General features: G+C 67.3%; 42 protein-coding genes and 1 pseudogene (1 of these 43 running past the window's edge). 20 read left to right on the plus strand and 23 right to left on the minus strand.

The features are described from left to right. A partial coding sequence (locus tag TSH64_RS34045) for an NAD(P)/FAD-dependent oxidoreductase (RefSeq protein ID WP_146208153.1) occupies positions 1-981 on the minus strand: 981 nt, incomplete at its 3' end. Positions 982-1,134: 153 nt separating this feature from the next. Here TSH64_RS34045 and TSH64_RS34050 point away from each other — a divergent pair. The 5 genes from TSH64_RS34050 (at position 1,135) to TSH64_RS34070 (ending at position 7,958) form a co-directional block, all read left to right on the plus strand. Beyond that, positions 1,135-2,031, plus strand: coding sequence for a uracil-DNA glycosylase (locus tag TSH64_RS34050; protein WP_109451863.1), 897 nt, complete (start codon positions 1,135-1,137; stop codon positions 2,029-2,031). 426 nt (positions 2,032-2,457) lie between these two features. Next, positions 2,458-4,542 (plus strand): lytic transglycosylase domain-containing protein, encoded by a 2,085-nt coding sequence (locus TSH64_RS34055; protein ID WP_247873324.1) that lies wholly within the window; start codon positions 2,458-2,460, stop codon positions 4,540-4,542. 52 nt (positions 4,543-4,594) lie between these two features. Continuing rightward, a complete protein-coding gene (moaB, locus tag TSH64_RS34060) occupies positions 4,595-5,131 on the plus strand; it encodes a molybdenum cofactor biosynthesis protein B (RefSeq protein WP_109451865.1) in 537 nt (178 codons plus the stop codon). Beyond that, complete coding sequence (locus TSH64_RS34065; RefSeq protein ID WP_247873325.1) at positions 5,128-6,144, plus strand: aminoglycoside phosphotransferase family protein; 1,017 nt, start codon at positions 5,128-5,130, stop codon at positions 6,142-6,144. Before moaB ends, TSH64_RS34065 begins: the two co-directional genes overlap by 4 nt. A gap of 92 nt (positions 6,145-6,236) precedes the next feature. Continuing rightward, positions 6,237-7,958, plus strand: a complete 1,722-nt coding sequence (locus tag TSH64_RS34070) for a tetratricopeptide repeat protein (protein ID WP_109451868.1) — start codon at positions 6,237-6,239, stop codon at positions 7,956-7,958. A 42-nt stretch (positions 7,959-8,000) separates the two neighbouring features. Here TSH64_RS34070 and TSH64_RS34075 read toward each other — a convergent pair whose 3' ends face one another. After that, complete coding sequence (locus TSH64_RS34075) at positions 8,001-8,405, minus strand: bacteriohemerythrin (protein ID WP_109451870.1); 405 nt, start codon at positions 8,403-8,405, stop codon at positions 8,001-8,003. A gap of 204 nt (positions 8,406-8,609) precedes the next feature. On the opposite strand from TSH64_RS34075, the gene TSH64_RS34080 reads away from it, so the two are divergent. Further along, complete coding sequence (locus TSH64_RS34080; RefSeq protein ID WP_109451872.1) at positions 8,610-9,362, plus strand: Fic family protein; 753 nt, start codon at positions 8,610-8,612, stop codon at positions 9,360-9,362. Here TSH64_RS34080 and TSH64_RS34085 read toward each other — a convergent pair. From TSH64_RS34085 to TSH64_RS34130, 10 genes are all read right to left on the minus strand, one after another. Then, positions 9,359-11,014 carry a CocE/NonD family hydrolase gene (locus TSH64_RS34085; RefSeq protein ID WP_109451874.1) on the minus strand — a complete coding sequence of 552 codons (1,656 nt, stop codon included), beginning with the start codon at positions 11,012-11,014 and terminating at the stop codon, positions 9,359-9,361. The genes TSH64_RS34080 and TSH64_RS34085 overlap by 4 nt on opposite strands. A gap of 324 nt (positions 11,015-11,338) precedes the next feature. Next, positions 11,339-13,048, minus strand: coding sequence for an adenine deaminase (gene ade, locus TSH64_RS34090; protein ID WP_109451876.1), 1,710 nt, complete (start codon positions 13,046-13,048; stop codon positions 11,339-11,341). 66 nt (positions 13,049-13,114) lie between these two features. Then, positions 13,115-14,311, minus strand: coding sequence for a GNAT family N-acetyltransferase (locus tag TSH64_RS34095; RefSeq protein WP_109451878.1), 1,197 nt, complete (start codon positions 14,309-14,311; stop codon positions 13,115-13,117). 28 nt (positions 14,312-14,339) lie between these two features. Then, entirely contained in the window at positions 14,340-15,677 is a 1,338-nt protein-coding gene (locus TSH64_RS34100) for a PAS domain-containing sensor histidine kinase (protein ID WP_109451880.1), read from the minus strand. Then, entirely contained in the window at positions 15,674-16,810 is a 1,137-nt protein-coding gene (locus TSH64_RS34105; protein WP_109451882.1) for a DUF2336 domain-containing protein, read from the minus strand. Before TSH64_RS34105 ends, TSH64_RS34100 begins: the two co-directional genes overlap by 4 nt. A 162-nt stretch (positions 16,811-16,972) precedes the next feature. After that, on the minus strand, positions 16,973-17,737 hold the full coding sequence (locus TSH64_RS34110; RefSeq protein WP_109451885.1) for a hypothetical protein: 765 nt from the start codon (positions 17,735-17,737) through the stop codon (positions 16,973-16,975). Positions 17,738-17,851: 114 nt separating this feature from the next. Then, entirely contained in the window at positions 17,852-18,508 is a 657-nt protein-coding gene (locus TSH64_RS34115) for an ABC-type transport auxiliary lipoprotein family protein (RefSeq protein WP_109451887.1), read from the minus strand. Further along, positions 18,505-19,464: an MlaD family protein gene (locus TSH64_RS34120; protein ID WP_109451889.1), complete on the minus strand. Its 960-nt coding sequence runs from the start codon at positions 19,462-19,464 to the stop codon at positions 18,505-18,507. The genes TSH64_RS34115 and TSH64_RS34120 overlap by 4 nt, the downstream gene beginning before the upstream one ends. 9 nt (positions 19,465-19,473) lie before the next feature. Beyond that, on the minus strand, positions 19,474-20,295 hold the full coding sequence (locus TSH64_RS34125; RefSeq protein WP_109451891.1) for an ABC transporter ATP-binding protein: 822 nt from the start codon (positions 20,293-20,295) through the stop codon (positions 19,474-19,476). Further along, a complete protein-coding gene (locus tag TSH64_RS34130; RefSeq protein ID WP_247873326.1) occupies positions 20,295-21,401 on the minus strand; it encodes an MlaE family lipid ABC transporter permease subunit in 1,107 nt (368 codons plus the stop codon). Before TSH64_RS34130 ends, TSH64_RS34125 begins: the two co-directional genes overlap by 1 nt. A gap of 323 nt (positions 21,402-21,724) precedes the next feature. Between TSH64_RS34130 and TSH64_RS34135 the strand changes: the two genes are divergently transcribed. Continuing rightward, complete coding sequence (locus TSH64_RS34135; protein ID WP_109453326.1) at positions 21,725-22,240, plus strand: adenine phosphoribosyltransferase; 516 nt, start codon at positions 21,725-21,727, stop codon at positions 22,238-22,240. 2 nt (positions 22,241-22,242) lie between these two features. Here the strand turns inward: TSH64_RS34135 and TSH64_RS34140 are convergent, their stop codons facing one another. From TSH64_RS34140 to TSH64_RS34150, 3 genes are all read right to left on the minus strand, one after another. Further along, positions 22,243-22,692 (minus strand): DoxX family protein, encoded by a 450-nt coding sequence (locus TSH64_RS34140; protein WP_109451895.1) that lies wholly within the window; start codon positions 22,690-22,692, stop codon positions 22,243-22,245. Between the two features lie 69 nt (positions 22,693-22,761). Continuing rightward, positions 22,762-23,718 (minus strand): DMT family transporter, encoded by a 957-nt coding sequence (locus TSH64_RS34145; protein WP_247873327.1) that lies wholly within the window; start codon positions 23,716-23,718, stop codon positions 22,762-22,764. A 110-nt stretch (positions 23,719-23,828) separates the two neighbouring features. Next, positions 23,829-24,668 (minus strand): 2-keto-4-pentenoate hydratase, encoded by an 840-nt coding sequence (locus TSH64_RS34150; protein ID WP_109451897.1) that lies wholly within the window; start codon positions 24,666-24,668, stop codon positions 23,829-23,831. 171 nt (positions 24,669-24,839) lie between these two features. Here TSH64_RS34150 and TSH64_RS34155 point away from each other — a divergent pair, with 171 nt between their 5' ends. Continuing rightward, on the plus strand, positions 24,840-26,171 hold the full coding sequence (locus TSH64_RS34155; protein ID WP_109451899.1) for an acetylornithine deacetylase/succinyl-diaminopimelate desuccinylase family protein: 1,332 nt from the start codon (positions 24,840-24,842) through the stop codon (positions 26,169-26,171). Positions 26,172-26,238: 67 nt separating this feature from the next. Here the strand turns inward: TSH64_RS34155 and TSH64_RS34160 are convergent, their stop codons facing one another. Continuing rightward, complete coding sequence (locus TSH64_RS34160) at positions 26,239-26,961, minus strand: hypothetical protein (RefSeq protein ID WP_109451901.1); 723 nt, start codon at positions 26,959-26,961, stop codon at positions 26,239-26,241. 280 nt (positions 26,962-27,241) lie between these two features. Here TSH64_RS34160 and TSH64_RS35475 point away from each other — a divergent pair, with 280 nt between their 5' ends. From TSH64_RS35475 to TSH64_RS35485, 3 genes are read left to right on the plus strand one after another with little or no spacing between them, the layout of a single operon-like run. Then, on the plus strand, positions 27,242-28,117 hold the full coding sequence (locus TSH64_RS35475; protein ID WP_146208101.1) for a hypothetical protein: 876 nt from the start codon (positions 27,242-27,244) through the stop codon (positions 28,115-28,117). Positions 28,118-28,129: 12 nt separating this feature from the next. Then, positions 28,130-30,028 carry a hypothetical protein gene (locus tag TSH64_RS35480; RefSeq protein ID WP_146208102.1) on the plus strand — a complete coding sequence of 633 codons (1,899 nt, stop codon included), beginning with the start codon at positions 28,130-28,132 and terminating at the stop codon, positions 30,026-30,028. Further along, a complete protein-coding gene (locus TSH64_RS35485; protein ID WP_146208103.1) occupies positions 30,015-30,941 on the plus strand; it encodes a hypothetical protein in 927 nt (308 codons plus the stop codon). The genes TSH64_RS35480 and TSH64_RS35485 overlap by 14 nt, the downstream gene beginning before the upstream one ends. Before the next feature lie 59 nt (positions 30,942-31,000). On the opposite strand, the gene TSH64_RS34165 is transcribed toward TSH64_RS35485, so the two are convergent. Further along, a complete protein-coding gene (locus TSH64_RS34165; RefSeq protein WP_109451904.1) occupies positions 31,001-34,192 on the minus strand; it encodes a response regulator in 3,192 nt (1,063 codons plus the stop codon). A gap of 258 nt (positions 34,193-34,450) precedes the next feature. Here TSH64_RS34165 and TSH64_RS34170 point away from each other — a divergent pair, with 258 nt between their 5' ends. Both TSH64_RS34170 and TSH64_RS34175 read left to right on the plus strand, forming a co-directional pair. Then, complete coding sequence (locus TSH64_RS34170) at positions 34,451-36,487, plus strand: hybrid sensor histidine kinase/response regulator (RefSeq protein WP_109453330.1); 2,037 nt, start codon at positions 34,451-34,453, stop codon at positions 36,485-36,487. Between the two features lie 142 nt (positions 36,488-36,629). Beyond that, the gene (locus tag TSH64_RS34175) at positions 36,630-37,217 is read left to right on the plus strand and encodes a hypothetical protein (RefSeq protein WP_109451906.1); all 588 of its coding nucleotides are present in this window, start codon (positions 36,630-36,632) and stop codon (positions 37,215-37,217) included. Positions 37,218-37,309: 92 nt separating this feature from the next. On the opposite strand, the gene TSH64_RS34180 is transcribed toward TSH64_RS34175, so the two are convergent. From TSH64_RS34180 to TSH64_RS34195, 4 genes are all read right to left on the minus strand, one after another. Further along, complete coding sequence (locus TSH64_RS34180; RefSeq protein WP_247873328.1) at positions 37,310-38,833, minus strand: ABC transporter substrate-binding protein; 1,524 nt, start codon at positions 38,831-38,833, stop codon at positions 37,310-37,312. Between the two features lie 280 nt (positions 38,834-39,113). After that, positions 39,114-39,968, minus strand: coding sequence for a ParB/RepB/Spo0J family partition protein (locus TSH64_RS34185; RefSeq protein WP_109451910.1), 855 nt, complete (start codon positions 39,966-39,968; stop codon positions 39,114-39,116). Continuing rightward, positions 39,958-40,980, minus strand: a complete 1,023-nt coding sequence (locus TSH64_RS34190; RefSeq protein WP_109451912.1) for an AAA family ATPase — start codon at positions 40,978-40,980, stop codon at positions 39,958-39,960. Before TSH64_RS34190 ends, TSH64_RS34185 begins: the two co-directional genes overlap by 11 nt. 120 nt (positions 40,981-41,100) lie before the next feature. Continuing rightward, complete coding sequence (locus TSH64_RS34195; RefSeq protein ID WP_109451914.1) at positions 41,101-42,045, minus strand: replication initiator protein A; 945 nt, start codon at positions 42,043-42,045, stop codon at positions 41,101-41,103. Positions 42,046-43,192: 1,147 nt separating this feature from the next. On the opposite strand from TSH64_RS34195, the gene TSH64_RS34200 reads away from it, so the two are divergent. From TSH64_RS34200 to TSH64_RS34220, 5 genes are all read left to right on the plus strand, one after another. Beyond that, positions 43,193-44,026: a MarR family transcriptional regulator gene (locus TSH64_RS34200; protein ID WP_109451917.1), complete on the plus strand. Its 834-nt coding sequence runs from the start codon at positions 43,193-43,195 to the stop codon at positions 44,024-44,026. Positions 44,027-44,595: 569 nt separating this feature from the next. After that, on the plus strand, positions 44,596-47,259 hold the full coding sequence (locus tag TSH64_RS34205; protein ID WP_282188145.1) for a tetratricopeptide repeat protein: 2,664 nt from the start codon (positions 44,596-44,598) through the stop codon (positions 47,257-47,259). Further along, positions 47,259-48,398 carry a glycosyltransferase family 9 protein gene (locus TSH64_RS34210; protein ID WP_109451921.1) on the plus strand — a complete coding sequence of 380 codons (1,140 nt, stop codon included), beginning with the start codon at positions 47,259-47,261 and terminating at the stop codon, positions 48,396-48,398. Before TSH64_RS34205 ends, TSH64_RS34210 begins: the two co-directional genes overlap by 1 nt. A gap of 136 nt (positions 48,399-48,534) precedes the next feature. Continuing rightward, the gene (locus TSH64_RS34215; RefSeq protein ID WP_146208104.1) at positions 48,535-49,026 is read left to right on the plus strand and encodes a hypothetical protein; all 492 of its coding nucleotides are present in this window, start codon (positions 48,535-48,537) and stop codon (positions 49,024-49,026) included. Between the two features lie 426 nt (positions 49,027-49,452). Continuing rightward, entirely contained in the window at positions 49,453-49,929 is a 477-nt protein-coding gene (locus tag TSH64_RS34220) for a VOC family protein (RefSeq protein ID WP_109451923.1), read from the plus strand. Between the two features lie 244 nt (positions 49,930-50,173). On the opposite strand, the gene TSH64_RS34225 is transcribed toward TSH64_RS34220, so the two are convergent. Together TSH64_RS34225 and TSH64_RS34230 are read right to left on the minus strand one after the other, a co-directional pair. After that, positions 50,174-55,012 (minus strand): NAD-glutamate dehydrogenase, encoded by a 4,839-nt coding sequence (locus TSH64_RS34225; protein WP_109451925.1) that lies wholly within the window; start codon positions 55,010-55,012, stop codon positions 50,174-50,176. A gap of 415 nt (positions 55,013-55,427) precedes the next feature. Continuing rightward, complete coding sequence (locus TSH64_RS34230; protein WP_109451927.1) at positions 55,428-56,327, minus strand: LysR family transcriptional regulator; 900 nt, start codon at positions 56,325-56,327, stop codon at positions 55,428-55,430. A 482-nt stretch (positions 56,328-56,809) separates the two neighbouring features. On the opposite strand from TSH64_RS34230, the pseudogene cas5 reads away from it, so the two are divergent. Both cas5 and TSH64_RS34240 read left to right on the plus strand, forming a co-directional pair. After that, a pseudogene (cas5, locus tag TSH64_RS34235) lies at positions 56,810-57,381 on the plus strand (CRISPR-associated protein Cas5). Then, a protein-coding gene (locus tag TSH64_RS34240) for a type I-C CRISPR-associated protein Cas8c/Csd1 (protein WP_109453332.1) crosses the window boundary here: on the plus strand, positions 57,378-57,671 show its 5' portion. Its footprint extends 132 nt past the window's final position; 294 of the gene's 426 nt are visible here — the first part of the coding sequence; the start codon lies at positions 57,378-57,380; the stop codon falls past the right edge of the window. The pseudogene cas5 and the gene TSH64_RS34240 overlap by 4 nt, the downstream one beginning before the upstream one ends.

Raw genomic sequence — 57,671 nt, forward strand, 5'->3', positions numbered from 1 at the left:
ACCGTCGCCGATGAGGAGGCCGCCGGGGAAGGTCAGCTTCGGGATCGACTGGAAACCGCCTTCCGACAGCGCGCGTGCGCCATAGGACAGACGCCGGCCGCCTTCAAAGGTCGGGCGGATCGCCGGGTGGGTCTTGTAGCGCTGGAACTCCTCGAACGGGCTCATGTGGGGGTTCCAGTAGTCGAGGCCGACGACGAAGCCGACCGACACCAGATTCCCTTCCATGTGATACAGCCACGACCCGCCATAGGTCTTGGGGTCCATCGGCCAGCCGATGGTGTGGACGATCAGGCCCGGCTTGGACTGGGACGGATCGACCTCCCACAGCTCCTTGATGCCGATGCCGTAGGTCTGCGGCTGGCAGTCGCGACGCAGGTCGAACCGCTCGAACAGGGTCTTGGTCAGCGACCCGCGGCAACCCTCGGCGAAAATGGTCTGCTTGGCATGCAGTTCCATGCCGGGCGTGTAGTTGCCGGTCTTCTCGCCGTCCTTGCCAATGCCCATGTCGCCGGTGGCGACACCCTTCACCGCGCCCTTGTCGTCATACAGCACTTCCGCCGCGGCGAAGCCGGGGTAGATTTCTACGCCCAGCTCTTCGGCCTGGGTCGCCATCCAGCGGGCCAGATTGCCCAGGCTGATGATGTAGTTGCCGTGGTTGTTCATCTGCGGCGGGGCGAAGGGCGACTTGTAGGCCTTCGTTTCCGTCAGGAACAGGAAATGGTCTTCGCGCGCCTTGGTGGTGAGGGGGGCGCCCTTTTCCTTCCAGTCCGGGATCAGCTCGTCCAGCGCATGCGGTTCGAAGACGGCGCCGGACAGCAGGTGGGCCCCCACCTCCGACCCCTTCTCGATCACGCAGACGCTGAGTTCCTGCCCGGTCTCGGCCGCGCGCTGCCGCAGACGGATCGCGGCGCTCAGGCCCGACGGGCCGGCGCCGACGATCAGAACATCGTATTCCATGACCTCGCGCGGTTCGCGTTCCATCACCACACTCCCCCACCGTCTTGTTTTGGTACTGTTTCCCTCGGGACGCCCTATGGTCTTTTTTGCGGGCGCGTGCTTGTAGCACGATTTGCGCCGCACCCAAATTGGGTATCTGGACATGTAAGACCACACGATCTGTGGTAAGGTCAAACGATGATTGACGTATGCGACATCCTCGACGCGCTGCGCTGGCATGCCGATATCGGCTGCGACGAGGCCATCGGCGACGAGCCGACCGACTGGGCCGCCCTCACCGCACGGCCGGTGGCACGCGCACCGTCCGCCGGCGCGGGCGCGGCCGGCGGTGCCGCTTCCGGCCCTGCCCCAGGGCCCAACGCCAGTCCCAACGCGGTGCGCGGTGCCGGCCCGACTCGGGCGCCGGCCCCGGCGCGTCCGGCAACCACCCTCTTCGCTTCGCCCGACCAGCCGCTGGGCGCCAGCGAGGCCGGCATCCAGGCCCGCGCCCGGGCCGGAGAGGCGCAGACGCTGGAGTCTCTGGAAGCGGCCCTGCGCAGCTTCGACGGCTGCCCGCTGAAGGCGACGGCGATGAACACCGTCTTCGCCGACGGCAATCCGCAGGCACAGGTGATGCTGATCGGCGAGGCGCCGGGCGAGGACGAGGACCGGCAGGGCAAGCCCTTCGTCGGCGTCAGCGGCAAGCTGCTGGACCGCATGCTGGCCCAGATCGGGCTGGACCGCAGCGCGGTCTACATCTCCAACATCCTGCCCTGGCGCCCGCCCGGCAACCGCAGCCCGACCCAGGCGGAGATCGCCGCCTGCCTGCCCTTCCTGGAGCGGCATGTGGAGCTGGTGCGGCCCAAGCTGTTGGTGGCGCTCGGCGGCGTTTCGGCCAAGACCCTGCTGAACCGGGCGGAGGGAATCACCCGCCTGCGCGGGCAGTGGCGGACCTACGAGGTCGCCGGGACTTCCGTACCGCTGATGCCGATGCTGCATCCGGCGTACCTGCTGCGCAACCCTATCGCTAAACGGGAGGCGTGGCGGGACATGCTTGCATTGCAGCAAAAGATCGCCGAAGAAGGAATCAAGTAATCGAAAGAGAAAATGGGATGTCACAGGGCTGCCGAAATCGTTCGTATAATTGCGATCGCCGCGCAGCACAAATGTGGCCAGCCCATGCCGAAAGGCATTTTCCCAACGGGCTAGAGCCTTTTTCCCATCTCTGTTAAAGCGTTGTAACATCTGGCGAATACCGGAGCCGACACATTCCGAGCGAATCCGTTGCTTGCGGTTCGCGCCAGCGTGATGTATCCCGAAGCCATGCTCCGGATATTTTGCAGTGCAGCATACCGGGTCGCGAGCGCGGCCCCGCTGCGGCGGAACCTTCTGGGGGTGCTGGGTCTCACGGTGGCTTACACCCTGGGACCCGACGGTGCGGTCGGGTTCCGGCCCGCTTGCGCCGCCCTCATCATCCACGCGCCGGACGGTCACGCCGTCGTCCCGCCCGGCGGGGATTCCGTGCCTGACCCCGCCAGCCCCGTTTTCGCCGACACGCCAATCGATCCGGCGCCGGTCGATCCCGCGATGGGGCTCACCGAAACCGCCACCCCCGATTCCTCCGCTGCCGATTCCGCGGCATCCGGCAACCCGGCCGACGGTGCGTCGCCGTCCGCGGTCGTGGACGATACCCCCGCCTCCGCCGGCGCGCCGCTGCTGCTGGCGGTCGACGAGACGGCCCGCGCCGTCCAGCTGGACGAGGAGGATGCTGCCCGCTACCGCCGCATCTTCGCTGCCCAGGAACGGGCGGAGTGGGATGCCGCAGATGCCGAGATGGCGAAGCTGAAGGACCGCCGGCTGATCGGCTATGTCTTGCGCCAGCGCTATCTCCACCCCGACCGCCGCGCCGGCTACGAGGAACTCGCCCGCTGGATGCAGGATTACGGCGACCTCGCCGGGGCGGAGCGCGTCTACACTCTGGCCCAGAAACGCCAGCCCGCCGGCCAGCGGGCGCCGAAGCCGCCGCGCGGCGAAGAACGCGTCCGCCTCGTCGGGTCGCTGGAGCGGCTGGGCGGCCTGCGCACCGTTGCCAGCAACGAGGAGGACGAGGACGACAGCGTCACCGTCGCCCCGCGCAGCCGCACCGTGTCCCGGGCCCGCAGCGACCGTGCGGCGGTGGCGCGGGTGGAAGAGCTGCTGCGCTCCGGCCGCACCAACAGCGCGCTGAGCCTGCTGGGCCAGGACGAGTTCGGCGGCAAGCTCGACACCGTTCAGTATGACGCCGCCCGCGCCCGCATCGCGGCGTCCCTCTATTATGCCGGCGAGACGGCCCAGGCACTGACGCTTGCCTCGGCCAGCGCCGCGCGGTCGGGCGACATGCTGCCGGAGGCGCATTGGATCGCCGGTCTGGCCGCTTGGCGGCTGAAGCAGACCGACCGTGCCGCCCGCCATTTCACCGGCATGGCCGCCGCCGGCCCACGCAATCCCTGGAAGGCCGCCGCGGCCGATTACTGGGCGGCCCGCGCGCTGGCCCGCAAACCCGGCAAGGAAAAAGAGGCGGCGGAGCATCTGACCGCCGCCGCCCGCTACCCCCACACCTTCTATGGCCTGATCGCCCTGCAGACGCTGGGCAGTCTGGGCGACGTGCGCTGGCAGGCACCGGATCTGACCGGGCGGCAGCTGGCGGCGGTGGCGGCCAAGCCGGCGGGATCCCGCGCCATCGCCCTGCTCCAGGCCGGTCAGCGCGAACTGGCGGGGCTGGAGCTGCAACGCATCGACCCGCAGGGCGAGCCGCTGATCGAACAGGCAATGGTCGCGCTGACCGACCGCGCCGGGGTGGCCTCGCTGGCGCTGCGGCTCGGCAATGCGGTGGCCGGTCCGGACGGCGCCCCTTATGCCGCCGCACTCTACCCGCTGCCCCATTGGACGCCGCGCGACGGCTTCGCGGTCGACCGCGCGCTGGTCTTCGCGGTGATGCGGCAGGAATCGCGCTTCGACCCGCGGCTGGTCAGTTCCGCCGGAGCGACGGGGCTGATGCAGATCCTGCCCAGCACCGCCCAGCATGTGCGGGAGCGCAACGCCGACATCGGCAGCGACGACGCCAACCGCGACGCCCTGTTCGACCCGTCCCGCAACATGGAGCTTGGCCAGCGCTACCTTTCGGAACTGCTGGGCATGCCGGAGATCGACGGCAACATGTTCCTGGCGACGGCCGCCTACAATGCCGGGCCGGGCACGCTGGCGCGCTGGCGGCGGGATCTGAGCGACATCACCGATCCGCTGCTGTTCATCGAAAGCCTTTCCTTCGGCGAGACGCGCGACTATGTGGAGAAGGTGATGGCGAACTTCTGGATCTACCAGCTTCGGCTGGGCCAGGAGACCGCCTCGCTCACCGCCGTCGCCGACGGGAAATGGCCGGCCTATGTTCCCATGGACGGTCGTCCACCCCAGGTCGCCTCCCGTCCCGATCCGCAGCCTGCGGCGAAGGCGGCCCCCCCGGCTGCCGGCCTGCCTGTCGCGGCGGCAGCGGACCCGGTGGAAACGGCGCCAGTGACGGTGCCGGTGGAAACGGTTGCTGAGCGGGGAGAGGCCAGCCCGATACCCTGACCGCCGGCGCCCATGTCGGGCTCCGGACCGACATGAGGACACGCCTGCCGCCATGCCGAAGATCGACGAGAGCCGCCACTTCCTTCCCGTGAACATCGCCGTGGTGACGGTGTCCGACACCCGCAGCGCCGCCGACGACCGCTCCGGCGATGCGCTGGCGGAGCGGATCGCCGGGGCCGGCCACCGGGTCGCCGCCCGCACCATCGTCCGGGACGACATCGCCGCGATCCGCGCCCAGGTGCAGTCCTTCATCGCCGATCCGCAGATCGACGTGGTCCTGACCACCGGCGGCACCGGCGTCACCGGCCGCGATGTGACGCCCGAGGCGGTCGAGGCGCTGTACGAGAAGGCGATCCCCGGCTTCGGCGAGCTGTTCCGCTATCTCAGCTATGCCAAGGTCGGCACCTCCACCATCCAGAGCCGGGCGACCGGCGGCGTCGCCAACGGCACCTACATCTTCGCCCTGCCCGGCTCGCCCAGCGCCTGCCGCGACGCCTGGGACGACATCCTGGTCTGGCAGCTCGACAACCGCCATCGCCCCTGCAATCTGGTGGAGCTGATGCCCCGCCTGCGCGAGCACATGGCGTGAGCGAACCCCTGGGCTTTTCGATGGAGGCGCTGCACGCCGCCCTGATCCGGCTGCCGCGCCTTGCCGATCTCTCCCCCGACGCGCTGGAGCCGATGCCGTTGAAGGGCGTCGCCCATGACCATGTCCGCCTGCGCGGCCGGCGTCTGGTCGCCCGCATCCCGCGCTGGAGCCAGCTTGGCCTCGATGCCTGGACGGCGCTGGACCGGCAGGCCGCCGCCTTCCGGCGGGCGGAGATGTCGGGCCACACCCCGCGCTTCGTCGGCCTGCTGCCGCCCGGCGAGGGGCTGCCGCTGGGCGCCCTGGTGGTGGGCGAGGTCGAGGGGCGCACGCCCGTCCTGCCCGGCGACATGCCGGCCATCGCCCGCGCGCTGGCGGCTTTGCACCGCATGGCACCGCCGGACTTCTACGAACCGCTGCCCGCCCCGCCCGATCCGGTCGCCGCTTTGCTGGCCCAGGTCGAACGGCAGGCGGCATGGTTCGACAATGCCCCCCTGTCGACCGAGGCCCGCGTCCTGATCACGGAGGAGCTTGCCGCCGCCCGTGTCGGCGACCTCCTGCCGCCGCCCGAAACGCCGATGCCGCTGACCGCTGTCGGAGTGGACGTGCATCCCGGCAACTTCTTGGTCGACGACCACGGCAAGGCGTGGTTCACCGACCTGGAGAAGCTGCAATACGGCCATCCGGCCAGCGACCTTGCCCATGCCAGCCTCTACACCTCGACCAGATGGGACCCGGCGGTGAATGCGGAACTGGCCGCGGAAGACATCGACACCTTCTTCGCGGCCTGGGCGATGGCGGTGCCGGGCGACCTCGCCGACGAGGTGCTGCCCTGGCTGAAGGCACTGCGCCGGCTGACCTGGCTGCGTACCCTGTCCTGGATGGCACGCTGGTCGGTGGAGGGCGCTAGACTGTCGCCGGGCATGCCGGAAGACTTGCGAGCGCATATGGACGCCCACGCCACCGACATTCTGCGACCGGAACGGATCGAGCAGGTGCGGCGGGACTGGCGTTAGCAGGTGCGAAAAGGGGACGCGTGCGAAAGTCTCTTGCCCGTGCCCTGCCGAAGATGATGGGATACCGACTCGGAAAACGAGGTGACGAGAGCATGACGAGGTTCCGACGCCGGTTGCTGCCGGTTTCCCTGGCCATCCTGATGTCCGGGACCACCCTGACGCCCGCCCTTGCCGCCGGTCCCGGTGCGGGCCAGGGACAAGGTGCGGATGGCGGTGGATCGGCCACCGGCAGCTATCTGGCCGGCCGCTATGCCCAGCACCAGGACGATTGGACCGCGGCGGCACGCTTCACCGCCCAGGCGCTGGCCGCCGACCCGGACGACCCCGCCCTGCTGAGCCGCACCTTCCTGCTGCGGCTGGGCGAGGGGCGGATCGAAGCGGCGATCGACCATGCCAACCGGCTGCTCAGCGACCAGGGCGAGCCGCAGATGGCACTGACCCTGCTGGCCGCCGATGCGCTGGCCAGGGGCAAGCTGGACGAGGCCGACAGCTATGCCGCCCGGCTGCCGTCCGAGGGGCTCGGCCGCTTCCTGACGCCGCTGACCCGTGCGTGGCTGGTGACTGCCCGCGGCAAGACGGACGAGGCGCTGGCGGCCCTGCAGCCGCTGTCCGACGTCAAGGGCTTCGAGGCGCTTTACAACCTGCATGCCGCGCTGATCCTCGATCTTGCCGGCCGCAACGACGAAGCGGCGGCCCGCTATGCCAAGGTGACGGATACCGACGCGCCGCTGCGGGTGGTGCAGATCGTCGGCAACTTCATGACTCGCACCGGCCGCAAGGACGAGGCGCGCAAGCTCTATCAGACCTTCCAGGGCAACAACCCCGACGGGCTGCTGGTGGAGCCGGCGCTGGCCGCCATGGCGAACGCGCCGTCGGAAGCCCGCCCGGTCCCCGATGCCCGGTCCGGTCTGGCGGAAGCGATGTTCGACCTGGGCAGTGCGCTGCACCACGAGAATGCCGACGAGCCGGCCCTGCTGTTCGGCCGCATCGCCCTGCATCTGCGCGATGATCTCGCCCTGGCCCATCTGTTGATCGGCGACATCACCGCCTCGCGCGACCATCACGAGGAGGCGTTGGCCGCCTACAAGCGGCTGGAGACGGATCCGCTGCTGGGCTGGACCGCCCGCATGCGCGAGGCCGACAGCCTCGCCCGCATGGACCGCAACGACGAGGCCATCGCGATCCTCAAGGATCTCTCCGCCGAACGGCCGGAGCGCACCGACGCGATTACCCGGCTCGGCGACATCTACCGCTACTCCAAGCGCTACGCCGAGGCGATCCCCGCCTACACCACGGCGCTGGAGCGGATCGGCACCCCGCAGGAACGGCATTGGCCGCTGCTCTACGCCCGCGCGATGTGCTTCGAGAAGACCAAGCAGTGGCAGCAGGCCGAAGCCGACCTGCAAACCGCGCTGAAGCTGCGACCGGACGAGCCGTCGCTGCTCAACTTCCTCGGCTACAGTTGGATCGACCGCGGCGAGAATTTGCCCAAGGCCAGGGCGATGGTGGAGCGCGCGGTGGAACTGCGCCCGCGCGACGGATACATCGTCGACAGCCTGGGCTGGGCGCTCTACACGCTTGGCGATTACGAAGCGGCGGTCGCCAAGCTGGAACGCGCGGTCGAGCTGAAGCCGGGCGATCCGACCATCAACGACCATCTCGGCGATGCCTATTGGCGGGCCGGCCGCCGGAACGAGGCCCGCTTCCAGTGGATGCGCGCGCTGCGCAGCGCCGACGAGGAAACCGACAAGGGAGCCATCCAGGCCAAGCTCGACAAGGGCATGCCCGACCAGAAAGCCGCCGCGAAGCAGTGAAAAGCCCCCTCTCCCCTTCGGGGGAGAGGGAATTGCCCCGCCTTATGCTAGCCCCCCCAAATAGGGCTTGTACTGGCTGTCGGTCTGCTGGATGTGCTCCACGAACCAGTCCTTGAGCAGCAGGATCAGGTCCACGCGCAGCATGGTGGGGTTGTCGCCCTCAAAGTCGCGGGCCAGCTTCTCCACCTCGTCGGCGAAATAGCGGTGGGCGGCGAGGTGGCCGTCCAGGTCGGGATAGCCGCAGCGCACCATCATCGCCTCCTCCCGTGCGAAATGGACGGCGACGTAGTCGCGGAGGCTGGCGAGCAGGCTGGACAGTTCCTCGCGGTTGGCGGGCGTGATGCCGCTTTCCAGCAGGCCGTTGAACAGGTCGAGGAGCCGCCGATGCTCGTCGTCGAGCACGGGCACGCCGACGCTCATGGATTGGTCCCAGACGACATAGCTCATCGCAGCGATCTCCCCCCTCGCATCCCGCAATTGCAGGTGCATCCCGCGGAATCAAGCGGTTGCGGCCGGCCATGGCAGGGTTGTGGACATCTTGACAGGGATCCTAAAACCGGCAACCGTGCCAGTCCAAGCGGCAAATCCCCGCAGGGGGCGCGGCAAGATGCGCGGTGCGCCCCCCTCCCTGCCAAAGCGACAGAGTGACCGATGGCCCTGCTCGACGAGATCGCGGAGAAGAAACGGGCGCTGGACGCCGCACGCCCCCTGCCGCAGGAGGTCGTCCACGGCATCGCCGACCGGTTCGAACTCGATTTGACCGCCACCGCAGCGGCGCTGGAGGATTATCCGCTCAAGCGCGCCGACGTTAAGGCCATCCTGGAGCGCGGCAGCGTCCTGCGCCACCGCGCGGTGGAGGAACAGCGATTCGTCCTGAACCACCGCGCCGCCCTGGAGTTGATGGCACGGCTGTCCTTCGAGCCGTCGGGGGCGGTCACCGAGCGCACCGTCACCGCCTTTCACAATGTGCTCTATCGCGGGATCGACGACGACGCCGGCAAATACCGCAATGCGGCACCCAAGGACGACCCGGCGGAAACCGCACCGGATCCGGCCAAGCTGCGCGTGTCGATGTCGGCACTGTCGACCTGGATGCGAAAGTCCGATGCCGGCCCAGACACCGCCTTCGAGGCGCATCACCGGCTGAGCGCCATCCGTCCCTTCGATGCCGGCAACCGGGCGACCGCACTGCTCCTGTGCAACCTGATCCTGAACCGTGCCGGCTATCCGCCGGTGGTGATCGGCACCGACGACCGCAGCCTCTATCTGGACCTTGTCGAGCGGGCCTGGTCGGTCGGCGACAAGACACCCTTCCGCGACCTGATGCTGCGTTTCCTGTCGCAGAGCCTCGACTTCTGCCTGGAGGCCGCCGGCCAGGACACAGCCGGGGACGAGATGCCTTAAGCGGACAGCCCGGCAGGCAAGCGCAGGCGCGACGGCCGGTCGGGACCGCTGTGGATCAGCACTGTGATCGGCAACGCATCGACCCGGCGGGTCTCGCCCGGTTCCGCCCCGGTGCCAGGATTGACCGGATAGGCCGGGAAGCAGGATCCGGCAAGGCTGAGGCGCAAGGCCGATCCCGGCGCCAGGGTGGCGCAGGTCGCCCGCATGGCCACGGTCAGCGGCCGGGTCGGGTCGCCCGGTTCCACCCGGGCATGGCCCTGGGTCAGCGGCAGAACCTGACCGTCGGGGCGCACCACCGACAGCACGGCGCTGACGTCGAAGGACGGAGCATCGGCCTCCACCCACACCTCCAGCGCCACCCGCCCGGCCAGTGTCAACGGTTCGTCCAGCGGCAGGCTGGTGTAGGTGGCGACATCCGGGCGGCGGTCCACGGCGGCGCGGTCGGGGCGGCCGCAAGCGTCCGGCACCGCATGGCCGCCCACCGTCGGCACCGGCGTGCGCGGATCGTGGACCACCACGTCGAGTGCCTCCATTTCGGGCATCTCCAACTCCAGCCGACCACCCTGCCGGTTGGCGAGGCCGTCGCTGGACAGATGCAGGACAGCCTCGGCCGCCGGAAGGTCGGACAGGTCGTGCCAGCGTCCCGCTTCCACGTCATGCAGGCGGACCGGACTGCCGCGGTCGGCCGCCTCTCCCTTCAGCACCCGTTCAAACCAGGCAAGCTGCAGCATGTCGAGAGACGGAGCCTGTCCGGGTGCTGCGGCCGGTCCGTCAGCGCCCCAGGGGCCGACCACCAACCGCACCGGCGCCCGCCCGCGTGCCTTGAGACGGTCATGGGCATCCAGCATGCCGGCCAGCCGCGGATCGTACCAGCCGCCGATCTGCAGGACCGCCACATCGGTCGGCATGGCGTCCTGCATGGCCTTGGGCGACAGCGCGGCCCAGGCCGGGCCGGGCACCGGGTTGGTCAGCCAGTCGTCGTAATGGGTGTAGCGGGCATAGTCGCGCAGGGCCTGCGGCCGTGACGGGATCTCATCGTCGATCGGCAGGCTGCGCGCCGCATCCGACAGCACGCGGTGGCCGGTGCCATCCTCGACCCGCTTTGCCGCGTCGGCGGCGGTGCGCAGAGCCCAGCTCATGGCGTCTGCCAGCCGGAAGGCCCCGCCCTCGTAAGCCCAGTCAGAGAACACGTCCCAGCCGGCGAAGGCCGGCGCCACCGCCCGCAGGGCTGCGGGCGCCTCTGCCAGTGCCAGCCACTGCGCCATGCCGGCATAGCCGCAGCCATACATCGCCACTGCCCCTGACGATCCCGGCAGGGACGCTGCCCAGGCAATGGCGTCGGCCCCGTCCTCCCGTTCCGCCTCGAAGGGTCGGAACCGGCCGTCGGACGTGCCGCAGCCGCGCATATCCTGCACCACCACGACATAGCCGCGCGCCGCGTACCAGCGCGGGTGGGCGTAATGGCTGGTCAAGGCAACGCGACGGCCGCAGGGAACCCGCATCAGCAGGACCGGCCAGGTCCCCGCGGCATCGGGCCGGTAAAGGTCGGCGTCCAGCCTGACGCCGTCCCGCGTCCGCATCGACACGGTTTCCGGCGGCCGGACCGGCAGCAGGCCGTGCAACGGGTGGATCATCGGGGCCAGATGGGTCATGGCGGGTCGGGCTCGCTCGATGACTGACAACGAAGTATGTGTTGTCGTGGCAAAGCTCGTGCCAGAGCGCCGGCACCAAATTGTATAAACCTTTCGGCCGTTTCCCGCCGGAATGACGGCCCCTCTCTGCTTGTGCGAGAGGGATTGGAGTGAGGGAGGCGGCAACCGATAGACCGATGGAAACCCTGTATTTGCGCGCCCTCACCCCGCCCCTCTCCCACAAGCGGAGAGGGCGTCCGTCAGATGGGCAGGCTCCCGGCTTCCGTACCGACCATCTCCGCCCAACCTTCAGCCCTTTGCCGATTTCCTGGGCAAACCGCCTGCTCAGGCGGCAATCAGCTCGAACCGGTCGACATCGACCATACCGCGGTCGGTGATCTTCAGGTGCGGAATGACCGGCAGCGGCAGGAAGGCCAGTTGCAGGAAGGGCTCGGCCAGCGGGCAACCCATGGCGCGGACGGCGGCGCGCAGGGATCGCAGCCTCACCTCCACCGTCTCGAACGGCTCCAGGCTCATCAGCCCGGCCAGCGGCAGGGCCAGTTCGCCGACCACCTGTCCGTTGCGCACGGCGACGAAGCCGCCCTGAAGTTCGATCAGCCGGTTGACCGCGACGCGCATGTCGGCATCGCTGGCACCGACCACGCAGATGTTGTGGCTATCATGGCCGACAGACGACGCCAGCGCCCCCTCCGCGATGCCGAAGCCCTGGACGAAACCGCGGCCGATGTTGCGGTTGCTGCCATGGCGGGCGAAAACGCAGATCTTCAGCAAGTCGCGCGACGGATCGGCCAGCATCCGGCCGCCCACCACCGGCACCTCGACCCGGCGGTGTTCGGTCAGGATCCTGCCCGGCTCCAGCCCGATCACCGATTGGACCGACCCGCCGGCCGGCACGACGAAATCCTCGTCCGTCACCGGCTCCAGCTTCACCGAAGCGAGCCCCACCGGCGTCACCGCCGGCCGGCCGTCGAAGCTGTGTGGTCCGACGATCTTGCCGTTGCGGATGACCCGGTTGACGGCGCAGTCCTCCAGATCGTCGAGCAGGACGAGGTCGGCGCGATGGCCCGGCGCCACCAGCCCGCGGTCATAGAGGCGGAAGCCGCGCGCCGCCGACCAGGTGGCGGCGCGATAGACATGGGCGACCGGCGCACCGAGGCGGATGGCGCTGCGGATCAGGTGATCCATGTGCCCCTCTTCCGCGATGTCCAGAGGGTTGCGGTCATCGGTGCAGAAGCCGAGGAAAGGGGAGGTCTCCGGCGTGATCACCTCGGCCAGGGCATGGACGTCCTTCGACACCGACCCGTCGCGGATCAGGACCTGCATGCCCTTGCGCAGCTTCTCCATCGCCTCATCCGCACTGGTCGTCTCGTGGCAGTTGCGGATGCCGCAGGAGAGATAGGCGTTCAGTTCCTTTCCCGACACCAGCGGGGCGTGGCCGTCGATGTGGCGCCCGTCGAAGGCGGCCAGTTTGTCGAGCACCCCGTCCACCTTGTGGAAGACGCCGGGGAAGTTCATGAACTCCGCCAGCCCAAGCACGCGGGGATGGTCCATGTGGCGGATCAGGTCCGGCGCCTCCAGCCGGGCGCCCGACGTTTCCAGCTCCGTCGCCGGCACGCAGGAGGACAGTTGCACGAACAGGTCGAGCGCAGTGCCGCCTGCACTGTCGAGGAAATAGCGCAGCCCCTGCTCACCCAACACATTGCAGATCTCGTGCGGGTCGCAGATGGCGGTGGTGGTGCCGCGCGGCAGGACGCAGCGGTCGAACTCCTGCGGGGTGACGCAGGTGGACTCGCAATGGACATGGGTGTCGATGAAGCCGGGAACCACGGTCAGCCCACGCCCGTCGATCTCCTCCACCCCATCATAGGACTCGTAGGTGCCGACGATGACCTCGCCACAGACGGCGATGTCGCCCTCCGCGATCTCGCCGGTCACGACATTGAGAAAGCGCGTGTTCTTGATGACCAGATCGGCTTTCGCCTCGCCCAGCGCCTGCCCGATGCGCGTCTTAAGATCGTCGCGGCTTACCGTCATGTCCCACCCCGCCAGTCTTCCATTCAAAGAGGCAAGGTGGCCCGCCTCACCATGCCGTGCAAGCGTCTATCGGCCATCCCGCTGCCGGTAAGGGGAGTGGGCCTTCGCCTCCGCGAATTTGGCGAGAGCCTTTGCGTTGTACAGCTCCAGCCCTTCCGCGACCGCGCCGCGCATGTTGGTGTGCAGGAACCAGTGGCAGGCATGAGTCAGAACCGGCAGGAAACCGCGTTCAAGTTTGTGCGGACCGCCGCGCCCGCCATTCACCCGGCTGAGACCATGGGCAATCGCCTGTTCGATGCTGCGGTAATAGCAGGTTTCGAAATGAACGAAGCGCGCTTCCTCTCTCGCCCCCCAGGTCCGGACATAGAGGCAGTCGTCCCCTTCCACCGACATCAAGCCACCGATCGCAACGCCGCCTGATTCGGCAAAGGTCAGCGTCACGGCGTCGCCCAGGGCCGCGCAGAGCCGCAGAAGGAAATCCATGGTCAATGCCTGACGTTTCCCCCGGCGGAGATGAAGGTCGCTCAGCAAGTCCAGAAAAATCGCGACATCGGCCTCTGCGACCCGGCTGCCCGGCACCTCGCGGTACCGCACCCCGCTCGCCACGATTTTGCGGCGCTCCCACATCATCACTCTGCGCCGGCGGCTCGACAGGGCGGCGGTGAAATCGGCGAAGTCACGATATCCCTCGTTCCGCCACTCGTAATCGACGGCATGGCGGGTCAACCATCCCGCCGCCTCGAAACAGGCCCGGTCCTTTTCGTCGGGAAAACCGACATGGATGGACGACAGTCCATGCATGTGGGCCAGCGACCGCAGGGCGTCGATCAGCGCATCAACTGTGCCGGACGGTGCCCCCTTCCGCAGCAGGATGCGCGGCCCAGTCACCGGCGTGTAGGGAATCTCCATGACCAGCTTCGGGAAATAGCGCCCACCCGAAGCCTGATAGCCGTCGACCCAAGCCCGGTCCGGCCAGAATTCGTCCGTGGAACGGTCGCGCAGATAGAGGGGAGCCGCGCAAACCAGCCGGCCAGATGCCTCCCGCACAATCATATGCGCTGGACGCCAGCCAATGTCCGGGCCAGCCAGGCCGCTTTCTTCCAGCACACTCAGATAGGCATGGCTCACGAACGGCCCCTTGCCGGCGGCGCAGGCATCCCACTCCAGCGGATCGACCCCGGAAATTCCGAACACAACCGCGACCGACAACGGAACATCGTTCCGGTCGCCGTCCTGCGCCGCCGGTCCCTGTATCACAGACATGTCATTCCCTGATTGTTCCGGGCTCTGGCTATTCCCCGTCGTACGGCAACGCCATCGGCAGGCGCACACTCACCGTCGTGCCTTCCCCTTCGCGGCTGCGGATGTCCAGCGTGCCGTTCAGCAGATCGACGAAGGATCGCACGAGCGGCAGGCCCAGCCCGGTGCCGCCGGACCGCCGGGACAGCTGGCTGTCGACCTGACCGAAGGGTTGCAGGGCGATGGCGATGCCCTCCGCACTCATGCCGATCCCGCTGTCCGCAACCTCGATCAGGATGCGGTCGCCTTCCGGACGGACCCGCAAGGCGACGCTGCCGCCGGCGTGGGTGAACTTCACCGCATTGCTCAACAGGTTCAGCAGGATCTGCTTCACCCGCACCGGGTCGCCCAGCAGGTGGGGCGTGTCGGAAGCAATGTCCTGGGACAGGGCCAGCCCCCCCTCCTCCGCCCGCTCGGCGATCAGCAGGAGCGAGCTTTCCACCGCGTCGCGGACATCCATCGGCTGGGGATGCATTTCCAGCTTGCCGGCTTCGATCTTGGCGACGTCCAGGATGTCGCTGATGACCGCCAGCAGATGCTGGCTCGACTTGCCGATCACCTTGGCATAGTCGAGATATTTGGGATGGCCGAGCGGCCCGACGATCTCGCTCTCCATCATCGAGGAAAAGCCGATGATGGCGTTCAGCGGCGTGCGCAGCTCATGGCTCATGTTGGCAAGGAACTCGCTTTTGGCACGGTTGGCCAGTTCGGCCTGCTCCTTGGCCTGGATCAGCGCCTGCTCGGCGCGGCGGCGTTCCTGAACCTCTTGCATCAGCGCGCGGGTGCGCTCGGCCACCCGCATCTCCAGCTCGTCACGGGCCTGCCGCAGGGCCAGTTCGGCCCGCTTGCGCCGGGTGATGTCCTGGCCGACACACAGGATGCCGGCGGAAGCGCCATCGCCTTTCGGCAGGCGGTTCAGATTCCACAGCAGCACCCGCTCGCTCATGCAGTCCTGCTCGCGCAGCACCTGCTCGAAGTTGCGGACCTCGGTGCCCATCGCGGCGACGGCAAGCTGGGCGGCGAAGGGGCCGGTCGGCTGCTCCCTCATCGCCTCGGCCCAGAGACGGCCGATGGCGCTGCCGGCTTCCAGCCCGAAGGCGCGCTCGGCGTCGCGGTTGGCCTCCACGATGCGGCCGTCGTCGCCCAGAACCAGGATGATGCTGGCCGCCGTCCGCAACAAGGACCGGAATCGTGCTTCGCCGGCCCGCGCCTCGCTCTGGCGCAGGGCGGCTTCCAGTTCGGCGATGCGGGATTCCAGCCGGCGGACGGTGTCGACCGGACCACCGCCTGCCGGCTGGGCCGGACCGGAGAAAAAGGTCGGGTCGGTCACGCCGCCGCGTTTTCCGGCTGCATCATGTCGCCCAGCTTCGCCAGCAGGAACTCCAGATCCTCCGGCGCCAGATCCTCGTACTGCGTCAGGATGCGCTCGATGACACGGCGGCGGTGGCGCTCGCGGTCGCCCGGCTCGCCGTCATAGGGGGTCTCCTTCAGCACGTCGATGGCGATGCGGCAGGCCGGCAGCAAAGCGGCCGGCAGCTTGGCCTTGTCGTACAGAGACTTCAGCCCCAACCGGCCGGCATCGTGGATCAGCAGCCGGGCATTGGTCATCGGCACATTCGCCATGCGCGACATCGCCGTCTCGAAGAAGGCGATGTCGCCGGTGCACAGAGAACGGACCAGCAGCGACGGCGTCAGGCGGCCGGTGCGGGCAAGCTGCGTCACCAGACGGTCGAGCGCCCCTTCGTCGCTCTCGCCGGTGAACAAGGCGACGGTCGCCCGCTCGCGGCTCTGCAGGATCAGCTCCGACGCGACCTTCGACGGCAGTTCATGGTGAGAGACCAGATGCTGGCGCAGCCGTTCCGACACCACCGCCACCAACCGTTCGGCGATGGTGATCGGCAGCCTGGAGCGGTGGACCAGCGGGTCCTGCACCGCCTCGCTCGCGCCGAAGCGGTCGATGACGCGTCCCAGGCTCTGCTCGCCCAGTTCCGCCCCCTCGTTGGCGACCAATGCTGCGACCGCGCGTTCGGACCCGCTTTCGATCAGCGCGTCGGCGACGGCGGCCGGCACGGTCGGGCGCTGGGCGATGGCGGTGCTCTTGGCGTCGGCGTCGGAGCGCACGATCTCGACAAGATCGGCCGGAGTCAGCACGGTGGAGACGCTCAGCACCGGAATCGCCACCGCCTCCACGTCGCGGGCCAGGGTCAGGGCGACGTCCCGCGGCAGGGAGGGGCTGGATTTCAGGTTCTCCGCCAGGGTCTGGCGGACGCGCAGGACCGTGTCCTTGACCATGACGCGGATGATGTCCTCCGCCAGCTTGCGCTCCGCCTGCGACAGCTCGGGACTGTCGAACTGCTGGGACAGCTTGGCGGCCAGATCGGTCCGGCTGTTCGGCGACGGGTCGGCCAGAAGCCGCGCCACGTCCTGCTGGGTCAGATGACCCGACTTGAAATCGTCACTCATGGGTCCCGGACCCTTCCTGCCCTGGTCCGTCTCCATATGGGACGCGGAACGCAAAACCCGCGCGGGTGTGGGCGGAGACTTGTCCACCCGTTCAGGATCTTCCGAAACGGTTGAACCTTCCTTAACGCCCTGCGGTCATAAGCCCAACGGCCGGGACGCCGATCATGGGATTTCGACGAAGCTGGGCGGTTCCGGCAGGATGGAGCCGCGGCGGCGTGTCCCGCGCAGGTGCAGCGCCACATCGGCGATCTGCTGCTCCACCGAGATGTGGCGTTGAGAGGCGACCTCCAGCCCGCGGTCCTCATAGACATAGGCATCGGGATGGCCCTCGGCCCAGTCCCGGATGGCGGCATCGCGGTCGCGCAGCAGGGCGACGACGGTCGGGCGGAACAGCCGCATCATCGCCGTGATCCAACGGTTGGCCGGCCAGGACGGCCGGGCGTGATCGATCTCGAAGGCATCGAGCATGGCGATCACGTCGTCCGCCTTGTACCAGGTCTCCCCCGTCACCCAGCGGTTGGTGGTGAACAGCCGCACCGGCTGGCCGGCGACGTCCATGGCGATGCCGATCAGGTGGGACAGCGCGTCGTTGTCGTTGTCCGGAGCCACGAAATCGGCCAGCGGCGCCGGCCGCAGGCCCGGCGGCATGCCGTGCGGGCGCAGGAATGTGTGGAAATGGCCATGCTCGCCTTGCGGCCGCTCGCCTTCGGGATGGCAGTGGTAATAATACTGGGCATGGAACTCGGCGTCGTAGATGTCGCCCGGCGGATAATGCTTCCACTCGTACAGCGTGCCGTGGCCGCGCAGAAGCTCGCCCACCACCGTGTCGCCGGTCTTGGCGAGAACACGCTGGCACAGGCGTACTTCGCGTCCCGCCTCGGCCATCGCCTCCAACTCTTCCCGGGACACGTCCGACAAATCCGTCATCGCCCGATCCTGCGCTGCGCGAACATCCCCATTACGTACGCGGCTATGCGGGCGTGGCAAGGTCTTTTCGGACGTCGCACCTGCGGTTGCAGCCCCGCCTGCGCTTCCCGCCCGTCAGCTGCCGGATGGACGGACGCGCTGCGACAGCGACCAGCCGACCAGTTCGCCGGTGACCTGCCCCAGCGCCTGGTCGAAGGCGGCGATCACGTCGGTAAAGGAGCGGCCGCGCACCGGCGCCGACGCCTCGAAGGTCTCGCCGGCCTCGATGGTCCGGCGCGGCATGGCGACCAGCTTGGCCGACAGCCGAACATGCACCCGGTCCGGCATGGCGGCGCCCGGCGTAGCGTATTCCGCCTGGAAATCGCGCAGTTCCGATTTCAGCACATAGTCGGAACGCAACCCCACCGTGTCGCGCCCGACCGAGACGATGCGGCCGCTGTCCTCGAAGGTCTGGACGATCAGCCCCTGCACCATGTTCGGCGCCCGGTCGGCCCAGGACACGTCGGCGAAATAGTCGAGCGAGGTCGGCGAGCGGGCCAGCGCGATGCGCGGCGTGTCGATCCCGGCCGCCGCCGCCGGCGTCTCCACCAGCAGCTGCCAGTCGGCCTTCGGGCCGGCGGCGACGCTGGCCCGCGGGGTCAGGGTGTAGAGATGCGGCGCTGTCGGGTTCAGCGTCGAACAGGCGGCCAGCCCCAGCAGCAGGGCCGCCCCGCACATCCCGCGCACTGCGGCCCTTGCAAACCCGCTCCGCACCGTCGTCACCCGCCTCATTTCCCACGCACCTCCACGCCCTGCCGCGTCCCGCCGAAGAGGAAGTTCGACGGGTCGTTCTCGATCCGGGTGACCACCCGCGACAGCTGCCCGGACAGATCGCGCAGCTGGGTGATCAGCAACGTCAATTCATACAGCCCCGTGGCGGTAAAGTCCCGCACCGGTTCGCGATTCTCGGCCAGCATGCCGTTCAGGGTGTCGGAACTGCGTTTCAGCGACCGCATCAGCTCGCGCGTCTCGCCGGTCACGCTCTTGGCGGCGGTGTCGACGCTCGTCAGCGTGTCGCGCGCCTGCTCCATCGTGCGGTCGAACTGCGGGCCGGACGCCTCGAAGCCGCTCAGCGTCCGCCTCGCCTGCGCCATCGTCTCCTCCAGCCCGGCGCTGGTCCGGGCGAGTTCGGCGCTGGCGGTGCGGGCGTTGGCGAGGATGTCGCCGATGGCCTTCTGGTTGTCGCCGTTCAACAGGTCGCCCAGCCGGGTGATGACCTCCAGCGACCGGCTGACCAGCTGCGGCGCGCTGTCGACCACCGCGGTCAGCGAGCTGGGCCGCGACGGGATGGTCAGCACGCCGTCGGCATCGGTGGCGGTCAGATGCTTGCCCCCCGCATTGCCGCCGGAGATCTGGACATAGGCGCCGCCGGTGATCCCCTGCAGCTCGAGCGAAGCGATGGAATCGGACATGATCGGCGTGCCGTTCTGCACCATGATCGTCACCCGCACCCGCGTCACGTTGTCGGGGTCGAGCCGGATGTCCGACACCGTTCCCACCGGCACGCCGCGGTAGCGCACCGGGCTGCCCTGCTGCAACCCGGTGACGGAGCCGGTGAAATAGATGCGGTAGGTTTCGCGCGTTTCATCGAGCTGGACCTTGGCGATCCAGGCGGTGAAGACCAGCAGGCCGGCGACCAGAGCCAGCACGAAGCTGCCGACCAGAATGTAGCTGGCGCGGGTTTCCATGACGTGCCCCTACCCTTTCGCAAGACGCTTGGCGTCTTCTTCTTCGTGGCGTCGTGCCTGATTGCGCTCTTTGGCGTCGAGGGCCGCGCGGCCGCGCGGTCCGTGGAAATAATCGTGGATCCAGGGATGGGGATCGGCCAGATGCTGGGCCAGGGTGCCCACCCGGATCTTCTTGTCGACCAGAACGGCGATGCGGTCGCAGATTGAGGTCAGGCTGTCCAGATCGTGGGTGACCATGAAGACGGTCAGCCCCAGGCTGCGCTGCAAGCCCTGGATCAGCGTGTCGAAGGCGGCAGCACCGATGGGGTCGAGGCCGGCCGTCGGCTCGTCCAGGAACAGGATGTCGGGGTCGAGTGCCAGGGCGCGGGCAAGGCCGGCGCGCTTGATCATGCCGCCCGACAACTGGGCCGGATGCTTGGTGCCGGCGTCGGGCGGCAGGCCGGCCATGGCGATCTTCACCCGTGCCACCTCGGCGATCAGCGCCGGGGACAGGCCGGTGTGCTCCTTCAGCGGCAGCATCACATTCTCCGCCACCGTCATCGAGCTGAACAGGGCGCCGTTCTGGAACAGCACGCCGGTGCGGGCCTGCAACGCGGTGCGCTCCGCCCGGTCCAGGTCGGCGGTGTCGTGGCCCAACAGCTCGATCCGGCCGGCGGCAGGGTCGATCAGGCCGAGGATTTCCTTCAGCAGCACCGACTTGCCGGTGCCGGAACCGCCGACGACGCCCAGCACCTCCCCCCGCTCGACGTCGAGGTCGAGGCCGTCATGGACGGTCTGCGGGCCGAAGCGGGTGACCAGTCCGCGCACGCGGATGACGGGAGCGGCGGTCATCACACCCCCAGCATGGAGAAGAGGACGGAGAACACCGCGTCGATGACGATAACCAGGAAGATGCCCTCCACCACCGCCTTGGTGGTCATGATGCCGACACTCTCGGCACTGCCGGAGACCTTCAACCCTTCGTAGCAGCCGACCATGGCGATCACCAGGGCGAAGACCGGCGCCTTGATCAGGCCGGCGATCACCGTGTTGATGCCGACGGCGCTGTGAAGCTGGCGGATGAACTGCCCGAAGGTGATGTCCAGCGTGGCATAGGCCATCACCGCCCCGCCGAACAGCCCCATCACGTCGGCGTAGAAGGCCAGCAGCGGCAGGGTGATCATCAGCGCCAGCGCCCGCGGCACCACCAGCAGCTCCACCGGGTCGAGGCCCATGGTGCCGATGGCGTCGACCTCCTGGTTCACCTTCATGGTGCCGATCTGCGCGGTGAAGGCGGAGCCGGAGCGGCCGGCGACGATGATCGCCGTCATCAGGATGCCGATCTCGCGCAGGACGGAGATGCCCAGCAGGTTCACCACATACAGTTCCGCCCCGAAGCGCTTCAGCTGGTCCGCCCCCTGGAAGGCCAGCACCACGCCAATCAGGAAGGACAGCAGTCCCAGGATCGGCAGGGCATTCAGCCCGGTCTGCTCGATGTGAAACAGGACGGAGGTCAGGCGCAAGCGCGACGGGCGCAGGATCAGCCGGGCGAAGGTGACGGTGACGAGGCCGAGGAAGCCGACGAGGTCGAGGATCTCCTTGGCGGCGCTCACCGTCGTCTGGCCGGTACGCACCACCATGTCGAGAACCGGGTGGTGTTCGCGTTCGATCGGGTGGGGCGGCGCCTTGCCGGCGTCGCGCACGGCGTCGAACAGGGCGGAATGCTCCGGCCGGAGGCCGACCACCGAAACGGCATGCCCCTCGGCCCCCAGCCGTTCGGCGGAGCGGTTCAGCAGATAGGCGCCGACGGTGTCGAGCGCCTCAACCCGCGCCAGATCGAGCCGCACCGCGGCGCCGCCCGGCGGCTTGGGCGCACGGTCCAGCGCATCCGACGCGGCTGTGGCCGATTCCAGGGTCCAGCGCCCGGCGGCGGCGATCCGCCACCCTCCGTCAGCCAAGCCCGGATCGTTCCCGGCTTCGATCCGGGCCCCATCCTTCGCCGCTCCGTCTTTCACCAAAGTCGCTGCCACAGGCTCCGCCGCACGCATCCGCACATCGAACCGGTACGTTTGGCCGGCACGCCTGGAACGTGGCGGAGCATCGCCGGATGGTCAACCCCATCCGGCAAATCCGTCTCATCCGCAGGCAGGGCGACAGCTTGGTCTGCGTCCAATCGTGGCTTTGCGCCGGGGTGGCCAGCGGCTAGAGTGCCGGGAGGCGGACCGGGCCATGCATGCCGGCTTGCGATTCTTTACGGACAAGACCTCCGATGAACTTCCCGATGAACTTCAAAGACCATATCCGCGACATCCCGGATTTCCCGAAGCCCGGCATCCTGTTCTACGACGTCTCGCCGCTGCTGGCGAACGGCGCCGCCTGGAAGGCCGCCATCGACGCGCTCGCCGAGGCGGTGCGCCCGCACAAGCCGGAGCTGCTGGTCGGAATCGAATCGCGCGGCTTCCTGGTCGCCGCCCCGCTGGCGCTGACGCTGGGCATCGGGTTCATCATGGTGCGCAAGCACGGCAAGCTGCCGGGCGACAAGATCGCCCATTCCTACGACCTCGAATACGGCACCGACACCATCGAGGTGCAGGCCGACGCGGTGAAGCCCGGCCAGCGCGTGGTGGTGCTGGACGATTTGCTGGCGACCGGCGGCACCATGGCCGCCGCCATCAGCCTGCTGCGCCAGGTCGGCGCCGACGTCCGCGCCGCCGCCTTCCTGGTGGAACTGACCTTCCTCAATGGCCGCGGCCGGATCGACGTGCCCAGCGTCTCGCTGATGGCGTACGATTCCTGAGGTCAGCGCCGGCTGAGCCAGCCGTCGACGCTGAAGCGCCCGCCGCCCGACGCGACCAGCGAGAGGAAGCCGCCGATGATGGCGAGGTTCTTCATGAACTGGATCTGCTGCATCTTCGCGGCGTCAGGCGCAGCCTCCCAATAGCGGTGGGCGATCAGCGTCGCGGCGACGGTGAAGACCGCGACCAGCAGAGCCGCCAGCCGGGTCCAGGCGCCCAGCACGATGGCCAACCCGCCGAACGCCTCCACCAGCGCGCCGATGGGGGCGACGATGGTGGCCATCGGCACGCCCTGGCTCTCCATCCCGGCGATGAAGCCGCTGAGCGCCATCAGCTTGCCGAAACCGCTCTGCACGAAGATGGCGCCCAGCAGCACGCGGGCCGCCAGCAGCAGCGCGTCCTGCCCGGTGGTGGCGGTGCCGTATCCCGCCGGTGTGGTCGCATAGTTCGTCATCCCGGATATCCCTTTCATTCTGTTGGAAGAGGAGACGACGGAAGACGCACGGTTATTCCCCAAAAAAGCTCAGGCCGTCTTCCACAGGCTGATGATCATGACGCCGGCGACGGTCAGGGCGGCACCGGCCAGCTGCAGCCAGCCCATCGGCTCCGCCAGCACTAGAGAACCGAACACCGCGGCGGAGACCGGGCCGATGGCGCCGCTCAGCGCCACCAGATTGGGGCCGACCCGCCGCAGCGCCTCCGCCGTCATCAGCACCGGCAGCACGGTGCAGACCACCGCCATCACCGCCGACAGCCCATAGACCGGCAGCGGCAGGTCCAGCGCCGACAGGGGGCGCAGCACCAGGAATTGCAGGATGCAGCACAGGCAGGCCGCCGTCATCGCATAGGCGGTGAAGCGCATGGAACCGATCCGCTGGACCACGCGGCTGCTGCCGACCAGATAGATCGAATAGAGGAAGGCGCCCATGAAGACCAGGGCCGCCCCGGTCATGAAGTCGGGATGGCCGGTCCCGATCTCCGACCAGACCACCAATGCCACGCCGGCATAGGAGACCACCAGCGCCACCACCTCGCGCAGGCCGATCCGCTTGCCGAGGAACAGGGCCGACAGGACAACGACGATGGTCGGGTAGAGGAACAGCAGCAGCCGCCCCATCCCGGCCGTGACATAGCGCAAGCCCAGGAAATCGCAGAAGCTGGCGGCGTAATAGCCGGTGACGCCCAGCGCCACCGTCAAAGCGAGGTCGCGGCCGGCGATCGGGGCGCGTTCTCCCTTCCTGGCTCCTGCCCACAGCGCCATGCCCAGGAAGAAGGGCAGCGCGAAGACCATGCGCAGCATGATCAGGGTGACCGGATCGACATTGTAGCGGTAGGCCAGCTTGATGATGACCGGCCGCAGCGAGAAGGCGACCACCCCGGCCACCGCAAGCCCCAGACCGGCCAGCATCTGGACCGGCGGCAGCAGGCGCTTCCCGGCATCGGGCAGGACTGCTTCGGAAGACAGGCTGGGCTGGGACAAGGGGAAAATCCGGGGACTGGAGGGGGGGAGGCCATTCAAGCATCCCCGCCGCCATTTGGCTTCCGTCAAGGCCGTGTCGGGCCATGACCGCCGTCATACCCTGGATTGCGTCAGGCGATTGTCCCAGCGGCGACGGCGGTGCCGGACATCGGCTCCAGACCGGTGAAGGCGATGCGCGCCTGCTGGCCGATGGCGATGGCATGCACGCCGGTCAAAGCACCGGTCGAGATCCACTGCCCGGCCTTCAGCGGACGGCCGAGCCGGACCGCGATGCCGAGCGCCACCGCGACCGCGGCGGCGATGCCGCCCGGCAGCTTGGCGCTGCTGCCGACGCCGACGCTCTGCCCGTCGATCAGCACCTCGGCCCTGAGCGCATCGCTGCCCTCGACGCCACCGACGATCTCCTCGCCGACGATCAGGCCATTGTTGTTGCCGAAAACAGCGGTGGAGGCGGTGGGGCCCAGCGTGTTGACCGGGGCCAGCGGACCGCCCGCCACCTCGATGGCGGCATGGACGGCGGCGATGAAGGCCGCGGCCTCCGCCGGGCTGTAATCCAGCTTGTCGGCGGGGGCGTCGGCGGCGATGCGCACCGCGAACTCCGCCTCCACCGCGCCGAAGCCGCCGGGGATGACCGGGAAGGTCAGGGAGCCGCCGGCGCCCGTCACCACGGTGCCGGCGAAGATCGGGCCGATGTAGCGCATGGCGCCCAGAGTCTCCTCCAGGGCCGGCGGCACCCGCGCCACCTTCCAGCCGGCGACCTCGTCGGGCCAGGCGGCGGTGGCCGTCGCCTGGATGGCGTAGGCGGTGGCGAGGTCGGCCGGCAGCGGGCCGGGGAAATCGGCAAGGCCGGTCGCGCTGCGGCGGGCGTCGACGAAGCGGGCCGCGGCCTCGGCGATCACCGGGTCGGCCAGGGTCGGGGCGCTCAGCCCGATGGGATGCGTGACGGTCATAGAGGATCTCCACTGAGAGGCGCCGCGACTGTAGCGGTCCCGGACGGTCCGGGAAAGTGCGCTGCACCAGACCGCCGACAGGACCGTCCACAGGGCCGCTTCCCGAAAGGCGGGGTGGACGGACCATCGGGATGCGGCGACACTGACCGCGTCCTTGCCGCGGGAGAGGCCATGCGTTCCGACACCGACGCCGCAACCAAGCTTCTGTTTCGCCGGCTTTTCGGCCGGATCGAATCGCGGCGCGACGAGCTGGTCGCGCTGACCCAGGATCTGATCCGCATCCCGACCGTCAACCCGCCGGGCGACGTCTACACCGACTGCGCCGAGCTGATCGGCCGGCGGCTGGCGGCGCGCGGCTTCACTGTGGAGTATGTGCGGGCGGAGGGGGCGGCCGGCGACAGCGACCGCTATCCGCGCACCAACATCGTCGCCCGCATCGAGGCACCGCGTCCGGGGCCTTGCGTCCATTTCAACGGCCACATCGACGTGGTGCCGGCCGGCCAGGGCTGGACCGTCGATCCCTTCGGCGGGGTGGTGAAGGACGGCAGGGTCTATGGCCGCGGCGCCTGCGACATGAAGGGCGGCATCGCCGCCTCGATCATCGCGGTGGAGTCGCTGCTGGAGGAAGGGCTGCTGACGGCCGGCGCCTTGGAGATCTCCGGCACGGTGGACGAGGAGTCGGGCGGCTATGGCGGGGTCGGGCATCTGGCGACGCTCGGCTATTTCTCCCGGCCCAGGGTCGACCACGTCATCATCCCGGAGCCGCTGAACGTCGACCGGGTCTGCATCGGCCATCGCGGCGTCTGGTGGGCGGAGATCGAGACCAGGGGCCGCGTCGCCCACGGCTCGATGCCCTTCCTCGGCAACTGCGCGGTGCGCCATATGGGCGCCGTGCTGCACCGGATCGAGACCGAGCTGATCCCGCGCCTCGCCGCCAAGCGCACCGACATGCCGGTGGTGCCGGAGGGGGCGCGCCAATCGACCATCAACATCAACGCCATCCATGGCGGCCAGCGCGAAGATCATGACGGGCTGCCCAGCCCGATGGTGCCCGACCGCTGCCGCATGGTGATCGACCGCCGTTACCTGATCGAGGAGGACCCCGATGCGGTGCGCGGCGAGGTCGTCGCCATCCTGGAGGATCTGCGGCGCAGCCGCCCCGGCTTCGACTATGAGCTGCGCGAGGTGCTGGCCTTCCTGCCGACGATGACCGACGCCGACGCCCCCGTGGTGCGGGCGGTGGCCGCCGCCATCGAGACGGTACTGGGCCGCCCGGCGCAGCAGGTGGTGTCCCCCGGCACCTACGACCAGAAGCATGTGGTCCGCGTCGGCCAGTTGAAGGACTGCATCGCCTACGGCCCCGGCATCCTCGACCTCGCCCACCAGCCCGACGAATGGGTCGGCATCGACGACATGGTGCAGTCGGCGCAGGTGATGGCGCTGGCGACGCTGGAATTGCTCGGCGGTGGTGCTGCGGAAGCCGGCGGCGGGCTGCGCTTCTGACGGCTCCGGCTCTGCGGTTGGGACAGCGGATGGAACGGCGTGGAACGCTTTCCGGCCGATGTTCCATCTACCGCCGGCCGGCGAAGGCACCGGCGGCGCGGCGGCTGACCGGGCCGGGGTTGAGGTTGGGGTACTCCTCATACTGGTTGAGCGTATAGGGGAAGACGCCCTTCGGCCCGGCGGCCTCCGGCTGGGCCAGGACGGCGGCGACCATCGCCGGGTTGGGCGGGCGGCGTTCGCGCAGGGCGCCGGGGATGGCGTCGTCATCCAGTTCGGGGACGATGACGGCGGGCGGGTCTTCAGGCCTGGGGGCCGGCTTCGGGGCAGGTTTCGGGGCGGACGGCTGATCGGGTTGGGCATCGGAATGGATGGCCTGCCGCTTGGCCGCGGGCAGGTCGAGGCCGGCGAACAGGCCGAGCCGCTCGGCCAGCCAGCGCACGGTGGCGGGATCGCCGGACGTGACCAGCCGCTCGATCTGCTCGGCCACCAGCACCCGCAGCGAGGACAGCCGCAGCTCGGCCTCGCGGTTCAGCGCCTGCCGTTCCCACCACACCCTGTGACGGAAATCCTTGGAGCCGTAATAGGCCCGCCACAGCGTGGTGCGGCTGCACCCCATGGCGCGCGAGACCTGGAGGAAGCTGTTGCCGCGCGCCAGCATGCCGGCGGCCATGATCCACTGTTCCTCATGGAACTGCGAACCGGGAACCAGCGTGCCTTCGGACGGCGTCGGCGGCTCTTCGGCCCAGCGGGGGAAGTTGTCGGTGGTGAAGCTGCGGCTGTCGAGGGGCATGGCGTGGCTCCGCGAATGAGGGGGCATTGCGGAGAGGATATAGGATTTTGATCCTGTTGGGGGGAGGTTTTGGGAAAAGGGAAGTAGACGACTTGGCAGTGGTTAATTCTTCATCAAAGTGAGCCATCGTTTTCGACCGCGACGCCAAAGGTAGCGACCTCCCAAAGGCTAAAACAGCGGGCAAAAGGCCGTTTCAGCGCAACTGAAATGCTAGGCGGCGTGGACAACACAATCCATATAAGGTATATAAGGCGTTAGTGATCCAAGGGCTACGCCGAAAATGAAATTTACCAAAGAAGCTGTATTAGAGAAATGCATAGGCTTCGTTGACGCACAGGTCTGGCCACTGACGCACCAGCTAAACCCAATTGCATGGCTTTCTAATTTCTCAGAAAATGAAACTGACTACGCGCTGTGTCTGCTCAATTCATTCGTGTACTACTCCGAAGCAATGGTTAATAAAATGTTGAGAGCTGCATATCAAGACCTATTGATTGCCGAATTTGGGCACGCCGGAACGCAAGCAACAGCAATACTGAGCCACTTTGATAAGCGAATGTGTATTACGCATGTGACAGGTGAATTGCCAAATGCAACCGATAGCGGTCATCTATTCGCAAGAAAAGCAAGACAGGTTCTTGGGGTTCCGGAGTCCAAAATACTATATCCTCAACAGGCAATAGCAAAGCTTGCTTGTCATGATGTTGACTACATTATATTTGTAGACGATTTTTTAGGTTCCGGAAAGCAATTTTCTAATACATGGACGAGACCTTATAACGTCGGCATGGATTTATCGTTTGAGCTTTTCTCCGAGAGGAGCGGAGCAAAGTTTTACTATATACCTCTGGTAGCAACAGAAGACGGCATAGAAAACCTGAATGAACTTTGTCCTCACGTAAAGATTTGCTCAGCCAACGTATTACCAAGCCGCTATAGTGTATTCGATCAAAACACTATAATTTGGCCAGAATATTTGAAAGATGGCGCATCTAATTTTGTAAAAACAGCTTCTGAACGTGCAGGATACGGTAATGGGGAGGGTTTTGCCGGTTTCGGCTTTCAAATCGCTTTTTCTCATGGTGTACCTGACGCTACATTGCCTCTCTTCTGGTCAGAAGAGAATGGTTGGAAGCCGCTAATTCGTCGCTCTTGAACGGGGAATACCATGCCTGCTGCTTCGATTGCTGAAAAGCTAAGCGACCTTTTTGGTTCGTATAAGGCAGAGTGGCTAAGAGAAAGTATTTTTGAACTTTTTACGGTCCCAGCATACTTCCCCGAGCTCACAACCGCCAGACCTTGCGTTTTGATTGGTGGGCGCGGCACTGGGAAAACTACAGTCTTACGTATGCTCTCCTATGAAGGGCAGTTTGCTCTACATAAAGAAAAAATACCTGTATCTGATTGGCGTTACATTGGTATGTATTACAGGGTAAACACGAACAGAGTAACTGCGTTTTCGGGTGACAAGTTACCCGAATCAGAATGGCGTCGTCTTTTTGGTCATTACATTAATCTTATTCTATGCGGACTTGGAACGAAGATGTTGAAGTGGTATCGTTCCGCAGAGCCGGGAAGAGAAGTCCTTCCAGCAGAGATTTGCCAAGAAATTTGTGAAAGCCTTTGCCTGCCAAATGCAGATAGCGAAGATGAGCTTGATCGAGTAATTTCCAAGGCAAAATCTTCTTTTGAAGCTTATTTAAACAACATTGGTCAATGTGAGGCGCCACGACTATCAATGCAAGGCGCCCCAGTAGATCTTCTATTTGAAAGCCTGGGAAAGCTTAGTTGCTTTAAAAATAAACTTTTCTTTTTTTTAATGGACGAGTACGAGAATTTTCTGGACGATCAACAGCGTACAGTTAACACACTTATTAAGCATGCGGGGGCACATTACACGTTCAAAATTGGAGTTAGGGAGCTCGGTTGGAGAATCCGGATAACTCATAATCAGAACGAAGTGCTCAATAGCCCAGCTGATTATGTTCGAGTGGCGATCTCGGAACGACTGGACGACGATATGTTCGGGAGGTTTGCGCAGGAGGTATGCAACGCGCGAATAAGGATGTTGAAGGCTGATTTCCCGGAGATGCTCGGAGACGTATTCAATCTTCTGCCAGGAATGAGTGATGAAGAGGAAGCGCGACTTCTTGGCGTCAAGAGCATGGTCGCTGATCTTCGAGATCAGATAAAAAATCTTTCGACCGAACGACGAAAAAACCTCGAGGATCTAGATGATCTGAGACTATATTTCTGTGCCTATTGGGCACGCGGACAAAACCGCTCTATCTCGATGATTTTGAATGAAATGGCAGAAAATCCTGGTGCATGGGAGAGGCGTTTCCAAGAATACAAATATGCCAGCCTTTTTACTATACGGCCAAGAACAACAGGAATAACTAAATATTATTGTGGTTGGCCGGTTTTTGTTTCATTAAGTGGGAAAAATATTCGATATCTTCTCGAATTAATTGATCACAGCCTTCTCCTGCATTTGCGTGACGGCAGAGCTATCAGCGAGCCGGTGTCGTTTAAAAACCAAACGGTTGCTGCTCAGAACGTAGGACGGAAGAACCTCTCTGAACTTGAGGGGTTGTCTACCCATGGAGGGCAGCTAACAAAGTTACTGCTGGGACTCGGCCGCGTATTTGGAGTAATGGCTGCGGATAGCGCGGGGCATGCGCCTGAGGTAAATCAATTTAAGCTCGGACGGCGAATCTGGGCGGGGGAGGCATACGGAAACGAAGTTGAGCTAAAAAGAATTGATGATCTTTTAGCATCAGCGGTTATGCATTTAGCCTGCCAATCATTTCCTGGAACTAAACGGAAGGATGTTGGTGATACGCGTGAAAAAGCATACCAATTGCACCCTATCTTTTCACCATACTTTGTTTATAGCCACAAAAAAGGGCGTGATATTGTTTTGGAAGTCGGCGACATAGCTGGTCTCATAGACGCCCCTAAAAGCACAATCAGAAGAATTTTAGGAAAAAATAATCGAGCCGACCAGAGAGATATCCCAGAGCAACTTCGTTTGTTCGGAGGATATTACGATGGACAGCTTTAATCATGTCAGGCCGCGTGAGACGCTGGCGGGTAATGCAGAGCTCGTCCTTCCCGAGGGCAGCATCTACGTTTATGGCACATTAGAGGAAAGAAGCAGGCAATCGGTTGGGAATGTTATAGGTGTTAGCTCTCAGTTTTGTCATTTGAAGGAGCTTGGTGAAGCGAGGGTGTCTATTGATGGCGATCCAAGTCACCTAATTGACTGCAGCATCGAGAAGGATGTCATACAGACCTTCGTCAACGAATCTCGTTCTACAGTATTCTTAGACATAACAGGACTAAGTCATAATGTGTGGGCGCCTCTTCTCCGGATTTTATTATCCGCAGATATTGATGTTCGTGCGGTGTATATGGAGCCCAGCGACTATGCGGTAAATCCAAATCCTTTCGGTGGCGAATTGTTTGATCTCAGCGAGAAGATCGATGGCGTAAAACCACTTCCTGGTTTTGTAAATTTTGCGGAATTTGATGATGAACTTGTAGCCTTTGTACCACTACTTGGATTCGAAGGAGCACGTTTTGCATACATACTTGAGCAGGCGCAGCCAGCAGCTGATCGAATATATCCAGTGGTCGGTGTGCCAGGTTTTCGTTTTGAATATCCATTTCACACCTATCAAGGAAATCTACGTACGCTCCTGAGCACAAGATGTTGGAGGAACGTACGTTACGTTACTGCCTATTGTCCTTTCGGTATTTATGATTTGCTGACAGAGCTGTCCGCCGAACATGGATTTTTAAGGGTAGCACCTATTGGAACTAAACCGCATGCGCTGGGGGCCATAATGTTTGCTATCAAGCATCACTCTCAGGTTGAACTTATCTATGATCATCCAAAAAGAAAAGAGAAGAGAACTGTTGGAGTGGGGAAGCGACATGTATTCCGACTAACCGAGTTTTTGCGCTCTCTCTGATCAGGATGAGTGTTCCGCATCTAATACTAGATGCCGATGTTAATGCAAAACCCTCACCCCTACCCCATCGTCTCCACTGCCCGCCGCGAAGCCACGCACCGCGCAACCTCGCTCAGCAGTTGGGCGCGGTCGATGGGCTTCGGCACGTGGCAGTCCATGCCGGCCTCGTAGCAGCGGGCGATGTCGTCGGGGAAGGTGTTGGCGGTCAGGGCGACGATGGCGACGCGGGACTCCGGACCCGGCATGGCGCGGATCAGGCGCGTCGCCTCCAGACCGTCCATCACCGGCATGTTGATGTCCATCAGGATGGCGTCGAAGGGCTCGCCCCCGTCCTCCCCCATGGCCGCCCGCGCCACCGCCTCCACCGCCTGGGCGCCGTCCTCCACCGCCGCCACCCGGTGGCCGGCCTGCTTCAGCAGCGTGACGGCCAGCAGGCGGTTCATCTCCACATCCTCCACCACCAGGATGCGCAAGGCTCCCCCCGCGGGCGGGGCGGCAGCAGGACGGGGGGCCGGCGGTTCGGCCGCGGCCGGCGGCGGCGGGGGAAGCGGGGGCGGTGACGGCTCGGCGGCGGGGTCCGGCTGCGGCTCCGGCTGGGACTCCGACTGCGGCTGCGGGCTCGGGGTCGCGGTCGGGCTTCGGGCCGGGCTTGGGGCCGGGACTGGAGTTTGGCCGGGGCCGCGCGGGGAGGCCGGCGGGCGCAGGCGGTCGAGATGGCCGCGCAGCTCCGCCGCGTCATAGGGCTTGGCGATCAGGTCATAGCCGCCCATTGCCACGTCGTCGGCAACCACCGCATGGGCGGCGAAGCCCGACGCCAGCAGAACCGGGAGGTCGGGGCGCAGGCGGCGCGCCTCGCGCGCCAGCTCCGCCCCGTTCATGCCCGGCGGCATCACGATGTCGCTGAACAGCAGGTCCAGCGGCTCCGGCCCGCGCAGAACAACCAGCGCCTCGCCGGCGCCGGACGCCGCGATCACCCGGTGGCCCCAGCTGCGCAGCAGGGCGCTGCCGGTCTCGCGGATGTTGTGGTCGTCGTCCACCATCAGGATCGACAGGCCGGGACGGCCCCCCGCCGGCTGGGCCGACGGATGGGCCGCCGGGGCGGCGGCGGGTTCGCCGCCCGTCTCGCCGGCGACGCGCTCGGGCGGGAAATGGATGGTGACGGTGGTGCCCTGCCCCACCCGGCTCGCCAGGGTCAGCACGCCGCCATGCAGCTCCACCAGCCGGCGGGTCAGCGGCAGGCCCAGGCCGGCGCCCTCGGTCTGGCGGTTCTCCGGGGTGGCGACACGGGCGTAGGCCAGCAGGACGCGGTCCAGATCCTGTTCGGGGATGCCGACGCCGTTGTCGCGCACCTCCAGCAGCAGGCCGCCGTCCGGCGCCGGGTCGGCGGTCAGCGACACCGACCCGCCGGACGGGGTGTATTTCACCGCGTTGGACAGCAGGTTCAGCAGGATCTGGCGGATGCGCCGCTCGTCGCCGCGCAAGTGGCGGGCGGCGGGGGCGACCTGGGCCGACAGGGCGATGCCGGCGCGGGCGGCGCGCGGGGTCAGCAGGCGGACGGCGAAGGTTGCGGCGGCGTCGAGATCGACCGGCTCGTCGTCGAGGACCAGCTGGCCGGATTCGGCGCGGACATGGTCCAGGATCTCGTTGATCAGCTCCAGCAGATGCTGGCCGCTGTCGCGGATGTTGACGGCGAAGTCGCGGTAATGGGCGGTGCCGACCGGCCCCTCCGACTCCCGCGCGATCAGGTCGGCGAAGCCGATGACGGCGTTCATCGGCGTGCGCAGCTCGTGGCTCAGGCTCGCCAGGAATTCGGACTTGCTGCGGCTGGCCGCCTCCGCCGCGTGGCGGGCGTCCTGAAGCTCCGCCTCCATGAATTTGCGGGCGGTGACGTCGCGCTCGACGCTGACATACTCCTGCGGGGCGCCCCAGTCGTCGGTGACCAGCCGCACCGCCGCCTCCATCCACACCCAGCGGCCGTCGGCATGGCGCAGCCGGTAGGTGGTCTTCAGGGTCGGGCGGTCGGGCGTCAGGCGCGACAGGCCGGCGGACAGGGCGTCACGGTCGTCGGGATGCACCCGCTCCACCAGCGGGCGGCCGACCAGCTCGGCCGGCGGGCAGCCCAGGCTGTCGCGCGTCGCCTCCGAACAGAAGCGGCGCACCCCGTCCAGCCCGATGCGGCCGATGATGTCGGTGACGCCGCGCGCCAGCAGGCGATAGCGCGCCTCGCTGGCGCGGATCGCGCGTTCGGCCTCGTGCCGGCGGGTGATGTCGCGGGCGCCGACCGACAGCAGGGCGATGGCGCCGCTCTCGTCGCGGATCGGCACCTGCGACACCTCCCACCAGCGGGTGACGCCATTGTGGGTGTGCTGCTCCTCGAAGCGGGTGGGGGCGTCGGCATCGATGCAGGATTGCAGGTCGGCCATCGCCTTGGCGGCGAGGTCGGGCGGCAGCAGGGCGTCGAGCGGCTTGCCGCGCGCCGTGGCCAGCCGCTCGCCCATCGCGCGGGCGGCGGCCTCGTTGGCGCAGTGCAGGGTGAAGCTGCCGCCGGGGTTGACCCGCAGCACGACATGGATGTCGGCGGAGCTGTCGAAGACGGCGCGGAACAGGGCGGCGCTCTCGGCCAGCATGGCCTCGTCGGCGACGCGCCGGTGCTCGCGCGCCAGCATGGTGCCGAGCAGGCCGATGCCCAGCGCGGTGAAGGCGATCAGCGGCAGCGCCGCCTCCTCCATCACCCGCATGGCGAGGTCGAAATCGGGCAGCAGCAGGACGGCCGGCAGGCTCAGCGGTGCGAGCGCCAGACCGAACAGCGCCAGGAGGCCGAAGCCGAAGGCGCCCTTGCCGCTTCTGGGGCCGCTTCCGGGGCCGGCAGCGCGCCGCTCCATCGGGCGGGCCAGCAGCGGGGCGGCGAGCGCGGTCAGGGCCAGCCCGGCAAGACCGGTCGCCGCCCCCACCCCGCCCAGCCACAGCCGCACCGCCGCGGCGATGGCGGCCGACAGCAGCGCCGCCGGCCAGCCGCCGAACAGGCCGGCCAGACCGATCATCGCGTTGCGCAGGTCGACCAGCACCCCGTCGGCCACCGGGTAGGCGTCCAGCATGGAGAGGACGGCGGCCACGCCGAACAGCAGGCCGGAATAGGCCGCGAAGGCGCCGCGCCGGGTGCCGAACCGCCGCAGGACATGGCGATAGGCAAGCAGGACCAGCGCCAGCAGGCCGACGCCATGCGCAAGGGCGATGATGATGCCCGTTCCCATTGCTCCGCTCCCCGGCGGCTACGCCAACGGCTACCCCGCTCCCAATCGAATGCGTCGAAACCCGGCGGGAATTTTTACACGCGCAACTTAACAAGAAGAAGAAACGATTCGAAACAGTCATACTGCCTTTTTTCCTACTACTACGGATGACAGCCGCATGAACCGCTGGCATTGACGTCGCTGTCGTGTTTGGCGTCCGATTCGGCTAGAATGCCGCCGCGCGTCGTTCGTGGTCGTCGTGTTTTCGTGGGCTTCGGCATGTTCTTGAAGATCTTCTCGCGGAGCCTGGTTGCCCGGTCCACCGCATCGGCGGTGGTGCTGGTGTCGGTGCTGGTCGCCGTGCCGATGGTCGTGCTGATCCAGTCCGACGTGCGCAACACCCGGGCCGAGCTGGCCATCCGCGCCGAGATGGCGACCCGCATCGTGCTGGACGACGTGACGAACGCGCTGTGGGACCTCGACCCGGAGGAGGCGCTGACGGCGCTGAGCCCGCTGCGCTCGATCGACAGCTTCGCCGAGGCGGTGATCCTGGGCACCCATGGCGAGCGCTTCGCCATCTACCGCAAGCCGGGCTCGCCCGTGCTGGCCGATGCGGCAGCCAATCCCGCCGCCACCGCCGCCGCCACTGCCGCCGCCGTGCCGCTGACCCGGCAGGACCGCACCGGCGGATCGCGCACCATCGGCACGCTGCTGGTCCGGCTCGACACCGGGCCGACCGACGCGGCCATCCGCCACCATGTGCTGGTGCTGGGCGGCATCGGCGCCGTCACGCTGCTGCTGGTGGTGCTGGGCGTGATCTGGGCGACGCGCGGGGTGACGCTGCCGATCGCCGGCATGACCCGCGCCATGGCCGACCTGGCCGCCGGCGACGTGACGGTGACGGTGCCGGTGCGCCACCGCGACGACGAGATCGGCCGCATGGCCAAGGCGCTCGACACCTTCCGCCAGAACGCCATCGATTTGCACATCGCCAAGGAGCGGGCCGAGCAGGCGGTGGCGTCGAAGGCGAAGTTCATGGCCGCCGCCAGCCACGACCTGCGCCAGCCGGCCCAGTCGCTGCTGATGCTGACCGCCATGCTGCGCGCCACCGCCCCCAACCCCAAGGTGGCGGAATCGGCGCGCAAGATCGAACAGGTGGTGATGACGCTGAAGCAGCTGCTGGACGAGCTGCTGGAGGTGTCGCGGCTCGATGCCGGCGGCGTCACCGCCAACATTGCGGTGCACGAGGTCGCCGACCTGTTCGACGCGCTGGACTCGCAATATGGCCCGGTCGCCCGCAACAAGGGGCTGGCCTTCTGGGTGCCGCAGTACCGCGCCCCGGTGCTGACCGACCGGGTGCTGCTGCTGCGCCTGCTGGGCAACCTGATCGACAACGCGATCCGCTACACGGCCAGCGGGCAGGTGCAGGTCGCCTGCCTGGAGTCCGGCGCCAGCCTGATCGTCGAGGTGCGCGACACCGGCATCGGCATTCCCGAAGACCGGCTAGACGCCATCTGGGAGGAGTTCCACCAGATCGGCAACCCGGAGCGCAACCGCGACAACGGCATCGGTCTCGGCCTGTCGATCGTCCGCCGGCTGGCCGGCGTGCTGGATCACCCGGTCAAGGTCCGCTCCACGCCGGGCAAGGGCTCCGTCTTCTCGGTCACCCTGCCGCTGGCGCCGGTGGAACAGGCCCTGGAGCCCGCCCTGGAGCCCGCCCTGGAGCCCGCCCTTGAGCCTGCCCGCGAGCCGCTGCGGCGGGCCGAAGGTCCGATTGTCCCCGCCCCTGCCCCCGCCCCTGCCCCTGCTGCCGTCCCGGTGGCCGCCCCGGTGGCCGTCGCCGGGCTGGCGACGCTGGCCGACGCACCGGCGAAGAGCGGCGAGATCGCCATCCTGGTGATCGACGACGACCAGTTCGTGCTGTCCGCGGTGTCGATGTTCCTCAACACCGCCGGCCATCGCGTCGTCGGCGCCTCCAGCGTCGCCCAGGGGCTGCGTGCAGTCGAAGGCGGCGATTTCCGGCCCGATGCGGTGATTGCCGACTATCACCTGTCCGCCACCGAGAACGGCCTGGATTTCATCGGCACCCTCTGGCAGCGGCTCGGGCTCAGGATCCCGGCGGTGCTGATCTCCGGCCGGCTCGACGGCGCCGTCACCGCCCGCGCGGCGGAGATGGGCGTCATCGTCGCCGCCAAGCCGATCATGCCGGATCGCCTGTCGGCCCTGGTGGAACAGATGACGGCGGCCCGGCCGGCAGCAGTATCGGTATCGGGGGGAGCCGGCATCGCCGCTCCGCATAAGACTCCGACGATTTGAGGTCCCCGCCCCCCACCCTGGGGCTTAGGACCAAAAATGATCTCACATACAGGTTTATGCTGTGTCACAACATCCGAGCGGTACTCTCGGATATTTCCGCCCCCCATCCGAGGGTGAACCGAAAGCAGCTTCGGAGGATCCCATGCGCGGCGCCAGCAAGACCGACATCATTCGTGCCCATGACATCGTCGCCAGCTTCGATTTCGGCTATGTCGTCGACCGCGCGGTCGCCGCGGGCATGTCCCGCCGCACGTCCGAGATCGCACTGGCCCAGTTGAAGACCTTCCTGCTGGCCTGCGCCGAGCATCCCGACCGCGACATCGTTCCGCAATCGGCCGCCTGCGACGATCTGTGGCACGAGTTCATCGTCGCCGACACCCGCGCCTATTTCCGCTTCTGCGAGGCGGTCTATGGCGAATATCTCCATCACAACGGCGTGACCGTGCCGGCCGGACGCATGGAGGCTGCCCGCAGCGACAGCGCCCGCCTGCTCACCGGCGCCGATTGCCTGCGGGAGGCCGCGCAAGCCGACTGTCTGCGCGAAGCCAAGAGTGCGGATTGCCTGCGCGAAGCCGCGCAGGCCGACTGCCTGCGGGAAGCGAAGGCAGCGGATTGTCTGCGCGAGGCCGCGCAGGCCGACTGTCTGCGCGAAGCCAAGCCGGCCGACTGCCTGCGCGAGGCGAAGCCCGCGGATTGCCTGCGCGAAGCACGGCCGCAGGGCGCCGCCTGACGTTCCCGTCCCTGTAAGAACGGAAAAGCCCCTGTCCGCATCCGGACAGGGGCTTTTTTCATGCGGGCGCCCTGCCCTCTGCCCTTCTCGCCTCAGCCGAAGTTCAGGCCGCCGAACGGCGTGATGAAATTGTCGCTCAGCACATTGCCGCGCAGCGCCACATAGTCCGGCACCACCAGCGGGATCACCGGCAAATCCTGCATCACCAGACATTCGGCGTCCTTGTAGACCTCCGCCCGCTGGGTGGGATCGGGGATCGCCATCGCCCGCTCGATCAGGCCGTCGAACCGGGCGCTGGTCCAGCCGACGGGATTGAAGCGGCTGCTGCTGCTGAACAGCTCGTCCAGGAAGTTCATCGGGTCGGGATAGGTGGCGGTCCAGCCGAACAGGAAGGCGTCGTAATCGCGCCGGCGTGAGCGGGCGATGAACTCCTGCCGCGGCGCCATCACCAGCTTCGCCGGGATGCCGGCATTGTTCCACTGCGAGACGTAATAGACGAATTCCCGCCGGTATTCCGGCACGACGGTAACCTGGAAGGGCTCGATGCCGCGCCCCTCCGGATAGCCGGCCTCCTCCAACAGGCGCTTGGCCAGCATCGGGTCGTAGACCAGCGGCTCCAGCTTCTCGTTGGACAGCAGCGCCGGCGGGACGATGCCGTTGTGGACGCTCGCCACGCCGCGGAAGAAGCGCTCCACCATGGCGCTGCGGTCGATCAGCAGCGACATCGCCCGGCGCACCCGAAGATCGCCGAACGCCTTGACCCGCCGCGGGTCGAGCGCCACCACCCGCATCTGCATGCGCGGCACATTCGACAGCGAGCGCTTGAAGCCGGGATCGTCCATCACCCCGCGCAGCGCATCGGTGTCGACGAAAGTGAAGTCGATCTGGCTGTCGTTGAACAGCGTGATGCCGTCGTTGCCGATGCCGGTGGCGAGGAAGGACACCCGCTCGAACGGCACAGCACCGCCGCGCCAGCCGGGGTTGGCCTCCACATCCATGCGGATGCCGTCGCTCGACCGCACCAGCCGGTAGGGGCCGGTTCCCGCCGACAGGCTGCGGAACCAGTCGGGACCGGCCTGTTCGGCCGCCTCGACATCGACGATGTTCAGCCGGGCGAAGGGGAAGACGGCGCAGGGCTCGTCGCAGACCACCTCCAGCGTCCGGTCGTCGATCACGGTGATGCCGGACAGCTCAGCGGCGGTCTTCGCCCGCAGTTCGCGGAAGCCCCGCACCTTCGACAGCGCCAGCACGGCGAAGTTGGCGCCGTCGCCGCTGAGCGCCGCCTCGAAGCTGCGCTTGACGTCGCGCGCGATCAGCGGCCGGCCGGTGTGGAAGGTGACGCCGTCACGGATGGTCAGCCGCCAGCGGCGGGCATCGGCCGACGCCTCCCAGGCGGTGGCGAGGCCGGGCAGGATGCGGCCCTTGGGATCGACCGTGGTCAGGCTCTCATACATCGAGCCGAGGACCTGACGCGCGACCAGATCGCTGACGGTCAGCGGGTTGAGGCTGCCGGGCAGGGACTTGAAACCGATCCGCAGGGTGCCGGCGGCCATCGCCGGCCGGGGCAGGGCCGCGGCAAGACCAGCGCCCCCGAGCAGGCCGCCGAGCAGGCTCAAGAAATGTCGTCTCCGCACCGCCTGCATCGCTGACCCGTACCCCCGATAGTCTTGCAGGCAATCCTTAACACGGGGCGGGGCAGGCGGTCACCCTGGCCGAGCGCCAGATGCTTTCGCAATCGAAAGCAACTTTAACGCGCCTTCTGATTGAAGGACAACCGGAGCGGGCTTTCGCAATCGAAATTGGATCCCCTCTCCCCGCTATCGGCGGACCTATGGTCCGCCTGTCGCGTCAGCGCAAACGAAGTTTGCGCGTGAGCGGGGGGAGAGGGAGCAAACCTCAGCCGTTCAGCAGGGCGTCGATGCGGTCGCGCAGAGCCTGTAGCCGCTCGCGGTGCTCGCGCTGCAAGGCCTGGGCGACGGTGTCGATGGCGGCCAGATCCTTGTCCATCCGGTTGATCGCCTTGCCCAGCACCCGCATCGGTTCCGCCGTGCTGGACGCCGCCGGGCGGGCGGCCCGCACCGCACCCACCGTCAGACCGCCGGTGCGCGCCGTCTGCCACAGCCGGCGCAGCTCCGCCTCGTCCTCGACGAAGGCCAGCTCGACCAGGGCGGAGCGCGACACCGCGTCGGGGTTGGCGCGGTAATCGGCCAGGATGTCGTCGGGCAGGCGCAGCACCTTCAGGCGCTTCGACACCTCGGCCTCCGAACAGCCGACCGCCGCCGCCACCTCCGACTGGGTGTAGCCGTGCGCCTCGATCAGCTGGGACAGGCCGCGGGCGAGGTCGATGGCGTCGAGATCGACGCGCTGGACATTCTCGATCAGCGCGATCTCTTCGGGCCGGCCCTTGGTGATGATGGCGGCGATGGTGCCGCGGCCGAGCAGCCGGTGGGCGCGCAGCCGCCGCTCGCCGGCCACCAGCCGGTAGCGGCCCTTCTGCTCCCCTTCCTGGACGAGGACAGGTTGCTGCAACCCGTGGCGGGCGATGGAGTCGGCCAGCGAGCGCAGGGACTCGTCGTCGAACACCGTGCGGGGCTGGCCGGGATTGGTCTCGACGGCGTCCAGATCGACCTCGACCAGCCGGGGCAGCATGCCGCTCAGCCCGAACATGCGGTCGGTCTCGGCGGCGAAGCCGGCCTCCTTGGCCTGGAGCACGGTGGCGGCGGTCTGCCGGGTCAGCTTCTTAGGCGGCATCGACGGTCTCCTGCAGGCGGCCCATGGCGGTCAGCAGCGCCGAGGCGATGGCGGCATAGCTCTCCACCCCCGGTGCGCCGATGTCGGCATCCAGCGTGATGACGTTGGCGCCCGCGGCCTGGGCGTAGATGGTTGCGCGCGGCACCGGCGGGAACACCCGGCGGCTCTCGCCCCACAGGCGCTGGATGTCGTCGAGCGACGAGCGGTCCTGGGTCTGGCGCGGGTTGACCATGGTCGGCAGGATGCCCAGCACCTCCAGCCGCGGGTTCAGCCGCCGCTGGATCTTGGCGACGGTGTCGAGGAAGGCGCTGACGCCGAGGATGGCGTGCGGCTCCGCCTGGCAGGGCACCAGCACATAGTCGGCGGCGGTCAGCGCGTTGATGGTCACCGCACCCAGGTTGGGGGCGCAGTCGATGACGATCACGTCATAGCGGTCCCGCACCCCGTCCAGCATCTCGGCCAACGCGGTCTGGGCGTTGGTCAGGTTGCCGGGCAGCTCGGTGTCGGCACTGGCCAGCGCGATGCTGGAGGGCACGACGTCCAGCCCCTCGACGCTCGTGGGGCGGATCACCGCGTCGAGCGGCGTCTTGCCCATCAGCGCATGGTAGAGGACCCTGCCCGCCTCCGTCAGCGCGACGATGTCGGTCTGCGGCACGCCGACATGGACGGTGGCGTTGCCCTGCGGATCGGCATCGACCAGCAGCACGCGGTTGCCGGCACGGGCCAGGATGAAGGCCAGATTGATCGAGGTCGCCGTCTTGGCGGTGCCGCCCTTCTGCAAACCGACGGCGACGGTGGTGCCGCGGCGGGGCAGGGGGCTTTCCGGCCGTTCGAGATCCAGTAGAAGCAACCGGCCCAGCACGTCGCGCGGCAGGGCTTCCTTGCCGGTTTCCCATTTGCTGAGCCGCTGCTTGTCGTATTTGCGGCCCGTCAGTTCATTGACGAACGCCGCCATCTGCGTCTGGGTCAGGCCGCGCCGTTCCCGCAACGCCTTCAACTGTTCCCCTGTCACGCCCCGTCCTCCTGCCCCGGCACCGGTCGGCAGCGACCCTAGCAAGTCGTCGCGACTCCGGCAACGGGTGTCTACCGAAGGAGGAGGGGATCAGCGCACCATGGGCATCGACCGGCGGGTTCACACCGTCTCGTCGTATTCCACCTTGGGAACGTCGATCCAGTTTTCCGGCTGGCCCTGGCTCTTCTTCCAGAACAGCACCGGCAGGTCGGCGTTCAGCACGCGGCCCAGCACGGCACCGCGCGCCTTCATCGTCTCCTTGTATTCCGCCGTCTCGACGATGCGGACGCCGTAGCCGGGGATGCGGTCGGCGGCGAGGACGGGATTCAGCGCGTTCTTGAACTTGCGCAGGTCGTTGTCGGAGCCGACGCGCTTGCGCAGCGGCTCCAGCGCCATCCAGAAGGCATGGCCGCGGGCGAGGTGGGCGCGCGCGATCTCGTACAGGCGCTTCTCCACCGGCTTCAGCGCGAAATACTGGTCGTCGTAGCTCAGCAGATTGTGGCCCAGCGCCGCGCGGGTGACCCAGCCCGACAGCGTCAGCTTCAGCCCGCGCACCGCCCGCTCGCCGTCCTTCTTGCGCTGGTAGAGCAGCTTGTAGTCGGAAATCCACGAGAAGGCGCCGCTCTCGCCCTCGCCGCCGGTTTCCAGGTTGGTCTTGATCTGCGTGCCCTGGAGCCGTTCCAGCGCGCCTTCGATCTTGTCGTAGGCGCTGCCGCCGGCGGTCTTGCCGACGATGCGCTGGAGGTCGCTGGTGGTGAAGTGCAGCTCGCCCAGCTTGGAGCCCTTGCCGGAGTCCATCTTCTCGCGCAGCAGCGAGATGGCGTAGAGCAGCACCGCCTTGTCCCAGATCGTCGCAACGCCGACATTCTTCGGCGCCCGCACCTCGATCCGCACCTTCCCGTCATCGTAGGTCGGCAGCGATTCCGCCTTGTCCTTCGACAGGCCGAACAGGCTGTAGACCATCATGTGGCGGTCGTTCTGCACATCGCCGGTCAGCGGTGAATCGAGCCGCAGAGCCAATTGCAGCGGCCGGTCGAGCAGCTCGGCGTTGATGGTCTGGGTCATGCGATCTCTCCGCTGGTCCCGGGCGGCCTCAAGTGGGTAGAACCCATAATCCACAAGCCTGCCGCCCGGTTCCACACTGCCGGGCCAAACGTCGCCGTTCTGCCGAAAGATTCCCGCGGGCAGCGCCGAATGCCCGGTCGAATGTCGCCGTTCTGCCAGTTTTTGCCGCCGGTGGCGGGGGAGGGCCGTCGGACGGGAGCCGGACGCGGATTCGGCGGGGGCCGGAGCCGCTCCGGCCGGCCCGCGGTGGCGGCAACGTCTGCGTTCTGCCGTGCCGGGGAGGAACGGGGCAGGGGAGCATCAGATCAACATATTGATTTTCCTTGGTTATTACATGGCTTGGGGTCGAGGGATCGGGCGGGAAGGCCCCTGGGGAGGGCATCGACTGGCAGAACGGCGACGTTCGGACGATCCGCCGAAGGGCCGATTCCCACCCGATTCTCCGCCGATTCCATAGCGGGGAGGGGAGGGGAGGGGTGGAATCCGCTCCATCATTCGGCAGAACGGCGACGTTCGGCTGGGCCATCCCATCCGCCCAAGCCGCCGACGGCCAAGAATCTTTCGGCACAACGGCGACGTTTGGAGCCGAATCTTTCGGCACAACGGCGACACTTCGACCCGGACGGACGGAGGAGCGGTGCTGCAAGTGCTTGATTCCTCCGCAAGAATCCAGGCAGGCGTCCGCGAAATGCCGTCCACCGGCGATTCTTCCAAGACCGTGGACAGACGCGCAACGCCACGTACACATTTCAAAAAACGGGCGAAAACCGCCCTCATGCCGTCGTCGTGCGCCCATGCCAGCTCCTGGCCGGCGCCACGCGCCGGTGTGACGGGCGGTATTCGGTCCAGGCAACGTGAATCTCAGACAACCTGAATCTCAGGCAACCCGAAGAGGGCATCGTGACGGAGAGCATCATGACGTAGCGGAGGACCGACCTCCGGAAACACAAAAGGCCCGGATTGCTCCGGGCCCTTCGTGTCGGACGGAGGAGACCGAGGAAGACCCCGGGCACCCCACATCTGGCGGTTTGGCGACTCCATGATGGCAGGGCAGGCCCGCAAAGCCAAGCGGATTCACTGCGAATCCGTTGACGCTCTTCCTTTGTCTTCACCCGTCCCAGGGATCGACCGACAGACGGGTAATGCAATGAAGCCATACATCGACATGTACAGGCGCTGGATTGCCGTGCCCGGCATCCAGGCCGCCGACATCGCGGTGTTGTCCGCGCTCTATGCCCATGCCGACCGCGACGGTGTCTGCACCGCCACGCAAGGCGAGCTGGCCGAGGAGCTTGGGCAAAGCCGCGCCTGGTTCAATGCCGTGCTGAAGGGCCTGCAGGAGAAAGCCGCGCAGGACGCTCCTTCGGGCACCGCGGCGGCGCTGGTCTGCGCCAAGCCGCGGCGAGGCCTGCGCGGATTCGCCTATCAGCTGGCGGGAATGGAGGGCTTTACCGCCGGCATGTCCTGTCAGCCGGCTGACAGCAGCGGTTCGCCGGCCGACATCTCCATAGACTCCCAGAATCCTGAATCCTCCTCCTCCCTCCAGGGCGGGGGCCTCCAGAGCGGGGGGATGGGTCGGCAGGACGAGGCGTTGCCTGCCGGCTGGCAGCCCGATGCCGCCGATCTGGCCTGGGCGGCCCTGGAGCGTCCGGAGGTCGATGCCGGCCGGGTGACGGCGAAGTTCGTGTCCTGGTGCCGCAAGGCCCACCGCCGCAACGGCTACCGCCCGCCGGATCCGGGGGCCGCATGGCGCCGCTGGATCGCCCGGGAGCTGGTGGCCCCGGTGGAGCAGCCAGCCGAACAGCCTTTCGTCCAGTCCTCCACCGCCCAACCCCGCCGGGAGCCCCGCAATGACCGTCGCCCCGAACTTCGTGCCGAACTCCGAAGCGGTGGCCTGCGTGCCGGCCCTGCGTCCGATGCCGCCGGCCGCAACCGCGATACCCTCGCAGCCTTGCGGCTTCGCCTCGCTGGCCAGGCTTGACGCCGCGGATCTGCGGTTCGAGACCCAGGATCTGGCGCCCGACGAGATCGGGGCGCTCGCCGACCGGGTCGAGCAGGCCATCGGCACGCTGACCCCGCCGATCGGCATCGAGAATGTGCTGATCGGGCTGGAGAAGCTGGCCGACCGCTTCGCGCTGGAGCTGCCCGACGCCGACCTGCTGGAGGCCGATGTGCGGGCGATGGCGGACTGGCCGGCCGACCGCTGGATGGCGGCCTTCGATGCGGTGTGGGCGGCTTTCCGCAGCGGCTGGAGCCGCTTTCCGACGCTGGGCGACTTCCGCGAGGCGCTGGGCGCCCTGCCGCCGGCGGTGGAAAGCCGCGCCGCCGACGATCTGCGGCGGCTGGCGGGCCGTCTGCGCCAGGAACAGCAGCTGCGCGCCCGCACCGAGGAGCAGCGCCGCCGCACCCGCGCCCGCGAAGCCGCCCTGGCCGACCGGCAGCGCGAACTGGCGCTTCAGCGCGCAGCCGAACCCCTGCCCGAACTCCCGCTTGTCCGGGGGCCGGTCGACCAGCATTATCCGCCGGACCACCAGAGAGTGCCGCCAGCGGATGAAACCGAACCATCGCCCGCCACATCGCCCGGCCGGGACCGCCGACGCACAGGCGCTGCTGACCCGTGCCGTCACCCATCATCAGACCGGGCAGCTGGCCGAGGCGGCGACGCTCTACGAACAGGTGCTGAAGCGGCTGCCGCAGCAGGCGGACGCGCTGCACCTGTCGGGGCTGATCAAGGCGCAGACCGGTGCGGTGACGGAGGGGATCGAGCGGATCCGGCAGGCGGTGAAGGCCGACCCGAGCCAGCCGCTCTTCCATGCCAATCTGGGCCGTCTGCTGGAGGCGGCGGAGCAATGGGAGGATGCGGCGACTGCCTTCCGCTCGGCGGGCCGTCTGGCGCCGCTCGACCCGTCGCTGCCGCGGATGGAGGCGGCGGGCTGGACGCGGCTGGGCCGGCAGGAGCCGGCGGCGCAGGCGCTGCTGCGGGCGATGGGGCTGGAACCGGCGGATGCCGGCACCGCGGCGGATCTGGGCGACGCGCTCTACGATTGCGGGCGCTTCCTGCCGGCCGCCGACTGGTACGGGCGGGCGGCGGCGCTGGAGCCGCACCGGATCCTGGCGGCCTTCAACCGGGGAGCCGCCCTGCGCGACGGCGGCCGGATCGCCGGGGCGGCGGCGGCCTTCCGGGCGCTGGCGGGACGGGCGCCGGAGATGGCGGAACCGCTGGAGCAATACATGCAGCTGTCCCGGCAGCTGGGCGGCAACGGAGCCGCTTGGGCGGCGGCCCGCCGGCTGCTGGCGCTGGTGCCGGCGCAGGCGGCGGCGGTCCGCAGCCTGGGCGGTTCCGGGACCGGGCCGGCGCAGGAGCCGGTCTGGCTCGCACGGCTGGCGCGGCTGGACCCGCTGGCCGAGGATGTGGTGCTGGCGCTGGCCGGCCGGCTCTATGGCCGGCGGCGGATCGCGGCGGCGGAGCGGGCATACCGCCACGCGCTGGCGCTGAGGCCGGACTCCGGCCTTGCGCTGTCGGGGCTGGGACTGGCGCGGGCGACGCTGGGGATGGCGGGGGCCGTGCCGGCGGTGCTGCGTGCGGTGCGGGTGGCGCCCGACGATGCGGCACTCGCCGCCAATGCCGGATCCGCCTTCCAGCTGGCCTTGCAGCCGGAGGCGGCGCTGTCCTGGCACCGGCGGGCGCTGGTGCTGACGCCCGACGATGTGGCGGCCTGGGTCAACATCGGCACCCTGCTGCTGGAGGCCAACGCGGCGGAGGAGGCGATCCCGCCGCTCGACCGCGCCAGGCGGCTCGGCGAAATCGCGCAGGACATGGACCAGCTGGCGCTCGCCAACTCCAATCTCGGCGTCGCCCGGATGGCGCTGGGGCTGCATGGGGAGGCGGTGGCGGCTTTCCGCGCGGCGCTCGACCGGACGCCGGACGACGCGGCGATCCGCTCCAACATGCTGTTCTGCCTGTGCTTCGACGACCGGGCCGATCCGGTCGAGGTCTTCCGCGAGCATCGCGCCTTCCAACGCCATCTGCCGGCGGTCCCGGCCGTTCCCCATGCGGTGGAGAGCCGCGACCCGGAGCGGCGTTTGCGCGTCGGCTACCTGTCGCCGGATTTCCAGCGCTATCCGGGGCCGGGCTATCACTTCCTGCTGCCGCTGATCGAGGGGCACGACCGCGGGAGGGTCGAGGTCACCTGCTACCACAACGACCGCAGCCGCGATGCCACCACCGAGCGTTTCCAGGCGGCAGCCGACCGCTGGCGCGACGTGGCGGTGCTGACCGACGAGGAACTCGACCGCCGGATCCGGGAGGACCGCATCGACCTGCTGGTCGATGCCGGCGGCCACATGTCGCGCAACCGCATGGCCCTGATGGCGCGCCGCCCGGCGCCGGTTCAGGTCAGCCTGCCGCTCTATCCCAACACCACCGGCCTCGACGCCGTCGATTACCAGCTCGCCGATCCCCGCCTGGCGCCGCCGGGGGCGGACGCGCTGCATGCGGAAAAGCTGATCCGGCTGCCGGGCTGCGTGCTGTGCTACCGCCCGGCGGACTCCGCCTTCGCGCCGCCGATCCAGCCGCCGCTGGAGCGCCGCGGCCACATCACCTTCGGGTCCTTCAACAACATCACCAAGGTGAACGCCGCCACCATCGCGCTGTGGGCGCGGCTGCTGGCGCTGGTGCCGACGGCGAAGCTGGTGCTGAAATGGCGGGGCTTGGGCAGCGGCGGCGGTGCCGACCGGCGCCTGCTGGCCGCCTTCGCCCGGCACGGCATCGCGGCGGAGCGGCTTGAGCTGCGCGGCGTCACCCCGGATCCCTATCAGGATTACGTCACCATCGACGTGGCGCTCGACCCCGTCTTCGCCAATGGCGGGACGACGATCTGCGACGCGCTGTGGATGGGCGTGCCGGTGCTGAACCGGACCGGGCCGACGCTGATCGGCCATTGGGGGGCGACCCTGCTGGACGCCGTCGGGATGGCGGCGCTGGTGACGCGCGACGACGAGGCCTATCTGGCGCAGGGCGTCCGGCTGGCGACCGACCGCGCCTTCCTCGACGCGCAGCGCGGGGATTTGCGCGAGCGGATGCGGCGGTCGGCCCTGATGGACGAGACCGGCTATGCCCGCGCGGTGGAGGCCGGCTATCGCACGGCGTGGCGCCGCTGGTGCGCCGGGTTGCCGCCGGTTGCGTTCGATATGCCGGAAGGGGAGGGGCGGTGATGAGCGTCTGCGATCTGGCGGCCGTCCGCAGCATCCTGGTCGTCAAGCTGGACGAGGCCGGCGACTTCGTGATGGCGACCCCCTTCCTGCGGGCCTTGCGCGCCGCCGCCCCGCAGGCGCGCATCCTGCTGGCGGTGCGCGAGGCGGTGGCGGATCTGGCCCTGACCTGCCGCTGGGTCGACGGGGTGGTGGCGCCGCGGCCGAAGGAGGGCGGCGGCATCGATTTCCGCGGCATCACCCCCGGCGGGCTGAAACTGTTTGCCGAATGCTACCGCGCCGGCTTCGATCTGGCGCTGGTGCCGCGCTACGACTTCGACCGCCATGACGCGACGACGCTGGCCGCCAACAGCCGGGCAAAGCTGGTCGCCGGTTTTTCCGAGCGGGTCACGCCGTGGAAGGCCGACGGCAACCAGGGCTTCGACCGCGCCTATGGGCTGGCGCTGGCCCCGCCGCCGGGGCGGCACGAGGTGGAGCAGAACGCCGCCCTGCTGGAGGCGCTCGGCGCGGGAGCGGATCCGGGGCCGCTGGAACTGGCGCTGATGGCGGAGGACAGGGCGGAGGCGCGGGGGCTTCTCGGAGTTGGTGCTGGGGATGGCCGGCCGCTGATCGTGGTGGCGCCGGGGGCGGCCAGCCCGCGCCGCGTCTATCCGGCCGAGCGGCTGGCCGCGGCGGTCTCCGCCGTCGCGAGCGCGCTCGATGCGCGGGTCGCCGTGCTGGGCACCATGGAGGAACGGCCGGCTGCCGGCGCGCTTCTGGCGGCACTGCCGGGACGGGCCATCGACCTGACCGGCGCCACCCCGCTGCGCGTTGCCGCGGCGGCGATGGCGGAGGCGGCGCTGGCGATCACCATGGATTCCGCCCCGGCCCATCTGGCGGCAGCGGCCGGGGTGCCGGTGGCGGTGTTCTCCTGCCATCCCATCGGCGGCGATCCCAACCATTTCCACGCGCCGGAGCGCTTCCGGCCCTGGACCGGCGGGCGGGAGGAGCGGGCGCTGGTCCTGCGGCCCGAGGCGGCGGTGCCGCCCTGCACCATGTCCTGTCTGGCGGCCGAGGCGCATTGCATCGCCGACATCGATCCGGCCGATGCCACGCGGCGCATTCTGGACATGCTGGCTGCGACCATGGGAGAGCGGGGATGAGCGACCCCATCATCCATGTCAGTTTCCCGTAGCCGCCGGACGCCTATCCGAAGACGCATGCACTGGCATGCCCAGCTCAGCCGCGATGTGTTCGATGCGCGGGCGGGCTTCTCGCCCTGGCGCGTGCCGCTGGAGCTTGGTCTATCACGGCGGCCCGCGGAAGAACTCGGCGGAGCTGATCCAGATCCTGCGCGACATCGGCTTGCAGGAGAACACCGACTTCAGCGTCGCCGCCCATGTGCCGAAGGGACGGGCCGACCTGATGGCCCTCCTGCGCCAGAATTTCCTGATCGTCGGCAACACCTCCTACTCGAAGACCGGGCCGATCAACATGATCGAGTATCTGCTGTCGGGCTTCGCCATCTACGGCCATGACGACTGGTGGGACGGGGCGGGCAACCCGCGCTTCGGCTGGTCCTACGACCCGGCGGCGCAGGAGACGAACCGGGAGAACCTGCGCCACATCTTCCACGAGCTGGGGCCGGCCGGTCTGGCCGCCGAACGCGACCGCGTGCGAACGGCGTTCCTGGAGCGCAGCGACAATGACTGGCCGGCGCTGCTCGGTCCCCTTTGCGATCACGTGGAGGCGCTGCTGGACAGCGACCATCCGGGGCGCATTGGCGGTTGAGTCGGCTGCGACAGGCCAAATCGTTAAAGTTGCTTTCGAGTTGGAAAGCCTGCCACGGTTCAGAGAGCTGTCGCATATGCCTCCCTCTCCCGGGGCTTTCAGCGGATCTTCGATCCGCCTGACGCCGTCAGTACAAACTTCGTTTGTGCGAGAGGCAGGAGAGGGCATTTCCCCGCCGCAAGTGGGAGATAGGGGTCTGAGTAGCAGCGGACCAGAAAACCTACATAAGGATTTCACGGTTTGTCGTCTGGATTGGCAGTTGTTTCGGGATTTTTAGGATTGGCCGTGCTGCGTAACAACAAAACGGGGTTTGTCGGACCATATGTGACCGGTAGCCGCCATCGTAGTGATAGGCCGAGCGGTGAAGCCGCAAAGCCGTCGTCAGCTCGGGCACAGACGTAACTGGTCGATATGAGAGGATTGAAAATGGCCGAAGATGCTGGCGTGATAGCTGTGGACCATACGGGATTCTCGGTCGCCTCGTTGGAGGAGGCGATCCAGTTTTGGACTGAGGCGATGGGTTTCGACCTTGCTCGCCGAGGAGAGATGGGTGGGGAGTTTCTACGGGAGGCCACGGGGGTTGACGATCCGCGCTGCCGAATGGCGCTGGTGACGGCTCCAAACGGCTACCCTGTCGAACTCCTCGAATATTCGACAGGCCGTACGCTGGGCCAGACACCTCGTAGCGCAGGTGCGATCGGCGCCGCGCACATCGCCATCACGGTTGCGGATATCCGCAAGGCGATCGCGCGGGTTGAGACGGCGGGGTGGGCAGTGAAGGGTTCGCCGCAGCCGATACCAGCCGGCCCCCGATGCGGAACAATGGTCGCGTACATCTCCGGTCCGGATGGTATCACCATCGAACTGATGCAGCCGCCCGTTCAACATTCCCGCGTCGTGTAACGCCCCTTCGGTCCGGGAAAGCTCCTTGTGCAGGTTTTCTGTTCCGTTGCTACCCAACCCCCGAGATACGCAGGAGAAAAGAAAATGGGCGGATCCACGATCAGGTGGATCCGCCCGAGGCGAGGAGACTGAAAGCCGGTACCCGAACGTGCCTGTAAAGGCACCGGCACTCCGAAAGGCCCGGCTGCGCAGGACAGTGCAGCCAAGCCATCCGAACCGAGCGTCTCCTATCTCTGTGACAGGGTTACCCGGCGATCAGGCCGCGCAGCTGCCGATTTGCGACAGCCAGCATGGCGAGATCGACCGCCGGCTGGGCGCGCAGTTCGGCCAGAAGCTGTTCGACCCGCTCGACCACCAGATTGCGGGTGGCGATCCAGCCATCGACCGCCGCGGCCTCGTCGCCTTCGCTTTCCAGCACGCGCACGGTCAAGGCGCTCTGGTGGGCGAACAGGTCGTCGACGATGGCGGCGACCGCCTGACGCTGCCAGTGGTTGTCGACCTTCGCCGTGCTGGCGCGGTCGCGCAGCCATTCCAGGCCGAAGCGGCGGCCAAGGCCGAAATAGACCGAGGCGACGCCCTCCACCGCGCGGCCGGTGCGCTCGGCGATCCGCACCAGATCGGGGGCGGCGGCGAGAACCGGCAAGGCGGCGATGCGGCGGGCCAGATCCTCCGGCACGCCCTGGGCAATGGCGTCGGCGATGCGGGTGGCGAGGCGCGAGGACTCCTCCTCGTCGAGGAAGCGGTCCAGCCCGGCGGCCAGAGCCTCCACCCCCGGACGGAAGGCGGCGGACTCGCGGCCCAGATCCAGCGGGTGCGGGCTGTGGGCCAGGAACCAGGCCACCGCGCGGTCCAGCAGGTGGATGGTCTCCAGCATCAGCGCCGTCTGCAAGGCCGCCGGCACGACGGTGTCGAGCGCGTCGATGGCGTCCCACAGCGGGCGCAGCTGGAACACGTCGCGGGCGATGGCATAGGCGCGGGCGACATCCGCCGGGCCGAGGCCGGTCTTCTCCACCATGTCGCGGACGAAGGTGGGACCGACGCGGTTGACCAGGCTGTTGGTGACGGCGGTGGCGATGATCTCGCGGCGCAGGCGGTGGCGCGAGATCGCCTCGCTTTGGCCGTCCCGCAGCGGCTGCGGGAAGTAGCGCAGCAGATCCTCGACCGTCGCCGGATCGTCCGGCAGCTCCGAGGCCAGCAGATCGTCGTACAGCGTGATCTTGGCATAGGCCAGCAGCACCGCCAGCTCCGGCCGGGTCAGGCCGCGGCGCTCGGCCATCCGCTGGGCCAGCTCCTCGTCGGTCGGCAGATACTCGATGGCGCGGTTCAGCCGGCCGTTGCGCTCCAGATTGCGGATGAAGCGCAGCTGGGCTTCCAGCAGGCCGGCCCCTTGCGCCTCGGCGATGGTCAGGGCCTGGGTCTGGCGGTAGTTGTCGGCCAGCACCAGCCCCGCCACCTCGTCGGTCATGGCGGCCAGCAGGGTGTCGCGCTGCTTCAGCGTCATGTCGCCGCGCGCCATGACGTCGCCCAGCAGGATCTTGATGTTCACCTCATGGTCGGAGGTGTCGACGCCGGCCGAATTGTCGATGGCGTCGGTGTTCAGGCGGACGCCCTTGCCGTCGCGGCCCTTCTGCGCGGCCTCGATGCGGCCGCGCTGGGTGACGCCCAGGTTGGCGCCTTCGCCGACCACCTTGGCGCGGATCTGGCCGCCATCGATGCGCAGCGCGTCGTTGGCCTTGTCGCCGGCCTCGGCGTTGGTCTCGGTCGCGGCCTTGATGTAGGTGCCGATGCCGCCGAACCACAGCAGATCGACCTCGGCGGTGAGCAGGCGGCGCATCAGCTCGACCGGCGACAGGTGGGCCTGCTCGATGCCGAAGCGGGCGCGGACCTCCGCCGTCAGCTCCACCGTCTTGGCGCTGCGCTCGACGATCATGGCGCCGGCGGAGAGCTTGGAGCGGTCGTAATCGGCCCAGGAGGAGCGGGGCAGGGCGAACAGCCGGTTGCGCTCTTCCCAGCTGGTCGCCGCATCGGGATCGGGGTCGAGGAAGATGTGGCGGTGGTCGAAGGCGGCGAGCAGCCGGATGTGGCGGGACAGCAGCATGCCGTTGCCGAACACGTCGCCCGACATGTCGCCGACGCCGACCACGGTGAAGTCGGTGGTCTGGATGTCGGTGCCCATCTCGCGGAAATGGCGTTTCACCGATTCCCAGGCGCCGCGGGCGGTGATGCCCATCACCTTGTGGTCGTAACCGGCCGAGCCGCCGGACGCGAAGGCGTCGCCCAGCCAGAAGCCGTGGTCGATGGAAACGCCGTTGGCGATGTCGGAGAAGGTGGCCGTGCCCTTGTCGGCGGCGACCACCAGATAGGGATCGTCGGCGTCATGGCGCACCACGTCCTTCGCCGGCACGACGGACCCGTCGGCGGCGAAATTGTCGGTGATGTCCAAGAGGCCGCGCATCAGAATCTTGTAGCACTCGATGCCTTCGGCGAGTGCCGCCTCTCGGCCGGCGCCGATGGGCGGGGGACGCTTGACGACGAAGCCGCCCTTCGAGCCGACCGGCACGATGACGGTGTTCTTCACCATCTGCGCCTTCATCAGCCCTAGGATCTCGGTGCGGAAATCCTCGCGGCGGTCGGACCAGCGGATGCCGCCGCGCGCCACCTTGCCGCCGCGCAGATGGACGCCCTCCATGCGCGGGCTGTAGACGAAGACCTCCACCCACGGGCGGGGCAGCGGCAGCTCCTCGATGGAGCCGCTGTCCAGCTTGAAGGACAGGTGCGGCTTGGGCGCCCCGTCCGGCCCGGTCTGATAGGCGTTGGTGCGGAGTGTGGCGCGGATCAGGTTGACGAAGCGGCGCAGGATGCGGTCGTCGTCGAGGTTGGTGACGGCGTCCAGCGCGGTCTCGATCTGCTCAAGGATCGGCGCCTCTTCGACAAGGTTCTTCGGATCGAAGCGGGCGGCGAACAGGCGGGACAGCAGGCGTGCGGTCTGCGGGTGGGCGGCCAGCGTCGTCTCGATGGTGTCCTGGGCGTAGGCGAAGCGGGCCTGCTTCAGGTACTTGGCGTAGGCGCGCAGGATCGTGACCTCGCGGCCGGCCAGACCGGCGCGCAGCACCAGACGGTTGAAGCCGTCATCCTCCATCCGGCCGTCCCAGATGTCGGCGAAGGCGTCCTGGAAGGTCTGCTTGACCTTGACGCAGTCGACCGGCAGACCATTCTGGGTGCGGGCGGCGAAGTCGTGGATCCAGACCGACTGGGCCGGAGTGGAACCGCCGGCCGGGCGGACCTCGTAGGGCTGCTCGGTGATCACCTTCAGGTCCATGTGCTCCAGCATCGGCAGCACGTCGGACAGCGGCACCGGCCGGCCCTGGTGGTAGATCTTGACGTGCAGCTCGTCGCCGTCGGCCTCCAGCGGGTGGAACAGCACGATGCCGAGCCGCTGTTCGGTCAGGGCCCGTTCGATGCGGTCGATGTCGTGGACCGCGGTTTCCGCCGGGAAGGTCTCGCGGTAGCCGGCTGGGAAGGCGTCGGCGTAGCGGCGCAGGCGGGCGTTGCCGGTCTCCTCGCCATGGGCCTCGACCAGCGCGTCGCGCATGCGGTCGGCCCAGCTGCGGGAAACCTGCACCAGCCGCGCTTCGATCTCGCCGATGTCGACGGGGGGAAGCTTGCCCGGCTCCGTCTTCACCATCAGGTGCAGGCGGGCGAGCGCGCTGTCCGACAGCTGGGTGAAGTAGGAGGTGCAGGTGCCGTGGAAGGCGGATTCGAGGACCGACTGGATCTTGCGGCGCAGCGCGGTGTCGTAGCGGTCGCGCGGCACGAAGACCAGCGCGGAGACGAAGCGCTCGAACGGGTCGCGGCGGACGAACAGAGCGAGGCGCTGGCGTTCCTGCAGGTAGAGGATGCCGACCGCCGTCTCGAACAGCTCGTCCGACGGGGTCTGGAACAGCTCGTCGCGCGGGTAGGTCTCAAGGATGTTCAGCAGCGCCTTGCCGTCATGGCCCGACGGGTCGAAGCCGGCGCGGGTCATCACGCGGGCGACCTTGCGGCGCAGGAACGGGATCTCGCGCGGGCTGCGGTTGTAGGCGACCGAGGTGAAGAGGCCGACCGCCAGCGTGACGCCGACCACCTTGCCCTCGCCGTCGAAGCGCTTGACCAGGATGGCGTCGAGCGGGACCGAGCGGTGGACGGTGGCCTGCCGGGTGCCCTTGGTCACCAGCAGGGCGCGCGGCTGGTGCAGGAAGGCACGGATTTCCTCCGGCAGCACGGCGGCGTGGCCGTGCTCGTCGAACACGGTGATCTCCGGGGCGCGCAGCACGCCCAGCCCGCTGCCCTCGACCAGCTCCAGCCAGGGCTCCTGGCCGGCGCCGCCGATGGTGGCGGTGTAGAGGCGGCTGCCCAGCAGGGTCATGTTGCCGTCGTCGATCCAGCTCAGGAAATCGGCCGCCTCCTGCGATTCCTCGGCGTCGGGGGCGTGGGCGATGTCGTCGCGGGCGGCGCGCACGCGCTCGCGCATCGGCATCCAGTCCTCGACCGCGGCGCGGACGTCGGCCAGCACCCGCTCGATGCCCTCGCGCAGGCGGGCCTGGGCGGCCGGGTCCGACAGCGGGTCGATGGAGCAGTGCATGAAGGATTCGTCATGCGCGCCGTCGGCTTCCTCGCCGGGCTCCAGCAGCTCGACGATGCGGCCGTCGGTGTCGCGGACGACGCGGGTGACGGGATGGATGATGAGGTGGACGGTGACGCCCTGCCGGTTCAGCTCCGCCGTGACGGAATCGACCAGGAAGGGCATGTCGTCGTTGACGATCTCCACCACCGAGCGTTCGGCCTGCCACCCGTGCTCGTCCAGACGCGGCGCGTAGACGCGCACCTTGGGCCGGCCTGCGGTGCGCTGCTGGCCCCATTGCCACATGGCCAGTGCCGCGCCGTAAAGCTGTTCCGGCGTGCTGCGCAGCAGGTCGTCGGGGGGCACGTTGGCGTAGAAGCGCTTCACGAAGCGCTCCGCCCGCGCGTTCGGAACCCGGCTGCGCACCAGTTCGGCCAGTTGCTGCCGCAAGTCGCCTGCCAGATCCTTCGTCGCCGTACGCATGATGGTGGTTTTCTCCTCTCGGGTTTTTCGGGCGTGTCTGCTTTGAACGCGTTTTTCTTTTGATTGGTAGTACCACCCCCCCGACGACTTTTCGACGGCAAATAAACGGCAGGATTTCTGACCAAGCGGCGATTCGCACTCCTTTTGGGGTATTTGTCCAAAGATTCGGACAACCCAGTCACATGTTTGCCGAATTTATCCATAGCGCATTCACATCCCCGCCATGGCTCCGCCATCGCCGATGCCGCGGCAAAGGCGCACAGCGCCCATCCGCCGCATCCGGCGGTGGACGGATCGGTGCGCCGGGAGGGAGGAAGCCGACTCGAGTCGGCGGGAGGGGGCGGAACCGGCAAACCGGCGGAAATTCAGGAAAACCGACGGGAAAAAAGGTAAGCGATACTGTCCTAACGGCGTTTCAGATCGGCGCCGGGGCGTTTTCGGACAAGCTATCGACAAGCCGGCGGGCGTGGGCGGAAAGATCGGCAAAATTCCGGGCGCACAGCACCAGCAGGCGGGGCGCCCAGGGGTCGCTCAGCGGCATGACCCGCAGGCCGCCGCTGTCGAGCGCCCGCAGGGCTGCGGTCTCCGGCACGATGCCGACCCCGACCCCGCGTTCGACCAGCCGGCAGAGTGCCACCGGTCCGCGCACCCGCACGCGGTAGGACAGGCTGCGGCCGGCGCGGGTGGCGTGGCCGTTCAGATAGTCCTGCAGGGCGCTGCCGGCGCTGAGGCCGACGAAGGGTTCGTCCAGCAGGTCGGCGAAGGAAATCCGGTCGTGCCCGGCCAGCCGGTGCGACAGCGGCAGCACGGCGACCAGCCGGTCGCTGCGGAAGGGGCGGGTTTCCAGCCCGCCGAGATCGACCATGTCGGCGACCACGCCGAGGTCGGCCAGCCCGGCGGCCACCGCCTCGACGATGGCGTGGCTCGGCCGCTCCTCCAGATCGATGTCGATGCTGGGATTGTCGGCGAGGAAGCCGGCGAGCGCGTCGGGCAGGAATTCGTTGATCGCCGCGGTGTTGGACAGCAGCCGGACATGGCCCTTCAGTCCCTTGGCGTATTCCGCCAGCTCGCCGCGCATGCGTTCCAGCTGGTGGAGGACGAGGCGGGCATGGTGGACCACCGCGCGGCCGGCCGGTGTGGGGCGGACGCCGCGGCGGAAGCGCTCCAGCAGCGGGATGCCGAGCGCCTCCTCCATCCCGCGCACCCGCGCGCTGGCCGACGCAAGCGCCATGGCGCTGCGCTCCGCCCCGGCGGTGATGCTGCCGGTCTCGACAATGTGCAGGAACAGCCGCAGGTCGGTCAGGTCGAAGCGCATGGTCTGTCTGGATGGAACCATAAAGTGTTACGAGAGCACCCATATAACGCACTCGCTGGAACCATAAAATAGTTCGCCACAACCGTGCTCGGAATGGACTAGCGAAGTGTTTTTGGTTATGTGGAAATTCAAAAATATACAATTCATTTTTGTGAAATTGCTGTGGCGATCAACGTTCTGTTCCTGAATTTCAGTCGTCCAGTTTTGGCTCACCTATATTTCAAAGTCTGCACAAGAAAATTGAAAGCATTTGAATGTTATAATAATAAATTTGCATCGATAAAAGGTGCTCTGAGAGAAAGTTTACCAAAATTCCGTGATCTTAATTACTATATTCCCATCAAAAAATCTGTAAGTTAGCATATCATGGACCCGGTATGCCAAATTCTGTTGATAATTCCCGTAAGTCTATCACTGATGACAAGTTTTTTGCGGAAAAAAACAATTATCCTTCCGATAAATGCTTTTTGCGGGAGGCTGCTATGGGATGTGACGCCACATTGCGTGTCTCTGGTGCTCGCGCCTGCTTTTCATGCGCCGAGTTCAAGACTGAGCGTTCCTCCTATCCGGTTATCACGCCATCTGCCGCCCGCGGAATTTTTGAAGCTGTTTATTGGCGTCCCAGACTGCGTTGGATCATCGATCAAATTCATGTGCTCAAACCGATTCGCTTCCAGTCGATGACGCGCAACGAAATCGGTGACCGCGTCTCGGCTATTTCCGTACGCCATGCAAAGCAGAGCGGTGACATTCAAAGTCTGCCGCGGAACGCCGCGGACATCCGGCAGTGCCGAGCCACGACCTTTTTGGTTGACGTTGATTATTTGATTTCCGCTCGCCCTATCTTGGCACCCGCGAGTTTCCAGCCGATGTCGCGCTGTGGGAGGGGCCATTGCCTGAGCACCAATTGCCCGATGACCAGCGCGACCGTGATCTCGGCCCGATGCTGCTCGACATCGACTACGCCAACAATCACGCCGCCCGGTTTTTCCACGCTATTCTGCGCGACGGTGTCATCAGCGTTCCACCCTTTGTTACGGCGGTGCGGCCATGACGGTCCTCGCCTCTCTCACCTCCCATTACGGTCGGCTGGAACGTCGTTGCGATGTCCCGTCCTTCGGTTTCACGCGTGAACGCATTGCCTTCGGGCTGGTGCTATCGGCAGACGGCGAGCCCGTCGCCTGTGACGACCTCCGCCTTTCCACTGACGGACGGAACCGCGGCGGCGGGCAGGCGATGACGGTCCCACGCTCCTTCACGCGATCCGGCATCAAGCCCCGGCCCTTCTTCCTCTGGGACAACAGTCACTTTGTTCTCGGGCTCGGCAGCCCGCCGGAGGGCACG

The sequence above is a fragment of the Azospirillum sp. TSH64 genome, from assembly GCF_003116035.1.
Classification (GTDB): domain Bacteria; phylum Pseudomonadota; class Alphaproteobacteria; order Azospirillales; family Azospirillaceae; genus Azospirillum.

Bases quoted from the DNA above. Each gene is read 5' to 3' on its own strand.
- TSH64_RS34050 (WP_109451863.1), top strand. From the start codon at position 1,135: ATGATTGACGTATGCGACATCCTCGACGCGCTGCGCTGGCATGCCGAT.
- moaB (WP_109451865.1), top strand. From the start codon at position 4,595: ATGCCGAAGATCGACGAGAGCCGCCACTTCCTTCCCGTGAACATCGCC.
- TSH64_RS34070 (WP_109451868.1), top strand. From the start codon at position 6,237: ATGACGAGGTTCCGACGCCGGTTGCTGCCGGTTTCCCTGGCCATCCTG.
- TSH64_RS34075 (WP_109451870.1), bottom strand. From the start codon at position 8,405: ATGAGCTATGTCGTCTGGGACCAATCCATGAGCGTCGGCGTGCCCGTG.
- TSH64_RS34080 (WP_109451872.1), top strand. From the start codon at position 8,610: ATGGCCCTGCTCGACGAGATCGCGGAGAAGAAACGGGCGCTGGACGCC.
- TSH64_RS34085 (WP_109451874.1), bottom strand. From the start codon at position 11,014: ATGACCCATCTGGCCCCGATGATCCACCCGTTGCACGGCCTGCTGCCG.
- ade (WP_109451876.1), bottom strand. From the start codon at position 13,048: ATGACGGTAAGCCGCGACGATCTTAAGACGCGCATCGGGCAGGCGCTG.
- TSH64_RS34095 (WP_109451878.1), bottom strand. From the start codon at position 14,311: ATGTCTGTGATACAGGGACCGGCGGCGCAGGACGGCGACCGGAACGAT.
- TSH64_RS34105 (WP_109451882.1), bottom strand. From the start codon at position 16,810: ATGAGTGACGATTTCAAGTCGGGTCATCTGACCCAGCAGGACGTGGCG.
- TSH64_RS34110 (WP_109451885.1), bottom strand. From the start codon at position 17,737: ATGACGGATTTGTCGGACGTGTCCCGGGAAGAGTTGGAGGCGATGGCC.
- TSH64_RS34115 (WP_109451887.1), bottom strand. From the start codon at position 18,508: ATGAGGCGGGTGACGACGGTGCGGAGCGGGTTTGCAAGGGCCGCAGTG.
- TSH64_RS34120 (WP_109451889.1), bottom strand. From the start codon at position 19,464: ATGGAAACCCGCGCCAGCTACATTCTGGTCGGCAGCTTCGTGCTGGCT.
- TSH64_RS34125 (WP_109451891.1), bottom strand. From the start codon at position 20,295: ATGACCGCCGCTCCCGTCATCCGCGTGCGCGGACTGGTCACCCGCTTC.
- TSH64_RS34135 (WP_109453326.1), top strand. From the start codon at position 21,725: ATGAACTTCAAAGACCATATCCGCGACATCCCGGATTTCCCGAAGCCC.
- TSH64_RS34140 (WP_109451895.1), bottom strand. From the start codon at position 22,692: ATGACGAACTATGCGACCACACCGGCGGGATACGGCACCGCCACCACC.
- TSH64_RS34150 (WP_109451897.1), bottom strand. From the start codon at position 24,668: ATGACCGTCACGCATCCCATCGGGCTGAGCGCCCCGACCCTGGCCGAC.
- TSH64_RS34155 (WP_109451899.1), top strand. From the start codon at position 24,840: ATGCGTTCCGACACCGACGCCGCAACCAAGCTTCTGTTTCGCCGGCTT.
- TSH64_RS34160 (WP_109451901.1), bottom strand. From the start codon at position 26,961: ATGCCCCTCGACAGCCGCAGCTTCACCACCGACAACTTCCCCCGCTGG.
- TSH64_RS35475 (WP_146208101.1), top strand. From the start codon at position 27,242: ATGAAATTTACCAAAGAAGCTGTATTAGAGAAATGCATAGGCTTCGTT.
- TSH64_RS35480 (WP_146208102.1), top strand. From the start codon at position 28,130: ATGCCTGCTGCTTCGATTGCTGAAAAGCTAAGCGACCTTTTTGGTTCG.
- TSH64_RS35485 (WP_146208103.1), top strand. From the start codon at position 30,015: ATGGACAGCTTTAATCATGTCAGGCCGCGTGAGACGCTGGCGGGTAAT.
- TSH64_RS34165 (WP_109451904.1), bottom strand. From the start codon at position 34,192: ATGGGAACGGGCATCATCATCGCCCTTGCGCATGGCGTCGGCCTGCTG.
- TSH64_RS34170 (WP_109453330.1), top strand. From the start codon at position 34,451: ATGTTCTTGAAGATCTTCTCGCGGAGCCTGGTTGCCCGGTCCACCGCA.
- TSH64_RS34175 (WP_109451906.1), top strand. From the start codon at position 36,630: ATGCGCGGCGCCAGCAAGACCGACATCATTCGTGCCCATGACATCGTC.
- TSH64_RS34185 (WP_109451910.1), bottom strand. From the start codon at position 39,968: ATGCCGCCTAAGAAGCTGACCCGGCAGACCGCCGCCACCGTGCTCCAG.
- TSH64_RS34195 (WP_109451914.1), bottom strand. From the start codon at position 42,045: ATGACCCAGACCATCAACGCCGAGCTGCTCGACCGGCCGCTGCAATTG.
- TSH64_RS34200 (WP_109451917.1), top strand. From the start codon at position 43,193: ATGAAGCCATACATCGACATGTACAGGCGCTGGATTGCCGTGCCCGGC.
- TSH64_RS34205 (WP_282188145.1), top strand. From the start codon at position 44,596: ATGAAACCGAACCATCGCCCGCCACATCGCCCGGCCGGGACCGCCGAC.
- TSH64_RS34210 (WP_109451921.1), top strand. From the start codon at position 47,259: ATGAGCGTCTGCGATCTGGCGGCCGTCCGCAGCATCCTGGTCGTCAAG.
- TSH64_RS34220 (WP_109451923.1), top strand. From the start codon at position 49,453: ATGGCCGAAGATGCTGGCGTGATAGCTGTGGACCATACGGGATTCTCG.
- TSH64_RS34225 (WP_109451925.1), bottom strand. From the start codon at position 55,012: ATGCGTACGGCGACGAAGGATCTGGCAGGCGACTTGCGGCAGCAACTG.
- TSH64_RS34230 (WP_109451927.1), bottom strand. From the start codon at position 56,327: ATGCGCTTCGACCTGACCGACCTGCGGCTGTTCCTGCACATTGTCGAG.